We start from the raw sequence: 55,664 nt of genomic DNA on the forward strand, positions 1-55,664 counted from the left end.
CCACCCGGGCTGGGCCATTCCTCACGGAACGAGGCCATTCTAATCCGGCGCGCTAATACAAGGGTGGGCAAAGCGTAGCGTGCCCACCATCGCGTGCGAGAGCGCCGATGAATGGTGGGCACGGCGCGCGAAGAGCGCGCCTTTGCCCACCCTACGAACTCCACATCATAGGAATTCCCCGATGGCCTCCATCCACAACGACATCTCCATCAATGCCCCGGCACGCGACGTCTGGGATGCGGTGCGCGATTTCGGCGCGCTGCATGAACGGCTGGCACCCGGCTTCGTCACCGCCTGCACGATCGACGGCGATGCGCGTATCGTCACGTTCGCCAACGGTTCGGTGGCGCGCGAAGTGCTGGTCGATTGCGACGACGCGCGGCAGCGCCTCGTCTATGCCATCAACAACGAGCGGCTGCAGCATTACAGCGCCTCGGTGCAGGTGATCGCCGACGGCGACCGGAGAAGCCGCCTGGTGTGGATCATCGACATGCTGCCGAACGAGCTTGCAGCCTACGTCCAGGGCCAGACCAAGGACGCCGTCGTTGCGATACATAAAGCGTTTCCGCCCGCTGCAGCTTAGCGGCGGTCCACGCGGCTCTGTGAGTTTTCTCACAGAGCTCCGCCCTCGCCAGCCTTAACCATCGCGGCGTGCGTCCGGTTGGCTCCGCTCTCCCGGCGGCGCGACGCACGCGAGGAGCATGCCATGCGAGGTGCGGACAAGGTGATTTGCCAGGCGGCCGCCGTGCTGCTGCTGTTTTCAGTCGCGAGCTCGCCGGCGAAGGCGCAGTTCCTCGGCGGCGGAGGTGCCGGCGGCGAGGACATGATGACCCAGATGGCCCCGATGCTGGAGATGATGAAGGCGAAGATGGGCAAGCGCCGCTTCGCCATGATGATGCAGACCATGGGCCCGATGATGAGCCGCATGATGGAGAACGGCGGCGGCGGCCTCGGTGGCCTGTCCGGCGGCCATCTCGGCGGCGGCTTTGGCGCACCCAATTACGGCGGCTACACCCCGATGGGGGGCGGCACCATGCCGGCCGGTTATGGCGGCGTTGGTGGCGGCGACATCATGGGCATGCTCGGTGGTGCCGGAGGCGGCGACATGATGGCGATGATCCCGCAATTGATGCGGCTCGCCAATGTCGGCGGCGGTAGCGGCCATCGCCGCCACAGGCATCGCTAATCGGCGGCGCGAGAGAGAGCCGGCCTGATCGCAGCCTTGTTCGCGCGCGGTCCCCAGCGCGTCAGTACCACGCTGGAGAATGAGAGCAGGCCGAGCACGACCATCGAGCTTGCGGCCAGCCAGAAGAAGCTCTGCGCGGTCGCCCCGTGTGTCGACAGCCACCAGCCGGCCGCCGAGATGTAGATCAGCCGCGCCGTCTGCGCCAGCACCGGCCCGATCACCTTGGCCGCGCCTTGCGAGGAGAAATACATCGTCGTGGCAATGCCGAAAAAGGCGTAGAACGGTCCGACCGTCGAGAGATATTGATGGCTCGCCGCGCGCACGGCCGCGCTGTCGGTGAAGATGTTGATCCAGAGATCGGGGAACATCGCAACGACGCAGGCCGGCGCGCCGACGGCCACGAATGCGGATGCACCGGCGATCCAGGCGACGCGCCGTGCGCGCGCGATGTTGCCTGCGCCGATCGCCATCCCCACCATCGGCACACAGGCGATGCCGAACGAAAATGCGATCGAGGTCAGCAGGAATTCGAGCCGCGCACCGATGCCGTAGCCGGCGAGGATCGCGGTGCCGAACTTCGCCAGCATGTGGGTGAAGATCGAGATCGTCAGCACCGATTGCAGCGGCGAGAAGCAGGCGATCGCGCCGACCTTCAGGATGTCGAAAAACATCGCCCACTGAATGCGCAGGCCGCGCAGCTTCGGTGTAACCCGCGCGCGACCGGAGAACAGGTACCAGCCCATGATGCAGATGTTCATGGAATAGGCGATCAGCGCGCCGGCCGCGACGCCGCGCATGCCGAACTGCGGCACCGGCCCGAGCCCGAGGCCCAGCGTGCCGCCGAGCACGATCTGCCAGGCCGCCGAGTTGAGGATCAGGAACGACGGCAGCTTCATGTTGCCGGTGCCACGCAGCACGCCGGCCATGGTGTTGAGCAGCCAGGGCAGCACGGCGCCGCCGAAAAATACCTGCGTGTAGGCGACAGCGTGGGTCAGCACGTCGCCGCGGCCGCCGAGCATTTCCAGCACCCGCGGCCCGAAGATCAGCATGCCCAGCATGAAGACGAGGCCGAAGCTGATACCGATCAGGATCGCATGCGCGGCGAGCGTGGCGGCGCGTTCGCGGTTCCCGGCGCCGAGCGCGCGGGCAATGGCGGAAGCCACCGCACCACCCATGGCGCCGCCCGACATCGTCATGGTCAGAATGATTGTCGGAAACACCAGCGCCATCGCCGCCAGCGCCTCGACGCCGAGCCGGCCGATATAGGAGGTCTCCGCGATCACCGTACAGGTGCCGGCCGAGAGCGCGATCACGTTAGGCCAGGCGAGAGAGAGCAACGTGCGCAGGATCGGCCCGTCTACAAGCGCGCTTCGTAGCGGCCGCGGGGGCGGCGGCAGCGGACGCTCTTGCTCATCGACCGGGATTTCGGCGATGTCGGACATGTCCTCTCCGGGGCAGGGGGCGCCATTTGCGGCGCGGCAATGCGTAGGTGTGCCGATTATTTTCTTCGCGCAGAAGGCGCGGCGAGAGGCTTGTTAGCACGGCTCGCAGCGATTCCACCTGCGCCAGCTGCAGGCGTGCCCTGCGGCAGCGCATTTCGATGGATGAAGGCTATTCGATCGTCCAGACCAGCGGCGCGCGGCCGCCAGCAGCAGCGCGCATGCGCACGCCGATGTGCCGCCCGCATCCCGCAGCCAGGCCTTCGAACAATCCCTCCAGCACCCTGGCGCAGGCGCCGTGATAGTCGGCGACGTCGTCCATCAGTTTCCAGCTCTGCTGGCGGATTTCGAACGCGCCTTCGGATTGCGAGGTCTCGGCCGTGTCATCCTGCGCCGCGAACAGCGCGTTCAGGAACGACGCGAATTCGCTTGCCCCGCCGCGGCTCATCGCCAGTGCCGCCGCGACCTCGTCGAAATATTGCATGCCGATCAGCTTGCCGGTGAGGTGCAGCAGATAGCCGGCGTCTTCCGGGCCGAACAGTTGCACCATCACGGGCGCCGCCGTGCGCACATATTCCATCGCATAGTTGCGATAGGCTTTTTCAAGGCGCGGTTTCGGCCAGCTCGCAACCGGCAAAGCCGGCGCAGTCTTCGCATCGAACAGCGGCGCTTCCAGATGCCGCGCGAACACCAGGCGCTGATCGAGCTCGAGCGGATGATCGTACTGGTGGTAGTAGCCTTCCAGCCCGTCCTGGCCGTCGACGCTCTGCTTGGTGCAGACGAAGCCGAGCCTGAGATCGCCGAGCGCGACGCCATTATTGGCGTGCCATCCCCGCAGCATGGCGCGGGAAACCTCGCCCGGCACGCCGCAGATCGCCGTGCCTTTCCAGATCCAGCGCGGCGGCGGATAGCGGATCCAGGCCTTGGCATCGCTCTCATACATGTATTCGACATGCACGCCGCCGATCCAGTTCGAGAGATAGTGATATTGCGCGGCCGCCACCGCCGGCGGCAGATGATCGATCCCGAGCTTCCTAAGCCCCGGCAGGAAGCGCTCCTGCTGCTGGCGGCGGAACACGCGGAAGACGAACTCCGCTGCATCCGCAGTGCCGCGCCGCGTGACGACGGTGAGAATGAGGCCGGTGAAATAGGCGTGGTAGAGGTCGGCGACCGCACGCCAGCGCTTCCATTGAGCTTCCTGCGCGGCGTCAGCTGCGGCGGTCATTCGTTTCGCTCCCGATCGTGTTGCGATCGAGTGTGTCACCGCACCTTCCGGCAGGCAACATGACGCCCGTGCAGAGCGCCCTGCGTGGCCACCCGCCAATTCCGCATCACGAAGTTTGCGGTGGCGTCTTGGCCGCGCGCTCTCGCTCGACCCGTTCGGTGACATCGCGCGCCATCGCGACCGATCCCAGGACGTTGCCGCCGGAATCCCGCACCAGCGCGAAGGTCATCTCGATGTAGAGCTTGCGACCGCTCTTGTGCAGCGCGCGGGTCAGTGTCGGCCTGCCCGCAAGCTTCATGCTGCCGCTCGCGAGTGCGGCCTCGAAACCTTTCCAGTGCGCGGCGCGCAAATGCTCGGGAATGATCAGGTCGAGATTCTGGCCGAGCGCTTCCGTCGCGGAGAAGCCGAACAGGGCCGTCGCTGCGCGGTTCCATCGCATGATCGTGCCGGAGCGGTCCGAATAGATCAGCGCATCCGCGACGTCTTCGGCGATCTTTGCGTCGAGTTCGGATGGGTTGCTCATGTCGTCACCTCGCATGTAGCCCGGATGGAGCGGAGCGTAATCCGGGATCGTGCCACGAGTGAGACTGCCCCGGATTACGCTTGCGCTCCATCCGGGCTACAGGATCGGGCTACACCCGAAAATGCTTCGATAGTTTGAGGCCCTGGGCCTGGTAGTTGGAGCCGATGCGTTGGCCGTACATCGCGTCGGGACGGGCCAGCATCTTCTCGTAGACGAGGCGGCCGACGATCTGGCCGTGCTCGAGGATGAACGGCACTTCGCGCGAACGCACTTCGAGCACGGCGCGCGATCCTAGCCCGCCCGCGCCGGCATAGCCGAAGCCGGGATCGAAGAATCCGGCATAGTGCACGCGGAATTCGCCGACCAGCGGATCGAACGGCACCATCTCCGCGGCGTAGTCGGGCGGCACCTGCACGGCTTCCTTCGAGGCCAGGATGTAGAACTCGCCGGGATCCAGGATCAGACTGCCGTCCGGGCGGGCCGAGATCGGCTCCCAGAAGTCCTCGACGGAATAGCCGGCGCGACGATCGACGTCGACCACACCGGTGTGGCGCTTGGCGCGGTAGCCGACGAAGCCGTTCGCTTTCTCGCCGGAGAGATCGACGGAGACGGCGACGCCGCCGGAGAGATCGGCATCGTCGATATCGACGAGGCGCTCGGCGGCATGAAGCGCATCGAGCTCGTCGGCATTGAGGATGGCGTCACCGGTGCGGAAGCGCACCTGCGACAGACGCGAGCCCTCGCTGACCAGCACCGGAAACGTCTTCGGGCTGATCTCGGCATAGAGCGGGCCGTGATAGCCGGCGCCGATCATGTCGAAGCGGCGGGTGCCGTCGGCGATGACGCGGGTGAAGACGTCGAGCCGGCCGGTGGAGCTCTTCGGGTTCGCCGCCGCGACGATCTCCGGCGGCAGCGCGAGGCTCTCCAGCAGCGGCACGATGTAGACGCAGTTGGTCTCCAGCACCGCGCCGTCGGCGAGGCTGAATTCGTGCAGCTTCAATTCGTCGATGCGCTCGGCGACGGTGGCGCCGGGACCGGGCAGGAAGCTGGCGCGGACGCGATAGGCGATGTCGCCGAGACGCAGATCGAGGCTCGCCGGCTGGATCTGGCTCTCGACGAAGTCATAGGCGGGCAGGATGAGACCCGCCGCCGCCATCGCCGCGATCATGCGGTCGGGCAGGATACCATTGGCGTCGGGCGCGACCGTGAACGTCAACCGGGGGTCCTCATCAGGGGTCAGATGCATCCGGACATGCCGGAAATACAAGTCTTTTACGGCTATCCGATGGACGCCTTGACGGAAAGGGCATTGCGGAATATGAGCATCACTTATCCCGTGGTGATTTGAGCCGGCCGGCTTGCAGCCACGTTAAATAAGTCGCTAAACAGGCCGGGGACCTCTGTGATCCCGGCCCGTGGATATATCCAGGCCGGTTTTTTTGTGACCGTTTTCGACGAGACGGTCATGTCGGAGGTACCTATGTCGAAGTCGACCACCAACTACCGTCCCGAAACCCGCCTGGTCCATTCCGGCACCCTGCGCTCGCAATATGGCGAGACGTCGGAGGCGCTGTTCTTGACGCAAGGCTACGTCTACGACACCGCGGAGCAATGCGAGGCGCGGTTCAAGGGCGAGGATCCGGGCTTCATCTATTCGCGCTACTCCAATCCCACCATCGCGATGTTCGAGCGCCGCATGATCGAGCTCGAAGGCGCCGAAGCCGCCCGCTCGGCGGCGACCGGCATGGCCGCGGTGACGACGGCGATCCTGGCGCCTCTCAAGGCCGGCGACCACGTCGTGGCCTCCCGCGCCCTGTTCGGCTCGTGCCTCTACGTCATCCAGGACCTGCTGCCGCGCTACGGCATCGAGACCACGCTGGTCGACGGTCTCGATCTCGACCAATGGCAGCGCGCCGTCAGGCCGAACACCAAGACGTTCTTCCTGGAGAGCCCGACCAACCCGACCCTCGACGTGCTCGACATTCCCGGGATTGCCGAGATCGCGCACAAGGGCGGCGCGCGGCTCGTCGTCGACAACGTGTTCGCAACGCCGATCTGGCAGAGCCCGCTCGCGCTCGGGGCCGACGTCGTGGTCTATTCCGCGACCAAGCACATCGACGGCCAGGGGCGCTGCCTCGGCGGCATCATCCTGTCGTCGGAAGCCTTCATCGCCGAGCACATCCACAATTTCATGCGCCAGACCGGCCCGTCGATCTCGCCGTTCAACGCCTGGGTCCTGCTCAAGGGCCTGGAGACGCTGGGCGTACGCGTGCGCGCGCAGACCGACACCGCCGCGCGCATCGCCGACGTGCTCGCGAGCCATCCGAAGATCTCGCGGCTGGTTTTCCCGGGCCGCGCCGATCATCCGCAGGCAGCGCTGGTGAAGAAGCAGATGCGTGGCGGCTCGACGCTGGTCGGCTTCGAGGTCAAGGGCGGAAAGGCTGCAGCGTTCCGCGTGCTCAACGAATTGAAGCTGGCGAAGATCTCGAACAATCTCGGCGACGCCAAGAGCCTCGTCACGCATCCGGCGACCACGACGCATCAGCGTCTGAAGCCGGAGGACCGCGCCGCGCTCGGCATCAGCGAAGGTTTTATCCGCTTCTCCGCGGGGCTCGAGCATGCCGATGATCTGATCGAGGATCTGACGGCGGCGCTGGAGAAGGCGTAGCCACGTATTCGCAATCGTAGGGTGGGCAAAGCGAAGCGTGCCCACCGTTCTCGATTACAACGACGAGGTGGTGGGCACGGCGCTTTGCGCCTTTGCCCACCCTACGGCAGCGTGCCTACATCGGCCGATAGGTCCGCACATCCCCCGGCACGTTCACGCCCAGCTTGATCTGCCCCACCGAGCGGATGATGTCGTCGCCGAGCAGCTGGGCGAAGCAGGCATAGCCCCAATCGTTCATGTGCAGGCCGTCTGCGATGACGAAGCTCTCGACCGGAATCGATTGGTTCTCGTGCCAGTCGCGCATCACCTCGAAGCGCGGGAAGATGCCGACGTGACGAAGCTCGGCGACCTTGCCGAGCAGCTTCACCATCTTGCCGGCGCTTTCGCCGCGCTGGTTGACGGCCGGCGAATATTGCGGATCGACCAGCACGATGTCAGCGCCGCCGGCGGCCTGGATGCGGCTGATGCCGTCCTCGACCATTTTGGCGGTGTCGCCGGGATCGAGATTGCGCAGCACCGCGTTGGTGCCGACCTGCCAGATCACGAGATCCGGATGCACGTCGATCACCTGGGTCTGGAGACGCTTCATCATCTCGGGCGCATCCTCGCCGCCGACGCCGGCATTGACGACGGTGATGTCGGCGGTCGGATAATGGCGGCGCAGCTGGGCGGCAAGACGATTCGGATAATTGAACTCCGGCGAGCTCGCGCCGAATCCTGCGGTCGACGACGAGCCGAACGCGACGATGAGGACGGGCTGGCCGGCGACGAGCTTGCCCGCGACATGCGGCAGCGAGCCCATCGCCTTGGAGCCGCCCTTCGGCGGCAGGCAGGGCACGCGGTTGAAGACGTCGCCGGCGGATTTGGCGACCTGTTTCACCTTGTCGATGGCGCGCGCGGTGATGCCGCGCTGCTCGGGAGAGGTTGCGGCGACATTGGTCTGTGAGGGCGAGGCGGGCGCGGGATCAGCCGACTGCGCGGGTGCAGGCGTCGCCTGTGCGGCTTGCGTCTGCGCATGGGACTGCGGGGCCGGCGCCAGCAACAACAGCACTGCTGCTGCAGGCGCGGCCAACCATGCCGTCAGGCAAAAAGGGCGGAGAGAACTCATTAACGCTAGACCTCAATTTTGCTGCTGGGCCGGCTCCAGATGGGCTGCGTCGATCACGAACTGTGCCAACGCCCGGCCAAGGCAATCATGAACCTGCTTCGCCAGTTCGGGCCCGCGGGACGGGCTGAACAGGTCGAACTGACCCTGATCATTCCACTGCCGCATGATCGTGAAGCGATCGAACAGCGGAATATCATGCTCCTGCGCCACGACGCGCATATTATCGAGAAATGGCTGGGCCGAGATCATCGTTTCGGTACGCGGGCTGTACTGCAAATTCATCAAGACGACGTCGGCCCCTGCCTTTTGCAACGCAATAACCCCCTCGGTGACTGCGCTGCGAAATTCGTCGGGATCGATGGATCGGATGGCATCCACGGTCCCGGTCTGCCAGACGACCAAAGTAGGCGTTTTTGCTTCCATCAGCTTAACGAAGGTCGAGGCGGCCTCCTCCGCCGTTCGCTTGCTCTGTATTTCTACGGAGACGTGCACCGCTTCCGACGGCGGCAGCTTTTCCTTCAGAACCGCTTCCATGCGCGCCGGATAGGAGCTGCCCTCCGAGGACGGAATCGTGGTCGAGCGGCTGCCGATGACCAGGATTTCGAGCGGCTTGCCGGCCTTGATGGCCTCGGCGACCTTGGGAAGCTGGCTTTCGCTGGTAAGCAGATAGGACGGCAATTCGCACGCCGCGGGCGCGGTGGCAGCGCCAGGCGCAGCATCGCCCGCCCGCGCCACAGGCGCGGCGAGGCTACCGCATAGCAGGACCAGGCTCAGGAGAACCTTCGCCTTCATCAGCCCCCTCCCGCCAGATCGGCGTTGCCGACGGCGTTTTTGGTTTTCGCACCGCTCTTGTCAGCCACGCGCTTGTACCACGAAATCACCCAGGCCACGCCCCACATGATCAGGACCCCGGAGAGACTAATCAGCGCATGCATGGCTGCCCCGCCGGAGACTTCGGCGAGAATGAAATGCCCGGCGAAGGCCAGGAAGACACCGAGGCAGAAGATCTCGAGAGAATGCTGGCCGCATAGAATCAATGGTCGCAGCCAGCGCGATTTCAAGCCCGGCCAATCCCGGGGTAGGAAGCGCACGGTGAGCGCGGCCAGCGCCAGGAAATGCGTGAAGCGCAGCACGTCGAGATCGGTCTTGTCGATCGGATACATCCACTGCTCGACCCGCTTCGGCATGAATTGGGAGAGCTGCGGCACGTACCAGGTCAGCGTCACGTAGAACGCCGCGGCGAGATAGGCGATCGAGATCCACATCGTCACCGGCGAAGCCAGGATACGCGACATCCGTCGCGCACCTCCGAGCGCGCACCATGCACCGAAGACGAACAGCAATTGCCAGGCGAAGGGATTGAAGGCCCAGAAGCCGTTAGGATAGGCCGACAGGTAAAGATCGTATTCCCAGGTGACCGCGTAGAGCGCGACCGAGAGGCCGAGCGTGACGTCGGGACGCCATTTCATCGACCACAGGATCAGCGGCAGTGCCAGCATCAGCACGATGTAGAGCGGCAGCACGTCCATGTTGACGGGACGGAAGCGCAGCAGCAGCGCCTGCACGATGGTGACGTCGGGCTGCTTGAGGAAATCCATGATCCCCATCTCTTCGGTGTAGAGCGGGTTCTCGAACCTGGTCGCGACGTAGGAGATTTCGGCGAGGAAGATCGTGAACAGGAAGACGTGGGCGACGTAGATCTGCCAGACCCGGCGCAGGATGCGCGCGGTGGCGATGACGACGCCGCTCTCCAGCATCGCCCTTCCGTAGACGAAGGCGGCGGTGTAGCCGGAGATGAAGATGAAGATCTCGGTGGCGTCGCTGAAGCCGTAATTGCGGATCGTGAACCAGGTCAGCAGACTCGGCGGCAGATGGTCGATGAAGATCAGCCACAGCGCCAGCCCGCGGAACAGGTCGAGCCGGAGCTCGCGCTCGCCGATGGCGGGCAGCGTGATGGCCGGCGCCCTCGCGCGCGGCTTCGCCCCCGCGGGCTTGGCGGTTCCCGCGATCGTCGATCCCGTCACTTGGTCGGCAATGGTCATCGGGGCTTAAAAACCCTTGCGCAAATCGCGACGTCGAGAAGTGTACCGGTCCGGTCGTCGTCTCGCAAAGCGGCCGGATCACGTCCGGGTGTCATTCCCCTCGAATTCTGGCGGGACGATGTCGCCAAAGCCGCCTCCGGCGTTTGGTTCCAGCGCCGGATTTCGGTATGATAGCAACCATGTACCGCGCCGTGACCCGCCAGATCGAAGTGACCGTCGAGCCGAACTTTGTTCCGGAGCAGTCGTCGGCCGACCGCTCCCGCTACTTCTGGTCCTACACCATCGTCATCGTCAATTCGGGCGAGGAGACCGTGCAGCTCAAGACGCGGCACTGGATCATCACCGATGCCTCCGGCCGCCAGCAGGAGGTCAAGGGCGAGGGCGTGGTTGGCGAGCAGCCGATCCTGGCCCCCGGCGAGCGCTTCGAATACACCTCCGGCGTCCCGCTTTCGACCGCCTCCGGCTTCATGACCGGCCGCTACCAGATGGTCACCGAAAGCGGCGAGCGCTTCGAGATCGACGTTCCCGCGTTTTCGCTTGATAGTCCCGACAACAAGCGGGTGTTGAATTAGGGCCTCGCTCGTGTCCCGGACGCGCCGCAACGCGAAGCGTTGCTGCGCAGAGCCGGGACCCAGGGGCGGCCCGGCACGCGGCGAGATGGGCCCCGGCTCTGCAGCGCACCGCACCGGACGATGCTTCGCATCACCGGGAGCGCTGCGCTGCGTCCGGGGCACGAGAGCAGAGTGTGGCGCACGCATTCTCCACGTCGTTGGGATGCTCCAATGCAGATCCCAGCGGCAGTGCCGTAGGGTGGGCAAAGGCGCTTAAGCGCCGTGCCCACGATCTCCATCGATAAGCAACAAAGACGTGGGCACGAACGAGATTGAGCTTGTGGCAGGCAGCTCGGCTTGCAGACACGCCTTCGCGGCCTCGCGGCTCAATTCGCCCGAGCTTTGCTTCATCGCTCACCCTCATTAGCCAAGAGGGCGCAGGGAAGACCGGGTGCCGGCTCGCACCCGCGGTCCGCTGCGCGAAATGCACGCGCAAGAAGAACCGCACAGCAGCATACAGGTGGTGCCGAACACTCGGCCTTCCCTGCGCAGTGGCTGGACGGCTTATGCCGTGATCTCCCGGGAGCCGACCATTCCTTCTGGCCTCCCTCGCCCCGCGAATTGGATGATGCAGTCTGCCCGGTTGGGCTCGCTCGCACCTTCGCAAGACTTGACCGTGGCAACGACGGCCAGGACCACACGGTTTTGCCGTACGCACGGCCCGCCATTTCGCCGCAGTTTTTCCTGGCCCCGTCGACGAAGCCGGAAACTTACAGACGAGACGAAGCCTAGCAGCGCCGTCGTCTGCACGAAGCCTCGGACTCACAGGGACTACCCGCCCTGCCCGCACCTCTCGTGCCGACGCTGCCGCGTCCACCGCAAGCCCGGCTCGCGATGCGTGACGACACATGATCGCCCCTCTTGGTGAGCCGGGATGCGCAATTCATACGCCGAAACCGAATTTCGGCAAAGTGGAATATTTTCGGCGACGAGGATTGACAGAGGGCGACACAGGCGCGGTGCCGTAGGGTGGGCAAAGGCGCGCTCTTGCGCGACGTGCCCACGAATTCTCCCAGTCACACGCAGATCGTGGGCACGCTTCGCTTTGCCCACCCTACGAAGCTACGAGAGCTCGCCAAGCGCCTGCGAATTACGCGTCCTCCACGCCGGCCTCGTCCGGCGTGAAATCGTACACCGACGAGCAGAACTCGCAGGTGACGACGACCTTGTCGTCCTTCACCATCGCGGCGCGATCGTCGGGCGAAAAGCTCTTCAGCATCGAGGCGACCGCATGGCGCGAGCAGGAGCATTGCGCCTTGAGCACCATCGGATTGAACACGCGCACGCCGCGCTCGTGGAACAGGCGGAACAGCAGCCGCTCGCCGGAGAGCTCGGGATCGATCAGCTCGACGTCCTCGACGGTCTCGATCAGCGAACGCGCCTCGACCCAGGCATCGTCTTCGGCAACGCTGTGCACCTCGACGCCATCGGGGGCATCGCCGGGATGCAGATCGGCCTGCCGCGCGCGCTCGGGCGCCTTCGGCAGAAATTGCATCAGCATGCCGCCGGCGCGCCAGCGATGCTTGCCGCCGTCGTTCGAACGCCACTCCTCGCCGACCGCGAGGCGCACGCGCGTCGGGATCTGCTCGGAGCGCAGGAAATATTCGTGAGCGGCGTCTTCCAGGCTGCCGCCGTCGAGCGCGACCAGGCCCTGGTAGCGGCTCATGTCGGGGCCCTGGTCGATGGTCATGGCGAGATGACCGCGGCCGAGCAGCGTGCCGGAATCCCTGGTATCGCCGAGACGCGCGGCATCGAAGCGCGCATAGGCCCGCAGGCGATCCGGCGCCATGTAGTCGACGACCAGGAACGACACCGGGCCGTCGGTCTGGGCCTGCAGGATGAAGCGGCCCTCGAATTTCAGCGCGGTGCCGAGCAGCGTCGTCAGCACGATGGCCTCGCCGAGCAGCTTGCCGACCGGCGCCGGATAATCGTGCTTGGTCAGGATCTCGTCGAGCGCCGGGCCAAGCCGCACCAGGCGCCCGCGCACGTCGAGCGCGTCGACCTCGTAGGGCAACACGGCGTCATCGATCGGAACCGCTGATGGCGCGCGAACCGGGCCTTCGGGGCCGGCTTTCATCTCAGGGGATTGGGAAACCATGGGGCGTTATCTGGGGTCGGAGGGCGGAAATGGAAGGGGGTGCGGGCGGTGTGTTCCGGATACAAGTCGAACTGAACGAAGCAACCTCAAACTCGGTGTCGTCCCGGGGCGCGCGAAGCGCGAGCCCGGGATCCATAACCACAGGATGACGTGATGGCGCGAGCTGACAACTCCGAGTCCTCGCCAAACTCAGTCCTGTGGCTATGGGTCCCGGATCGGCGCTCCGTTCTGGACAACGCTACGCGTTGCCAGAAGCTGCGCTTGTCCGGGACGACACCGTATGTGAGGTGATCGCCGGGCCTCCAGCGAAGCTACTTCACCGCGTCAAAACACCAGGCCAGAATGCCCTTCTGCGCATGCAGGCGGTTTTCGGCCTCGTCGAACACGACCGATTGCGGACCGTCGATCACTTCATCCGTGACCTCCTCGCCGCGATGGGCGGGCAGGCAGTGCATGAACAGCGCGTCGGGCTTGGCCAGCGACATCAGCTTGCCGTTGACCTGATAGGGCTTGAGCACGTTGTGGCGGTGCTCGCCTTCCTTGTCGCCCATCGACACCCAGGTGTCGGTGACGACGCAGTCGGCGCCGCGCACGGCGGCTTCCGGATCGGTGCCGAGCATGATCGGCGCGCCGGTCGCCTTGATGAAGTCGCGCATCGCCTTTTTCGGCGCGAGCTCCGGCGGCGTTGCGACATTGAGCTGGAACTTGAAGCGCTCGGCGGCGTGAGCCCAGGACGCCAGCACGTTGTTGTCGTCGCCGGTCCAGGCCACCGTCTTGCCCTCGATCGGGCCGCGATGCTCCTCATAGGTCATGAGGTCGGCCATCACCTGGCAGGGATGCGAGCGCCGCGTCAGGCCGTTGATGACCGGCACGGTGGCGTTGGCCGCGAGCTCCAGCAGCGCATCGTGGTTGAGGATGCGGATCATGATGGCGTCGACATAGCGCGACAGCACGCGCGCGGTGTCGGCGATGGTCTCGCCGCGGCCGAGCTGCATCTCGGCACCGGTGAGCATGATGGGCTCGCCGCCGAGCTGACGCATCGCGACGTCGAACGACACGCGTGTCCGGGTCGACGGGCGCTCGAAGATCATCGCCAGCGTCTTGCCTTCGAGCGGCCTGACCGGCTGCTGCGCCTTCTGCTTCGCCTTCATCGCGGACGAAGCTGCAAGCATGCGCTTGAGCTCCGACAGCGGCAGCTCGTTGATATCGAGGAAGTGCTTTGGAGTTTTATTGGGGGACTTGCTCATCAGCTTGCCGCCCGCTTGGTCTGGCTGGACGAGATTGCGGCGCAGGCGCGCTCGAGCCGCCCGACGCTGTCCTCGATCTCGGCTTCGGTCACGATCAGCGGCGGCAGGAAACGCACGACATTGTCGCCGGCCCCGACAGTGAGCAGCTTTTCGTGACGCAGGGCCGCGACCAGATCGCCGGAGGGCACCACGGCCTTGATGCCGATCAGGAGGCCTTCGCCGCGCACTTCGCTGACGACATCGGGATGACGGTCGATCACGGAGGCAAGCTTCTGCTTCAGCAGCAGCGACATTCTCTGCACGTGGTCGAAGAAGCCGGGCTTGAGCATGACGTCGAGCACCGCGTTGGCCGCGGAGATCGCCAGCGGATTGCCGCCGAAGGTCGAGCCGTGCGAGCCGGGCCCCATGCCGGCGGCCGCATCCGCGGTCGCCAGCACCGCGCCGATCGGGAAGCCGCCGCCAAGCGCCTTCGCCAGCGACATCACGTCCGGCGTGACGCCGGTGCGCCGATACGCGAACAGATCACCACTGCGGCCCATGCCGGTCTGCACCTCGTCGAAGGCGAGCAGCAGGCCCTTCTCGTCGCAGAGCTGGCGCAACGCCTTGAGGAAGGTCGGCGTTGCCGAACGCACGCCGCCCTCGCCCTGGATCGGCTCGATCAGGATGCCCGCGGTGTGCGGGCCGATCGCCTTCTTGACGGCCTCGATATCGCCATGCGGCACCTGGTCGAAGCCATCCATGGGCGGGCCAAAGCCTTCGAGATATTTTGCAGATCCGGTCGCGGCGAGCGTCGCCAGCGTACGGCCGTGAAAGGCGCCTTCGAAGGTGATGATGCGATAACGTTCCGGATGTCCCTTGGAGAAGTGATGATGGCGGACCAGCTTGATCACACCCTCCAGCGCTTCGGCGCCCGAATTGCAGAAGAACACGAAGTCGGCAAAGCTCTCGTTGCAGAGCCGGTTGGCGAGCTTCTCGCCATCCGGGCTCTGGAACAGGTTCGACATGTGCCAGAGCTTCGTCGCCTGCTCCTGCAGCGCCTTGATCAGATGCGGGTGGCAATGGCCGAGCGCATTCACAGCCACGCCCGAGGTGAAATCGAGATAGCGATCGCCATTGGTCGCGATCAGCCAGCAGCCTTCGCCGCGCTCGAAGCCGAGGTCGGCTCTGGCGAAAACGGGGAGCAAATGCGGCGCTGCGCTGTTAGTCATGATGTCACTTGAATGTTGCGGACGGTGTGACGCGTGCATTGCGCAACGCACCATCGACCGGCCCGGAAAACGAAACGTGCCGCCTTTTAAGGGCGGCACGCGCGACTATCTTATGCCTGGCAAGACGGGTGTCAATGCCGCCCGGAAAGCCTCGGGAAACGCTGAATCCGTAGTCTTGCGGTGCCGATTTTGCGGGTTTTCACCACGGAACATGTGGAAGCGAGTCGGCGGACTCTTGCGCGGGAGTCACGCCATATTGTAGCGTTTGGATTGTCAGATACGACATCTCGTGCAGCGGTTCTGATCCCAAGAGTCCTCTTGTACCGGCGTAAACGTTCGGGCGTCAGTCACGCGCCCGGCGAGCCTTAAGGGATTCTGACGGCACGGGTTTTTGAAGGCTTAGGCAATCGCTGCGAGGCCCCAGGATGGCGGCGCGTAGCGAGGGAAAGGGTGCAATGACGGTTTTGACCTGGTCCGACGATCGCGTCGAGCAGCTGAAAAAGCTCTGGGAGGCCGGACTTTCGGCCAGCCAGATCGCAGCTGAACTCGGCAATGTGACCCGCAATGCCGTGATCGGCAAAGTGCACAGGCTCGGTCTGTCCGGCCGTGCCAAGAGCCCTTCATCGGCAGCGCCCCGGCCGCGCAAGGCGCGTCCCGCGCAGCACATGATGCGGGTGACCCGCCCCATTGCGCGCGGCAACACCGCGCTGGCGCAGGCCTTCGAGGTCGAGGTGGAGGCCGAACCGGTCACCTACGACAACGTGGTGCCGATGAGCCAGCGGCTGTCGCTGCTCGAGCTGAACGAGGCCACCTGCCATTGGCCGGTCGGCGATCCCTCCAGCCCCGATTTCTTCTTCTGCGGCGGCAGGGCGCTGTCCGGCCTGCCCTACTGCGCCCAGCACTCGCGCGTCGCGTATCAGCCGGCGGCGGATCGCCGGCGTGCCCCGGCAAAGCCGGGTCCGCGGTGAGTGGATTTAGCTGATCGCAAAGACGGCAGCCGTCACACGACGGCGCCTCAACCAACTCGGTGTCATCCCCGCGAACGCGGGGATCCATAACCATAGGGCGCTGTTGTTGCGCGAGATGGTCACTCCGAGTCTTCGCCAAACCACTGCCTGTGGTTATGGGTCCATGCTTTCGCAGGGACGACACCGGAGAATGTGGCGGCAGCCCACCAAACCCCAACGCCTGCAAACCTTACGTCTGCTCCGCCTTCGCGAAGCGATCGTCGAGCGCGTAGCCGGCGCCGCGGACGGTGCGGATCGGGTCCTGCTCGCGGCCGAGATTGAGCAGCTTGCGCAGGCGGCCGATATGGACGTCGACGGTGCGCTCGTCGATGTAGATGTCGCGGCCCCAGACGCTGTCGAGCAGCTGCTCGCGCGAGAACACGCGGCCCGGATGCTCCAGGAAGAACTCCAGCAGGCGATATTCGGTCGGACCGAGATCGATCGGCCGGCCCGAGCGCGCCACGCGACGCTTGTCGCGGTCGAGCTCGATGTCGCCATAGGCCAGCACTGTCGCGAGTCGCTCAGGACTGGCGCGGCGAAGCAGGCCCTTCACGCGCGCCAAGAGCTCCGGCACCGAGAACGGCTTGACGATGTAGTCGTCGGCGCCGGTCGCAAGTCCCCGCACCCGCTCGCTCTCCTCGCCGCGCGCGGTGAGCATGATGATCGGCAGCTGCTTGGTGTCGGGCCGGGTCCGCAGGCGCCGGCACAGCTCGATGCCCGACAGGCCCGGCAGCATCCAGTCGAGCACGATCAGGTCCGGGATGTGCTCCTTGAGGCGGGTGTCGGCGTCGTCGCCGCGCATGACCGTCTCGACGTCATAGCCGTCGCCTTCGAGGTTGTAGCGAAGCAGCTCGGTGAGAGCTTCCTCGTCCTCAACCACCATAATGCGTGCGCCCATCGGGTCGTCGCTCCTTGAGTCTTCAGGTATTCGGGACCGTCGTGGCGAAGGTGGTCATGTCGCCCTTCGGCCGCTTGTCGGTGATCGCCTGGCCTTCGATCATGTAGAACACGGTCTCGGCGATGTTGGTGGCGTGGTCGCCGATCCGCTCGATGTTCTTGGCGCAGAACATCAGATGGATGCAGAACGAGATGTTGCGCGGATCCTCCATCATGTAGGTGAGGAGCTCGCGGAACAGCGAGGTGCAGATCGCGTCGACTTCCTCGTCGCCCTTCCACACCGCCATCGCCGCCGGCAGATCATGTGCGGCATAGGCGTCCAGCACCGACTTGACCTGCTGCTGCACGAGGTCGGTCATGTGCTCCAGGCCGCGGAACAGTTTCAGCGGATGGAAGTCGGTCTCCAGCGCGGCGACGCGCTTGCCCATGTTCTTGGCGAGGTCGCCGATGCGCTCGAGGTCGGTCGCAACGCGCATGGCGCCGACGATCTCGCGCAAATCCACCGCCATCGGCTGGCGGCGGGCGATGGTGAGCACGGCGCGTTCCTCGATGCGCTTCTGCAGCGCGTCGAGCTCGGCGTCGATGGCGACGACGCGCTGGCCGAGCGCGACGTCGCGGCGGATCAGCGCGCCGACGGAATCGACGATCATGCGCTCGGCGATGCCGCCCATCTCGGCGACCAGGCGGGTGAGCTCCTGGAGGTCGGTGTCGAAAGCTTTTGCGGTATGTTCAGTACCCATGTCGCGTCTCCTCAGCCGAACCGGCCGGTAATGTAATCCTGCGTGCGCCGGTCGCTCGGCGACGTGAAGATCTTGCTGGTGTCGTCGAACTCGATCAGCTCGCCGAGATACATGAAGGCGGTCTTGTCGGAGACGCGCGCCGCCTGCTGCATGTTGTGCGTGACGATCGCGATCGTGTAGTTCTCGGACAGCTCCTGGATCAGCTCCTCGACCTTGGCGGTCGAGATCGGATCGAGCGCCGAGCAGGGCTCGTCGAACAGAATCACCTCGGGCCGCACCGCGACGGTGCGGGCGATGCACAGGCGCTGCTGCTGGCCGCCGGAGAGCGACAGGCCGGAGGCGTTGAGCTTGTCCTTGACCTCGTTCCACAGCGCGCCGCCGCGCAGCGCCTTCTCGACGCGGTCGTCCATCTCGGACTTCGAGATCTTCTCGTAGAGGCGGATGCCGAAGGCGATGTTCTCGTAGATCGTCATCGGGAACGGCGTCGGCTTCTGGAACACCATGCCGACCCGGGCGCGCAGCAGATTGAGGTCGAGCCTGGGGTCGAGGATGTTGGTCTGGTCCAGCATGAGCTGGCCGGTGGCGCGCTGGCCCGGATAGAGGTCGTACATCCGGTTGAAGATGCGCAGCAGGGTCGACTTGCCGCAGCCCGACGGGCCGATGAACGCTGTGACGCGGTTGGCACCCAGCGTCAGGTTGATGTTCTTCAGCGCGTGGTGCTCGCCGTAATAGAAGTTGAGATTGCGCACCGTCACCTTGGCCGGGGCTTCCGGCAGCGGCTGCGAGGCCAGATGAGCGTTGGAACTCATGGAAACGGACAGGTCGGTCATTTTGCAGTCCTCTCGGCGCCGAGGATGCGCGCGCCAATGTTCAGGGCAAGCACGGTGAGCGTGATCAGCAGCGCGCCGCTCCAGGCGAGCTGCTTCCAATAGGCGTAGGGGCTCTGGACGAAGTTGTTGATGGTGACCGGCAAATTGGCCATCGTCTTGTTCAGGCCGAGGCTGAAGAACTGGTTCGACAGCGCGGTGAAGAGCAGCGGCGCGGTCTCGCCGGCGACGCGGGCGGTGGCGAGCAGCACGCCGGTGATGAGGCCCGACCGGGCCGCACGATAGGCGATACGCTTGATCACCAGCGAGCGCGGCAGGCCGAGCGCCGAGGCCGCCTCGCGCAGGGGATTCGGCACCAGCAGCAGCATGTCCTCGGTGGTGCGCAGCACGACCGGGATCACGATGACGGCGAGCGCGAGCGCGCCCGCGATCGCGGAGAAGCCACGCATCGGCACCACCACCGCGCCATAGATGAACAGGCCGATGATGATCGAGGGCGCCGAGAGCAGGATGTCGTTGATGAAGCGGATCACCGAGGTCAGCCGGTCGTTGCGGCCGTATTCGGCAAGGTAGGTGCCGGCGAACAGGCCGAGCGGCGCGCCGATGCCGACGCCGATCAACGTCATGATGATCGAACCGACGATCGCGTTGCGCAGGCCGCCTTCGGTCGAACCCGGCGGCGGCGTATCCGCGACGAAGATCTCAAGATCGAGGCCGGCCAGGCCGTTGAAGAGCAGCGTGATCAGGATCAGCGCGAGCCAGGTGACGCCGAAGGCGGCCGCGGCGAAGCAGAGCCCGCGGATGACGATGTCCTTGCGGCGACGACGCGAATAGATCGGATTGAGCGCCATGACGTTACTTCCCCGCCTTCTTGTCCAGCCGCATCAGCATCAGCCGCGCTGCGGCCAGCACGAAGAACGTCAGCACGAACAGCAAGAGGCCGAGCAGGATCAGGCCGGACTGGTGCAGGCCGTCGCTCTCGGCGAATTCGGATGCGATCGCCGCCGAGATCGTGGTGCCCGGCGCGAAGATCGATGAGGAGATGCGGAACGAATTGCCGATGATGAAGGTCACCGCCATGGTCTCGCCGAGGGCGCGGCCCAGCGCCAGCATGACGCCGCCGATGATGCCGACGCGGGTGTAGGGGATCACCACGCTGCGGACGACTTCCCAGGTGGTGCAGCCGACGCCGTAGGCGGCCTCCTTCAGCACCGGCGGCACCGTCTTGAACACGTCGACCGAGATCGAGGTGATGAAGGGCAGCACCATGATGGCGAGGATCAGCGCGGCGTTGAACGTGCTGAGATAGGACGGCGGACCGGCGAAGATCGCGCCCAGCACGGGCACGCCGTCGAATATCCTGATCATGAAGGGCTGGAAGGTGTTGGCCAGGAACGGGCCCAGCACGAAGAAGCCCCACATGCCGTAGATGATCGAGGGAATGCCGGCGAGCAGCTCGATCGCCATGCCGATCGGGCGGCGCAGCCATTGCGGGCAGAGCTCGGTGAGGAAGATCGCAATGCCCAGACCGACGGGAATGGCGATCAGCATTGCGATGAAGGAGGTGACGAGCGTGCCGTACATCGGCCCGAGCGCGCCGAGCACGGGCGGATCGGCCGACGGCGCCCAGCGCTGCGTCCACAGGAAGGAGAAGCCGTATTCCTTCATCGCCGGGAACGCGCCGACGATCAGCGAGACGATGATGCCACCGAGAATGAGGAGCACCGAGATCGCGGACAGCCGCGTGATCCAGTAGAAGGTGACGTCGCCGAGCTTGAACGCGCTCAAGGCCTTGGCGCGGTCGTACGGTCCGGCGTCGTCGATTACATCGCTCTGAACGGCCATTTCTGCCACGCCGATCCCCTGTGCCCGATAATATACGCTTGTTGTCAGTCTTTTTGTCGGTGTCGCGCTCCGGACGCGGCGCGCGCCGGTCCGGAGCGGAAGTCTTGCGGGTTCCGGCCCTCGCGGAGCGGCACGCTGGACGATGCTTCGCATCGCCAGGGCCGCACCGCGTCCGGGACGCGAGAGCCTTACTTAGCTCTTGATCTCGGCAGCCCAGGTCTTCTCGATCAGGGTCACGACGCCTTCGGGCATCGGGATGTAGTCGAGCTCTTCAGCCGCCTTGCCGCCGCTCTTGAAGGCCCAGCGGAAGAACTTGATGGCTTCCTGCGAGGCCGCCTTGTCGGTGGCATCCTTGTGCATGAGGATGAAGGTCGCCGCCGTGATCGGCCAGGACTTCTCGCCGGGCTGGTCGGTCAGGATGACGTAGTAGCCGGGCGCCTTGGCCCAGTCGGCGTTGGAAGCGGCCGCCTGGAAGGCTTCGACGGTCGGCTGCACCGGCTTGCCGGCCTTGTTGACGAGACCGGTGTAGGTCAGCTTGTTCTGCTTGGCATAGGCGTACTCGACGTAGCCGATCGAGTTCTTGGTCTGGCTGATGTTGCCCGACACGCCTTCGTTGCCCTTGGCGCCGACGCCGACCGGCCACTCGACCGCGGTGCCCTCACCGACCTTGCTCTTCCAGTCCGCGCTGGCCTTGGCGAGATAGTTGGTGAAGTTGAAGGTGGTGCCCGAACCGTCCGAGCGGCGGACCACGGTGATGGCTTCCGAGGGCAGCTTCACGTTCGGATTGAGCTTCTTGATCGCGGCGTCGTCCCACTTGGTGATCTTGCCGAGATAGATGCTGGCGAGCGTCTCGCCGTCGAACACCATCTCGCCGGGCTTCACGCCCTCGAGGTTGACGACGGGGACGATGGCGCCCATCACCATCGGCCACTGGACGAGGCCGTCCTTCTCGAGCTGCTCGGCCTTGAGCGGCGCGTCGCTGGCGCCGAAGGTCACGGTCTTGGCCTGGATCTGCTTGATGCCGCCGCCGGAACCGATCGACTGGTAGTTCAGACCGTTGCCGGTCTCTTTCTTGTAGGCGTCAGCCCATTTGGAATAGATCGGGAACGGGAACGTCGCGCCGGCGCCGGTGATGTCGGCAGCAAAGGCCGCTGTCGCCGATGCGGCGACCAAGCCGGCAGCGACGATCGTCTTGAGGAAATTCATGCTGGTCTCCATACAGGGGAGCGAAGCGCCATCAGCGCCCGATCGCGCTCCCCGCGCCGCCCCTTTAGGAGCGGTCGGCTGTGCTTTTACGAAGGTTTCGTGACAGTCGGATGACGCCCTCAAGCGACTGAAATCGCTTGAGTTCTAGATCTAAACTAAAGTCTTGGCCTGGGGAAAACAGGCGGTGAAAGTGGCGCCCTGCCGGGGCACACTTTCGATCAAAAGCCGGCCGCGATGGCGGTTAAGAATATGTTTCACCAGCGATAATCCGAGCCCGGTGCCGCCCTGCGAGCGGCTGTCGCCGACGTCGACCCGGTAGAACCGCTCGGTCAGCCGCGGCAGGTGCTCGGGCGCGATGCCGGGGCCGAAATCGCGGACCATGATCCGGATTTCCTGAGTTCCATCAGTGGCCGCGGCTGAGGTCAGCGACACGATGACGCGTCCGCCGGAGGCACCGTATTTGAGCGCGTTCTCGATCAAATTCTCGAACAGGCGGAGCAACTCCTCGCGGTCGCCCGCGATCATCACCGGACTATCCGGCAGATGGATCTCGACCTCGACCTGGCGCTCGCGCGCCAGCGGCTCGAGCCCGTCGGCGACCTGGCGGATGATCGGCAGCAAATCGACCAGGGTGTCGGGCCGGACATGGGCCGACAGCTCGACCCGCGACAGCGACAACAGATCGTCGATCAGGCGCGCCATGCGGGTGGCCTGGTTGTGCATGATGCCGAGGAAGCGCTCGCGCGCCTTGGGATCGTCCTTGGCCTGGCCCTGCAGCGTGTCGATGAAGCCCGACAGCGCGGCCAGCGGCGTGCGCAGCTCGTGGCTGGCATTGGCGACGAAGTCGGCGCGCATCTCCTCGACCCGGCGCAGCGGCGTCTGGTCGTGGAAGGTCATCAGCATGCATTTGTCGGCGCCGCCGAAGCTGGTCGGCACCGGCACCGGCGTGATCATGAGCTCCATCCAGCGATCGACCGGGACGTGGTCGAGATAGGTCGCGCGCCGCGGCTCGGTGGTCGCGATCGATTCGCGCAGCGCCGTGATGATCTCCGGCGAGCGCAGCGCGAACTGGGCGAGCTCGTTCCGGCGCAGCGCCGGCGCGAGCTGGGCGGCGGCGGCGTTGAGGTGGATGACGCGGCCGGCGCGGTCGAGCAGCACCGCCGGATCCGGCATGCCGGCGACGACGGCGGCCACCGCCGCGCTCTCGACCGGGTTGATGCGCCTGACGTCGTCGCGCGACGCGGCGGGATCGTGCAGCCGCCACGGGATCAGCGCGGCCGCCGCGATACAGAGGAACACGATGGCGGCGTGCAGCGCCGACAATTCGCCGAGCGAGACGACGACGGACAGCGCCAGCGCCGCGGCGATCAGGATCACGGTCGAATGCCGCAGCCGGTCGGACCAGGGCTGCGCGGAGGGAGAAGATGGGGCGTCGATCGCCATCGGGGCGGACTTCTCCTGGGGCTTGTCTGAAGGCCTGTCCAAATAAGGCTTGGCGCCGTCAGGCACCGCTGTCGCTGCGCTCTCTCACATAAGCGGCTTCACGCGCCGGGCCGGGGTCGAGCTTGAGCGCCGCCTGCTGCAAGCGCTTCGATCGTGCGCCGATGATAACTTCGCGAAACGTCAGCAAGATTACAGATATGACGAAGGGCGACAGATAATAGAGGACGCGGAACAGCAGCATGCCGCCCAGAAGTTCCTCGCGATCCATCTGCCAGAGACCGACCAGCATGGCGGCGTCGAACACCCCGAGCCCGCCGGGCGAGTGGCTGGCGAAGCCGAGCAGGGTGGCCGAGACGAAGATCACCGCGACCACCACGAAGCCGAGATTGGGCTCGTCCGGGACCAGCACATACATCGCGAGCGCGCAGAAACCGAGATCGACGATGCCGATCGCGATCTGCAGCAGCGTCAGCGGGCCGCCCGGCAGCACCACGGTCCAGGGCCCGCGGCCGACCACGCGCGGCTGGGTCCAGACCCAGACCACATAGCCGACCAGCCCGACGATGATCATCAGTGCCAGCGCCCGGTTCAGCCAGGGCGGCAGCTGGTCGATCGAGGCGGCTGCCTCCGGATGATAGGAGATGCCGAGGCCGAGCACGGCGGCATTGCCGAGCCAGAAGGTCAGGCCGGCGAGGAAGCAGATCTTCGCGACGTCGATCGCGTTCAGCCCGTAGGCCGAATAGATGCGATAGCGCACCGCACCGCCGGTGAAGACGGATGCCCCGACATTGTGGCCGATCGAATAGCTGGTGAAGGCCGCGAGCGCGTTGATGCGATAGGGCACATGGGCATGGCCGATCGCGCGCACGGCGAACAGGTCGTAGAAGGTCAGGGTGAAATAGCCCGCGGTGACGAACAGCGCCGCCATCGCGATCTGGGTCGGCTCGGTGCTCTTGATCGCTTCGAGGACTTCGTTGAAATCGATGCCTCGCAGCATGTGGTAGAGCACATAGCAAGCGATGCCGATGACCGCGACGCTGATCACAACGCCAAGCTTATGCAGGACTTGCTTCTGGCGCAGAAACGACATCGCCCTGCGTATGGCTTCCAGCATCTAGACCTCGAACAACGCTTCAGCGGCCAGGGTGGCCGGCGAACAGGCGGACGACGCACAGGCACTCAACGAACCCTCGCCGCCGGCTCCGGTATCGCGCATGCCCCCCTGCCCTCCACTAGCGCGTTTTGGGGCGGAGTGGAATTCGCCAATTCGAACAAAAACACGTGCATTCAATATTTTAGGCAGGGTTGCGGGCTCCTGATGCACGGTTTGGCGCCTTCGGCGGCAGGACTTGAGGCGAATCTCCATGGCGATCCTGCGCAGGCGCCATGAAGTTTTGATGATTTCGGCCGCACAATGTTCCTGCACGCCTTAAGCCGACGTCAATCTATGGACCGCGTCAATCTATGGACCGCGCCGGCCCGTTGAAAGAGGGGGCAATCCCGGCGTCGTTCACGGGGTGTCCGATGCGCCGGAAGGTCGCGGGCCCCGGACGCGGCCTCAAGGCGCGGTCAAATAGCCGCGACCATAGGCTCCGGCCTGGTCTTCGAAGATCGCCATGGCCGTGGTCATCCGCCTGAAGCCCAGGCGTTCGTAAAATCCTTCCTTGCCCGGGACGGCGTAGAGGATGACCTTGCGATGGCCGCGGCAACGCACAAGCAAACGCTCGATAATGTCGCGGCCGAGACCTCGCCCCTGGCGGTCCGGGTGCACCGCGATGTCACAGAGATAGGCGCAGTCGCGGCCGTCGGCCAGGACGCGTCCCGCCCCCACGATGCGACCATCCTCATTGGCGAAGGCGCGAAACATGCTGTTGCCGAACACCAGCGCGAGATCGGCCGGCGCCTTGTTGCCGAGCGGCGCGATGCGATAGAGTTCGGATAGCTCATCCCAGTCGATCCCGGCGAGATCGTCGGCCCAGACAATCGACATCGCGAAGACCCTCCCCGGCTCAGTCCCGCGCGGCGGTGACGGCAGCGACGATTTCGTCGCCGTCAGGAAAATGTCCTTTGCTGCGGCTGGCGACGATCCGGTCACCGAGCTTGACCTGGAAGACGCCACCCTTGCCGAGGACGAGATCGGATTCCAGCCCTAGCTGCCGGCGCAGCGCCACGGCCGCCTCTTTGGCACGCTTCTCGTAGCCGCACGGCCGGCAATAGATGATGGTTACGTCGGACATCTCGTCCTCCTTCAGGCCGCAAGCTGGGGACGCACCGCTTCAATGCCGGCGATCCAGCCGGCAACGGAACGACCGATCGCGTCGGGGTGGTCTTCCTGGAGATAGTGCAGGCCGGGCCCGAGGGGGACAAGCGCGCAGTGCTTCAGCGAGGCAGCGAACGTCTCGGCAAATTCGGGGGCGACGATGGCGCCCGGCTCGCCTGCGAACAGCAGCTTCGGATATGCGGACGCCTTGAGCGACGCATGAGCCGATCGAAGCGCTTCATAGACGTCGGCGGGCTCGCCGGCGATCGGCAATTCCCGAGGCAAGGCAAGCACGGGACGGCGGCTGTCCGGGGTCGGAAAGGGCGCGCGATAAGGCGCCATCTCGTCGTCGCTCAAGGTGCGCATGATACCGCCCGGCAGCACGCGTTCGACGAAGGCGTTCGCCTCCAGGATCATGGCCTCTCCGTCGCCTTGCGTCCTGAACTTGCGGAAAGTCTGGCGCGCAGTTTCGGCCTGATGGAAATCCTGCCAGGTCGGCATCGGCCGGATGAACTCCATGAAGGCGAGGCCGCGCACGAAGGCCGGCCGGCGCGCCGCGAGATGAAATGCGAGCGCCGTGCCCCAATCCTGCGCAACGAGATAGGCTGAGCTGATGCCGAGTTCCTCGATCAACGCGTCGAGATAGCGGACGTGGTCGAAGAAGAGGTAGGCGATGTCGGGCTTGCCGGACCTGCCGAAACCGATGAGATCGGGCGCGATGCAGCGCGCCACAGGCGCCACCAGCGGCAGGATGTTTCGCCAGATATGCGACGACGTTGGATTACCGTGAAGGAAGAGCGCGACCGGCGCATCCTGCGCACCTGTGTCGCGATACGCCATCGTGCTTCCCAGCACGGAGGCGCTGCGGATCTGGATCTCGGCTTGCTGGCTCATGTCGGCTCCTTGAAGACGGTCTTGAATGCGATGGACTTGAAACGCTCGAGCGGCTTGGACGTGCGGTCGACCTTCATGCGCAGGATCGCGCCCTGCCAGGACGCGAGCAGGAAATCGGCAAGCTCCTCGGGCTCGAATTCGGGATCGATCTCGCCGCTTCTCTGCGCCTCGCTGATGCAGGCAGCGAAGGGCATGCGCCATTCGGCAAAGATTTCGGCAAGGCGGGTGCGCAGCATCTCGCTGCTGCCGGCCGCTTCCAGGCTGAGATCGCCGATCAGGCAGCCGCGTCCGTAGCCGTCGGCTTCGAGCCGTCCGGTGATGATGTCGAGATAGCGTTTGAGCCGCGCCCGCGGGGTCAGCGAGGCGTCTTCAAGAGCCTCCGCGACCAATCCCTTCGTGATCTCGAAATAGCGATCGAGCACCTCCGAGGCGAACGCTTCCTTGGAGCGAAAATGATTGGTGAAGGACCCCTGCGGGGCGCCTGCCGCAGTGGTGACATCGCGCACGCTGGTGCCGTGATAGCCGGTCCGGAACATGACCTTGAGACCGGCGTCGAGGATGGCGTCTTTGAGTGAGGGTTTGGGCATGGAGGAATAATACGTACGTACGTATTATTGTCAAGCGCAGCGTTTGACGTCTCTCTCGACGACGTGTCCGAACAGAAAGGGGCCTGGCGGCGGAGCTTCAGCCGGTCCGCATGCTGCGCGAGACCACGCGGTCGCGCAGCCAGGCGCCGATGGTGCAGCCGACCAGGTAGCAGGCGAACATGATCAGGCCGAGGTCGAGCCAGTAGCCGAAGCGGCCGGGGACGACGCGTGCGAACGAGGCCGCGACCAGGGCGGCAGCAAGCGCGGCGAGCCAGCGCGCCGTCACCTTCGAGGTGCCGTTGCCGCGCTGGACCACCGAGATCCAGCCCATGCAAAAGCCCAGCAGCAGCGAGCCGATCAGCCAGCCCAGATGGAACGAGACGAGATAGGGCATCGTCACCTCACCAGGAATTCGATACGGCGGTTCTGCGCCTTGCCTTCGTCGGTGTCGTTGCCGGCGAGCGGCTGCGTGCTGCCATGGCCGACCGCGGTGAAGCGGCTGGCGGGCAGGCCGGCCTTGACCAGATAGTCGATCACCGCCTGTGCGCGCTTCTCGGAGAGAGCCCGGTTGAAGCCGTCCTCGCCGTCGGCATCGGTATGCCCGGCCACCTCGACATTGGTGGTCGGGCAGCGCAGCGCCGTCTCGATCAGATGATCGAGGATGGCGGCGGAATCCGGATCGATGTCGGCCCGCTTGGCTGCGAAGCGGATCTTGCCCTTGGCCAGGAGCTCGGAGAACAATTGCTGGCACACGGTGCCGTCGACCGGGCCTGCCGCCGGTTTCACGGTGATCTCCGGCTTGTACTGCCAGTTTTTCGGGAAGTCCTTGCCGAGGCCTGCGCGGATGTCGTTGGCCGCGCCCTCGTAGAGCGCATCGCCCGACAGCTTCACCTCGCGGTCGGAGACGACGAGCGTGCCGGTCGACAGTCGCGACAGTGCGCCGAGGGCTGCGATCACCGCGGTGTTGAAGGAGCCGGGCGCACCGATGCTGGCCTTGAGATTGTCGACGACCTTTTCGGTGAAGAATTTTCGCGCGGCGCTGGTGGCGATCGCCGCGTGGATGGTGTTGTCGGGAACATAGCCGGTCAGCGTCACGGTCGCGGCGACCGGATCCTTGTAGGCCTGGAAGATATAGGGCGGCGCCTTGACGTCGTTGGCGGCAATCGAAAAGCCCTCGGGCAGGTTCTTCAGCGCGGCCACGATCGCCTCGCGGCCACCGAGATCGCGCGCCATGCCCGACAGATTGACCTTGGTGTCCGTGATCGTGATCTTGCCGTCCTTCAGCTTGCCGATCTGGTCCAGCAACAGCGTCGCTGCGGCCTCGAACCGCGGCGGCGCACCGCGCGCCAGCCCCATCTGGTCGGCCACTTCGACGCCGCCGACCTCCTTGCGGGCCGCCTCGGTCAGCCGGCCCTTCATCGACGGCAAGGGCGCGGAGCCTGACAGCGTCACCCGCACCACGTCGCGCTCGGCGTTCCAGACGAAGGGCTTGGCCTCGGGAACAAGGCGGGTCCGGTCGTCGACCAGGCGGACGCCGGGGACGGTCTCGACCGCCATCACGGCATCCCGCCGCCCCTCCTCGGAGAAGGCGTCCGCGGCCAGGCTGACATCGCGGCCATCGACCGCGATCCGGGTCTTGTCCAGAACGGTATCTTTCAGCGCAGCCGAGCTGCGCGCCGACAGGTCGGCTTCGACCGGTAAGGTATTATTCCAGGCCGCAAATCCCCACATGACGGCCAAGGGGATCAGCCCCGGCCACCATTTGCTGGCCCACGTAAAAAGCTTCTTCATTCGACGACCCGAACTCTGGAACCGGAGACAAAACAAACCCTTGGCAGGCTGTCAAACCGGAAATGGTGCCCTTGCGAAGGCCCCACCCGGACAATCGGAATAACTTTTTCTTCAAGGGTTCTTCCGTAAGTTGAAAGCGGAATGCCAGAGTCCGCCAGCGGGTCATGAAACAACTGCGTAACAACGTCATCCGCGCCGGGCTGGGAGCACTCTATTTCAGCGGGGCGCACCACCTGCTGCGCCCGCTTTTGTCGGGCGTCGGCGCCATTTTCATGCTGCACCACGTGCGACCGGCCCGCGAGGCCGCGTTCCAGCCGAACCGGCATCTCGAAGTCACCCCCGAATTCCTGCGCGCGACGCTGTGCCATCTGCGCTCGCGCGACATCGACATCGTCAGCGTGGACGAGCTGCATGAGCGGCTGGTGCAGGGCCGGTTCGACCGCCGCTTCGCCGCCTTCACCCTCGATGACGGCTATCGCGATAATCTGGACTATGCGCTGCCCGTGCTGCGCGAATTTGACGCGCCTCTGGCGGTCTATGTCGCGAGCGATTTTGCCGAGGGCACTGGACGGCTGTGGTGGGCGGCGCTGGAGGCCGTGATCGCCAAGACCGAGCAAGTCGACGTCAGAGTAGGCCATTCCGCGCTGCGGCTCGATGCGACGACCCCCGCGGCCAAGCAGGCAACGTTCGACCGCCTGCACGACTGGCTGCGCGCGCTACCGGGCGAGCACGATCTGGCGCGAGAGATCGAGGCGCTCTGCACGACATACGACGTCGACATGGAAGCGCTGTGCCGCAGCCTCTGCCTGTCCTGGGCCGAGGTGAAGAGCTTTGCCGCCGATCCGCTGGTCACGATCGGCGCGCATAGCGTCAGCCATTGCAACCTCGCCAAGCTGGCCGAAGACGTCGCCGCGCAGGAGATCGCCACCAGCCGCGCACGGATCGAGCAGGCGCTGCAGCGGCCCGTGCTGCATCTCGCCTATCCCTATGGCGACCGCGAGGCCGCGGGGATGCGCGAATTCCGCCTTGCTGCAACGGCGGGCTTCAAGACCGCGGTAACGACGCGGCCCGGCATGCTGTTCGCCGACAATGCCGCCCACATGACGGCGCTGCCGCGCGTCTCGCTCAACGGCAACTACCAGGACGCGCGAATCCTGCCGGTGCTGACCTCGGGCGCCGCGACCGCGATGTGGAACGGTTTCCGCCGGATCGCGGCGGCGTAGCCGCTGCAATCTCCGCTGTCGTCCCGGACAAGCGCGCCCAAAGCGCGCGCCGATCCGGGACCCATACCGCGTGATCCATCGATTGCGGTTGGTAGACGTACCGAACAACCAATCTTCGCCAAACATCTCCCTGTGGTTATGGATCCCGGATCTGCGCTTACGCTTGTCCGGGACGACACCGAGTAGGTTGGACCGCCGTCGCGCCACACTCCCATCTCCTCCACGCGCGGCCTTCCTTGACTCCCCTTCCCTCCCCGCCCAAAACATTGCCAACCCAGGGAGGCACCATGTTCAACGATCTGTTCTCGCTCAAAGGCCGCGTCGCGCTGGTGACCGGCGGCTCGCGCGGCATCGGCAAGATGATCGCGGCGGGATATCTCAGCGCCGGCGCTGCGAAGGTCTACATCACCGCGCGCAAGGCGGGGCCGTGCGAGGCCACCGCCAAGGAGCTCACCGCGCAATATGACGGCGAGTGCATCGCGCTACCGATCGACATCTCGACTGTCGAAGGCTGCGACAGGCTCGCCGGCGAAATCATCAAGCTGGAGCCGAAGCTCGACATCCTCGTCAACAATGCGGGTGCTGCCTGGGGCGCGGAGTTCGACGAATTCCCCGAAAGCGGCTGGGACAAGGTGATGGACCTCAACGTCAAGTCGCTGTTCTTCCTGACCAAGGCGCTGGCCAAGCCACTGCGCGCGGCTGCAAGTCCGGAACGTCCGGCCAAGGTGATCAACATCGCCTCTGTCGACGGCATCTTCGTCAATCCGAGCGAGACCTATTCCTACGCCGCCAGCAAGGCCGCCGTGATCCACCTGACCCGGCGCATGGCGACGAAATTGATCAAGGACAACATCAACGTCACCGCGATCGCGCCGGGCGCGTTCAAATCCGACATGAACCGGGCCGCGCGCGACCATTCGGAAGAAGTCGCAAAGCGCATTCCGGCGCGTCGGATCGGGACCGACGAGGACATGGCGGGGCTGGCGATCTATCTCGCCTCGCGTGCGGGTGACTACGTGGTCGGCAACACCATCGCCGTCGATGGCGGCGTGGTGTATGCGAATGCCGGGCTGGAGATCGCGGGGTAGCAGAACCGGGGGGACCAAGCGAGCGAGTGCGCTAGCTGATAGATGCGACGCCCTCACCCCATATTTAGTGTCGTCCCGGACAAGCGAGCAAAGCGAGAGCAGATCCGGGATCCATAACCACAGGGAGGAGTTTGGCGCAGACTCGTGGTTGCCTGCTCGCGCTAGGACCTCGCCCTGTGGTTATGGGTCCCGGATCTGCACAAACGCCCGGCAACGCTATGCGTTGCCGGGCGTGTGCTTGTCCGGGATGACAGTTGAGGATGAGGCCGCGCCTACGACTCGATCTTCACGTATTCGAAATCGCCGGGCTTGTTGTCGATGCCGACCTTCGGCGGCGAAATCCACGAGGCGAACTTGCCGCTCTCGGTGACGGGCTGCATCAGGGAGGTGATGAAGTCGCCGTCGGCGGTCGAGGGCAGCCACTCGTCCTTGCGCTTGGCCCAGGTGGCGTCGTCGATCAACAGACCGTCGGGCGTCGCTCGCACGTCCTTGAACTCGCCGATGTGGCGGTGGAAGGCGACGTTGGGCAGGGTCAGCTTGAAGTCGTAGCCCGCGGTCGAGATCACCTTGTTCCAGCGCAGCATGCCCTTGACGCAGTCCTGGCTGTAATCGTCGCGCAGGCGCATGTTGAGCGCGGTCAGCGCCGGCTCGTCGACCAGCTTGATCTCGCCGTTGATGAACTTCAGCACCGGATAGGTGGCGTTCTTGAGCTGGTGATCGTCCTCGATCTGGGTCTCGTGATAGCGGCCCTTGATGCCGGCATTGAAGGCGTTGGCCGCGTTGGTCGAGACCTCCGAGCCGAACAGATCAAGCGACAGCGTGTAGTGCAGGTTCAGCTTCTTCTGGATGGTCGGCAGGTCGATCACGCCAAGCGCGCGGACCTTTGCTATGTCGGTCGGGTCGGTGATGCCGGCTTCGCGCATCGCATCGCAGGTGCGCTGCACGACGCGGGTGATGCCGGTCTCGCCGACGAACATGTGGTGCGCTTCTTCCGTGAGCATGAAGCGGCAGGTGCGCGACAGCGGATCGAAGCCGGACTGCGCGAGGCTGTGCAGCTGCATCTTGCCGTCGCGGTCGGTGAAATAGGTGAACATGAAGAAGGACAGCCAGTCCGGCGTCGCCTCGTTGAAGGCGCCCAGCATGCGCGGGGCATCAGCATCGCCGGAGCGGCGGCGCAGCAAATCATCTGCTTCCTCACGGCCGTCGCGGCCGAAATATTTCTGCAGCAGATAGACCATCGCCCAGAGGTGGCGGCCTTCCTCGACATTGACCTGGAACAGGTTGCGCATGTCGTAGAGCGAGGGCGCGGTCTTGCCGAGATGACGCTGCTGCTCGACCGAGGCCGGCTCGGTGTCGCCCTGGATCACGATCAGACGGCGCAGCATGGCGCGATGCTCGCCCGGGACTTCCTGCCAGGCCGGCTCGCCATAATGCTCGCCGAACGGCACGACGCGGTTCTCTTCCTGCGGGGCAAGCAGAATGCCCCAGCGATAGTCGGGCATGCGGACGTAGTCGAACTTGGCCCAGCCGCGCGGATCGACCGAATAGGCGGTGCGCAAATACACCAGCGACTCCTGGAAACCTTCCGGCCCCATGTCGCTCCACCAGTCCATGTAGCCGGGATGCCAGCCCTCGAGCGCTTTGAGCACTTGGCGATCTTCGGCGAGATTGACGTTGTTCGGAATCTTGGTCGAGTAGTCGACGTTCATGATGTTCATGGCCGTGCTCCTTGTTTCTTGTCCCGGACGCTGCGCAACGCGAAGCGGTGCGCTGCTGAGCCGGGACCCATTGTCTCGTCCGTCTGGGTCCCGGTTCTGCGCAGCGTCACTTCGTGCCGCAGCGCGCCCGGGACACGAAAGTCGTTACACCCGCGTCATATCGAATTTCGGCTTCTGCCCGCTGCCGTAGCGGCGCAGCGCGCCTTCCTCGCCGACGGCGTTCGGGCGCTGGAAGATCCAGTTCTGCCACGCGGTCAGGCGCGAGAAGATTTTCGATTCCATCGTCTCCGGGCCGACGAAGCGCAGGCTGGCTTCCATGCCGGTGAGGCTGTCCGGCGAGAAGCTGGCGCGCTCCTCCAGGAACACGCGGACCTCGTCGTCCCAGTCGATGTCGTCGAGCGCGAAGGTGACGAGGCCGAGCTCCTCGGCCTGCTCGGCATCGAGCGCGGTGCCCATCGTGGCTTCGGCGCGCTCCACATCCGACGGATCGGCCTGGAAGCGCGACTCCAGCCGCGTCAGGCCGTGGCTCATCGGATACGGGCCGAAATTCATGGCGGAGAGCTCGATCGACGGCGGCGGACGGTTGTCGCCCTGGCGCGTGCCGATCAGCATGTAGGAGCGATCGGCGGCGAAGACGAGTTCGGCCAAGGTGCCGGCAAAGCAGGAGCCGGGCTCGACCAGCGTCACCAGCGTGCGCGAGGTGACGTCGATGCGCTTGAGCACGCGCTTCCAATAGTGGCGGATTTCGTTGACCAGCCAGTGCGCCTTGTTGGCTTCGAGGAAGGCGTCGTGCGCGAGCACATGAGCGCGGTCGCCATGGCTCTTGAACACCAGCATGGCGATCTCGAGCTCGTTGATGCGCAAGTGCAGGATGGCGTCGTCGAGCTCACGCGCGACCTGGAGCGGCCAGAACGACGCGCCTAGCGCCATCATGCCGTCGATATCGGCGGGTGCTGCGGCCTCCGGCGCCTTGATGGAGATGGTGGCGATGCGGGCCGTGCGGTCGATATCGACGGTGACGAAGCCGTAGCGGATGCTGGTCGCGTCGATCGCGCGCTTGAGCTGTGTCAGCGCGATGCCCTTGCCGCTGCCCTTGCGCTTCGAGGCCGCAACGAACTCCCTGGCACGCTCGGCGATCTTGCCTTCGAGCTTCGAGTTCGGCGCGATCTCGTCGACGAGGCGCCATTGCACGGCGCGCTTGCCCTTCACGCCCTCCTCGATGGTGCAGAAAAAGTCAGCATGGTCGCGGCGCACCTTGCGCTTGTCGACCACGCGGGTGAGGCCACCGGTGCCCGGCAGCACCGCGAGCAGCGGCACTTCGGGCAGCGCCACCGAGGAAGCGCCATCGTCGGCGAGGATGATGTGGTCGGTCGCAAGCGCCAGCTCATAACCGCCGCCGGCGGCCGAGCCGTTCACCACGGTGATGAAGCGCTGGCCGGAATTCTCGGACGAATCCTCCATGCCGTTGCGGGTCTCGTTGGTGAACTTGCAGAAGTTCACCTTGTGGGCATGGGTGGAGGCCGCGAGCATGCGGATGTTGGCGCCGGCGCAGAACACCCGGTTCTTGGCCGAGCGCATCACCACGACCTTCACCTCGGGGTGCTCGAAGCGCAGCCGCTGGACCGCATCCGCCAGCTCGATGTCCACGCCGAGATCGTAGGAGTTGAGCTTGAGCAGATAGCCCTCGAACAGGCCGCCATTCTCGTCAACGTCCATGGTCAGCGTCGCGACGTCACCCTCGACCGCGAGCTTCCAGTGCCGGTAGCGGGACGGTTCGGTCTGGAAATCGATGAATGTCGCGCCGCCTGCGAGGCGCCGATCTTCCCCGGCCATGGGCCACCCTTGAGCTCGTTTTGGTTTACCGTTAGATGCACAATAGTGCATCTTTTTGGGTGCGTCTAGCCCTCAACCGCCAGCGCATGCACTTTGTTTCATGCAGCCGGCCAGGACCGCACAATCGCGCCAAGCGCGATCCAGTCGGCCTTCGCGAGCTGCGGGCGGCCGATCTTGGCCTGGAGCAGCGCCACCAGGGCCGCGACCGGAAAGCTCTCGACGAAGCCGTCGCCGCCGCTGGCGACCTTGCGCGCGCTCAACCCGCGCAGCTCGGTCAGTGCGTCACCGAACAGGCGCGCGGCCGAATGCGCCTTCTGCATGCGCAAACGCAGATTGGCATTGGCGATGTGGATGCAGGCACGCAGCAGGATGCGCTCGCGGCCGCCTTGCGGCGCGGCGGCCCACACCGCCTCCAGCACCTCCTGCGATTCCCAGAAATAGCCGCGGTCGTTGAGCGCGAGCCCGTAGCGCAACGCCGGATGACGCGCCGGCACATAGCCGCGAAAGGCCGATGGCACCAGCGCCTTGGCCAAGCGAAGCGTTTCGTCATCGGCCTCGACGGCGCCGGTCTCGCCCGGCACATAGGCCCATTGCGGCCAGGGCAATTGGCCGGTCGCATGTGAAGGCACATTCATGGATGTGCCTCCGCATAATCATGCGGCGCGTACCCCGAGTCCCTGATCGTCGCGCAGGGCCGCTTTTGCAAATTGCTCAATCGCGTCAAGCGTCGCCCCCGGCGCTTCACGATGCGGGGAATGGCCCGCGTCTGAAATGACTTTAAAATCTATCGGACAGTAACACTCTTCCTGCGCAATTTCGACCTGACGCAATGTCCCATATTGGTCGCCAGCACCTTGCAGGACCATGATGGGTACGCGGATATAGGCCAGGTATTCCGAGATGTCCCAGTCGCGGAATTTCGGATCGAGCCAGGCGCCGTTCCAGCCGTAGAAGGCGTTGTCGACGTCCTTGTGCCAGCGCGCCAGCTTGGCCTTCAGGTCCGTGGTCTCGAAGCTGGTCTTGATCGCGGCAATCGATTCCACCGAGATGTCCTCGACGATGAAATGCGGCGCGATCAGCACGAGGCCGCTCAGGCGGTGGTCCTGATGCGCGCCGGCATAGATCGTTGCGATCGAGGCGCCGTCGGAATGGCCGAGCAGCAGGCCGCGCTTGAAGCCGATCGCATCGAGCAGCTTCGGCAGCACGTCCAGCGCCTCGCGCTGCATGTAGTCCAGCGGCCGCGGCAATTTCACCGGGCTCGACTGGCCGTAGCCGGCGCGCGAATAGGCGAAGATGCCGGCACCGGTGGCTTGCTGCAGCTTCTCGGGAAAATCGCCCCAGAGCCCGACCGAGCCGAGCCCTTCGTGCAGCATGACGATGGTCGGCGCGTCCGCGGCCTCAGGCGCGAGCCATTTGTATTCGAGGCTGGCGCCGTCGACGCTGAGGAAGCCGGTGGGGGTGAGGTTGGTCATTTCGCGCTCTTCTCTCTCCGTCGTCATGCCCGGGCTTGACCCGGGCATCCACGTCTTTCCTCGTACGCGGCGACGCGTGGATGGCCGGGACAAGCCCGGCCATGACGGCTGTGGCTAATTCGCCCCATCCCGCAACTTGAACCGCTGGATCTTGCCTGTCGCCGTCTTCGGCAAGGATTCCACCACGTCGATCCAGCGCGGATATTTCCACGGGCCGATCTTCTGCTTGACGTGCTCCTTCAGCATTTCCTGAAGATCGCTCGTCGTCGCGCCCGGCCGCAGCACGACGAAGGCTTTTGGCTTCAACAGCCCTTCCGGATCGGCCTCGGGCACGACGGCGGCCTCCAGCACGGCGGGATGCGTGATCAGCGCGCTCTCGACCTCGAACGGCGAGACCCAGATGCCGGAGACCTTGAACATGTCGTCGGCGCGGCCGCAGAAGGTGTAGCGGCCGTCCGCGTCGCGGACATATTTGTCGCCGGTGCGGGTCCACGGTCCCTCAAAAGTGCGGCGGCTCTTGTGGCGCTGATTCCAGTAGCCTTCGCCGGCGGAGGGTGCGTCGACCAGGAGCTCACCGACCTCGCCGTCGGCAACATCTTGCCCGGCCTCATTGACGAGCCGCACCGCATAGCCCGGCACCGGCTTGCCGGAGGAGCCGTATTTGATATCGCCGGGCGCGTTCGACAGGAAGATGTGCAAGAGCTCGGTCGAGCCGACGCCGTCGAGGATGTCGACGCCGAAGCGCGCCTTCCAGCTGGTGCCAACGGATTCCGGCAGCGCCTCGCCGGCCGAGGTGCAGATGCGCAAGGCGCCGCCGCCACGCTCGGCCTTCATGGTCTCGTCGTTGAGCATCGCCGCGAACAAGGTCGGCACGCCGTAGAAGATCGACGGCTTGTAGCGGTTCATCAGGTCGAACATCCGCGCCGGCGTCGGCCGTTCGCTGTTGAGGATCACGCTGGCGCCGACCGACATCGGGAAGGTCAGCGCGTTGCCGAGCCCATAGGCGAAGAACAGCTTGGCGGCGGAGAGACACACATCGCTCTCGCGGATGCCGAGCACCTGTTTGGCGTAGGTGTCGGCGGTCGCCTGCAAATTGGAATGGATATGGCGCACGCCCTTGGGCATGCCGGTCGAGCCGGACGAATAGAGCCAGAACGCCGGCTCATCCGGATGCGTCGCGGCGGTGGTGAACTGATCACTCTCGCCCGCGAGCTCCTCGGCGAGCTGCTTGTGGCCGTTCTGCTTGGCGCCGGACACAACGACATGCTCGAGATCGGGCATGCGGCCGACGACGTCCTTGATGACAGGGTAGAGCGCCTCAGAGACGAACAGCACGCGCGCACGGCAGTCGGCGAGGATGTAGGCGTACTGGTCAGCGGTCAGCAGCGTGTTGAGCGGCACCGGCACGATGCCGGCGCGGATCGCGCCCAGGAACACCACCGGGAAATCGACGGTGTCCAGCATGATCATCGCGACGCGCTCCTCGCGGCGGACGCCGAGCCGGCGCAGCATGTTGGCGGCGCGTCGGCTCTCGCGCTGAAGCTCGCCATAGGTGAGCCGCGAGACGGTGTCGTCGAAGGCCAGCTTGTTGCCCCGGCCCTCCTCGACGTTGCGGTCGAGCAGCCAGGTCACCGCGTTATAGGATCCCTCGCTCACGGACTTCTCCCCCGAATTTAGAATTATAATTCATAGAAAGACACCGCGGCGGCTTGCTGTCAATGCTAGCAGGCATTATGTTTCATTAAAATGCGCCGCAGGACACCCTTCAAAGAGACATCCCTTAAAGAAGGCTCATGACCGACAGTCCCGACGCAGAATCCCGATTTCTCGAACAGCTCGGCCAGCGCGTGCGCACCATGCGCGCGCTGCGCGGCATGTCGCGCAAGGTGCTCGCCAAGGTATCAGGAATCTCGGAGCGCTACATCGCGCAGCTCGAAAGCGGCAAGGGCAATGTCTCCATCGTGCTCTTGCGCCGTGTCTCCGACGCGATGGGCGCGCATCTCGAAGATCTGCTTCCCTCCGCCGATCCGAGACCGGACTGGCAGATGTTTCGCGACCTGCTGCGCAAGGCCACGCCTGCCCAGATCGCGCAGGCAAAAGATCTGCTCGCCGGCGGCAGCGCCTCGGCGCCGCGGCGCGCGCCGTTCTGCGGCATCGCGCTGATCGGCCTGCGCGGCGCCGGCAAGTCGACGCTCGGTCGGATGCTGGCGAAGAAGGTCGGCTGGAGTTTTGTCGAGCTCAACAAGGAGGTCGAGCAGCAGAACGGGCTCTCGGTCGCCGAGATCATCGCGCTGTACGGCCAGGAAGGCTTTCGCCGCATGGAGCAGGCGGCGCTTCAGCAGCTGCTCGCGCGCAACGAGCTGATGGTGCTGGCGACCGGCGGCGGCATCGTCTCCGAGCCTTTGACCTTCGACCAGATCCTGACCTCGTTCTACACGATCTGGCTGAAGGCCGAGCCCGAGGAGCACATGGCCCGCGTCCGTCGCCAGGGCGACCTACGCCCGATGGCCGACGACCGCTCCGCGATGGCGGAGCTGCGCAACATCCTGCTCAGCCGCGAGCCGCTGTATTCGCGCGCGACGGCGGTGGTGGACACGGCAGGTCTCAGCGTGGACGCGGCCGCCGCACGGCTGATCGATGCGGTGCGGCCCGTGCTGCAGAACGAAGCCCGCAGCTTCGGCCTGCGCAGCGTGGCGCTGTAGGTAATTGACCAGCCTCGGCCGTCGTCCCGGACGAGCGAAGCGAAGATCCGGGACCCATACCGCGCGATCTATCAGTTGCGATCGGTAGAAGTACCGAACAGCGAGCCTTCGCCAAACTCCTCCCTGTGGTTATGGGTCCCGGATCTGCGCGCGCTTGAGGCGCGCTTGTCCGGGACGACAGCGGGGATTTTGCACGACCTCCGGCAACACTATATCAAAGCGTCACAGCGAGTTTTTTGGACAGATCATGCACTCCACCGACGTCACCACCATGTTCGAGCGGATCGGCGGCAGTGCCACGATCGACGCCCTTGTCGACCGCTTCTACGACCGCATGGACACGCTGCCGGAGGCGCAGATCATCCGCGCGATGCATGCGGACGACCTCGGCCTGATCAGGAACGTGCTGAAGCGCTATCTCACCGAGTGGACCGGCGGCCCGCGGCTTTACTCCGTCGAGAAGGGCCATCCGCGGCTGCGCCAGCGGCACATCGGCTTTGCCATCGGCGATGCCGAGCGCAATGCATGGATGGTCTGCATGCGCGGCGCGCTGGAAGAGACGGTCGTCGACACGATCGCGCGGCAGGACCTCGACCGCGCATTGTCCGGTCTCGCCGACTGGATGCGCAACCGGCAATGATCCGGTCAGCGTGACGTTCCCGGCGTTTGACCGGCCCGCGAGACTTCGACGCGGCTAGATCGACCAGTAGTTCGGATGCTGGTAGGGCCGCGAGCGGTCGCCCCAGTCGAACTCATCGCCATCGACTTCGCAGGGACCGCTGCTCAATTGCTCCGGCGTCAGTTCGACCTGGAAGGCCTGACGGCCCGGATCATATTTCAACGCTCTCCACTGCACGGGATAATGGTGATGTGTCCCGAGCAACCTGCCGGTCTTGATCACGGCGTAAGCGACCGTTCCACTGACCTTGTCGAGCATCAATCGTTCGATCGTGCCGAGCTTCGTGCCGTCGCCACCATAGACGGCGACGTGCTCGACGCGATCACTGGGAACCATGGTGTGTTGCATGGCGTGCTCCCTCGTCTTGTGTGGCGCGCATTATAGCACAGACGGCGGAATGTAGGGTGGGTTAGCGTCAGCGTAACCCACCTCTTTAGGTCTCGGGGCGCGAGAAGTGGTGGGTTACGCCAAGCGACTGCGCTTCGCGCAGCCGCCAAGGCTAACCCACCCTACGCTTACAGCAGCTGCGAACGCACCGACTCCGCGCCCTCCTGCAACAGCGGCAGGAAACGGCCGATCAATTCCTGCGCCGGCAGCCGATCGACATGGGCGCCCATGTTGATGGCGGCGACGATCACGTCGTCGTAGCGGCGCACCGGAACCGAGATCGAGCGGAAATGCGGCTCGGCCTCGCGGTCGACCAGTGAATAGCCCTGCGCGCGGTCGGCGACGATGCGCGCGAGCAGCGCCTTGGGATCGGTCACCGTCTGCGGCGTCAGCGCCTCGCGCGTCATCGCCTTCAGGCGTGCGGCAAGGTCGGCATCGTCGAGCTGGCCGAGCATGGCGCGACCAACCGAGGTGCAGAACGCCGGCAGGCGATAGCCGATCTCCAATCCGCCCGAGAACACGCGCGCCGGGCTGCTTCGGGCAATGAACACGACGTCATCGCCGTCGAGCACCGCGAGCGAGGAGATTTCGTTCGCCGCGGTCGCAACGCGATCGAGCAGCGGCTGAATCATGGCGACGAGCTGGTTGGACCGCAAGTAAGATGCCGCCAGCGTCAGCACATGCGGCGTCAGCGAGAACAGCTTGCCATCGCCGCTGACAAAACCGCCGCGCTGGAGCGTGAACAGCATACGTCGGGCGGTGGCGCGCGGCAGGTCCGCGGCGCGGGCGAGATCGCTCAGCGTCATCGGGCCGGCCGTCGTGCCGAAGCATTGCAGCAGGCGCAGGCCGCGATCGAGCGCTTCGACGAAATCCGTCGCGCGCTCGTCGGTCTCGCTCCGCTTCAGTTTGGGCATGGTGACGGGACAATCCTGCAAAATAGTGCTTGCTGCTGCTCCAAGGCATGTCATAATTCGCCCATTCGTTCAATAGGCGAACAAACGCCACTCCACAGAGGGATGCTACTGCCATGATGAGCCAGGAGCAGAACGACCTGATCACCCGCACCGGTCCGAAGGATCCGTGCGGAAAGCTGATGCGGAGCTACTGGCAGCCGGCGGCGCTGGTGGATGAGCTCGAAGGCGATCGTCCGATCCGTCCCGTCAAGCTGCTCGGCGAGAACCTGGTGCTGTTCCGTGACGAGACCGGACGCTACGGCCTGATCGACCGGCACTGCGCGCATCGCGGCGCCGACCTCGCGTTCGGACGGCTCGAGCACGGCGGCCTGCGCTGCGCCTTCCACGGCTGGCTGTTCGACGCCACCGGCCAGTGCATCGAGACGCCGGCCGAGCCGAAGGACTCGAAGCTCTGCCAGAACATCCGCCAGCGCTCCTATCCCGTGGTCGAGAAGAGCGGCATCCTCTGGGCCTATCTCGGCGAGGGTGAGCCGCCGGCTTTTCCGGAGCTCGATTGCTTCGTCGCCCCTGATACTCACACCTTTGCGTTCAAGGGCCACATGGCCTGCAACTGGCTTCAGGCGCTCGAAGTCGGCATCGATCCCGCGCACGCCTCCTATCTGCATCGCTTCTTCGAGGACGAGGACACCTCCACCGCCTACGGCAAGCAATTCCGCGGCGCATCTGCAGGGTCTGATCTGCCGATGACGAAGATCTTGCGCGAGTACGACCGCCCGATCATCAATGTCGAGCACACCGAATACGGCCTGCGGCTGATCGCGCTGCGCGAGATCGACGAGGAGCGCACCCATGTGCGCGTCACCAACCAGCTCTTCCCGCACGGCTTCGTCATCCCCATGAGCACGGAGATGACGATCACGCAGTGGCATGTGCCGGTCGACGACGAGAACTGCTACTGGTACGCGATCTTCACCAGCTATTCGAACCCGGTCGACAAGCAGAAGATGCGCGACCAGCGGCTCGAGCTCTATGAGCTGCCGGACTACAAATCGCGCAAGAACCGCAGCAACGATTACGGCTTCGATCCGCACGAGCAGCAGACCGCGACCTATACCGGCATGGGCACCGACATCAACGTCCACGACCAGTGGGCGGTGGAATCGATGGGCGCGATCCAGGACCGCACCAAGGAGCATCTCGGCTCGAGCGACAAGGCGATCGTGCAATATCGCCGCCTGCTGCGACAGGAGATCGAGAAGGTCGGCGGCGGCGAGAAGCCGATGCTGTTCCTGGACGAGGCCAACGCGCGCAGCATCCAGGGACCGGCGACCATGGACGGCATCGGGCCGACCCAGGGGTGGGAGCTCTACTGGATGGAGATCGACGTCAAGCGCCGCCGCGGCGCACCCTGGGCCGCACCGGTGCCGAAGGAGATCGCGGACAACGTGCACCGGCTGACGGCGGCGGAGTGACGTTCGTGCACCGAACCCGTAGGGTGGGCAAGAGCGCAACGCGCCGTGCCCACCATGCTTCGGTGTGGTCGATAGACGCGGTGGGCACGCTCCGCTTTGCCCACCCTACGGCAGCTGAGGGAGTAGCAAAGTGACTTTCGTCGCGCGTCATGCGCTGTGGTCGGATGAGCAGAGGGACGCCGCGTCGCGCATGCGCCGTCTCGTCGAGGACAAGAACCTCGAGGTCATCCGGCTCGCCTTCCCCGACCAGCACGGCATCCTGCGCGGCAAGACCATCATCGCCTCCGAGGCGATCGCCTCGCTGGAGAGCGGCTGCTCCATCACAACGACCATGCTCGCCAAGGATACTTCGCACCGCACGGTATTCCCGGTGTTCACCGCGGGCGGCGGCTTCGGCATGAAGGAGATGGAGGGCGCGGCCGACGTGCTGATGGTCGCCGACCCCACGACGTTTCGCGTCTTGCCGTGGGCGCCGACCACGGGCTGGGTGCTGTGCGACCTCTACTTCAATGACGGCCGCCCGGTGCCGTTCGCGACGCGCTCGCTCTATCGCAAGGTGCTCGACCAGCTCGCCAGCCGCGGCCACGATTTCGTCGCCGGGCTCGAGGTCGAATTCCACATCTTCAGGCTCGACGATGCGCATATGCGGCCCGAGGACGCCGGCCAGCCGGGCACGCCCCCGTCGGTGAGCCTGCTCAGCCACGGCTATCAATATCTCACCGAGCAACGCTTCGATCAGATGGAGCCGGTGCTGGAGATCCTGCGCCGCGACATCGTCGCGCTCGGGCTGCCCCTGCGCTCGGTCGAGGTCGAGTTCGGGCCGAGCCAGTGCGAGTTCACCTTCGCGCCGAAGAAGGGCCTGGAGCCCGCCGACAACATGGTGCTGTTTCGGAGCGCCGTGAAGCAGATCACGCGCCGGCACGGCTATCACGCCACCTTCATGTGCCGCCCGAAACTGCCGAATGTGTTCGCGAGCGGCTGGCACCTGCACCAGTCGATCGTCTCGCGCGCCAGCGGCGAAAACATCTTCATGGCCAAGGACGGCAGTGAGCCGCTCAGCGCGTTTGGCCGGGCGTACCTTGGCGGCCTGCTCGACCACGCCCGCGCCTCGACCGTGTTCACCACGCCGACCATCAACGGCTACAAGCGCTACCGCTCCTATTCGCTGGCGCCCGACCGCGCGATCTGGGGCCGCGACAATCGCGGCGTGATGATCCGCGTGCTCGGCGGTGCCAATGATGCCGCAACGCGCCTGGAGAACCGCATCGGCGAGCCCGCCGCCAATCCCTATCTCTACATGGCCTCGCAGATTCTCTCGGGCCTCGACGGCGTCGACCGCAAGCTCGATCCCGGCCCCTCCGCCGACACGCCCTACGAGACCAAGGCGCCGCTGCTGCCGAAGTCGCTGCGCGATGCAGTCAGCGCACTGAAGGACGATCCGTTCTTCCGCGACAAGCTCGGGCCGGAGTTCGTCGACTATTACACCCACATCAAGAACGCCGAGATCGACCGCTTCCTGTCAGAAGTGACCGACTGGGAGCACCGTGAATATTTCGAGGTGTTTTGACGCCCTGCCCCGCGGATTCCTCAAGAGAGTAACGGCTCACGGCCGTGTGAAGCGGCTTCGTCGCGCCGGTTCCGACGACATCGCACCGCTGCCGGACGAAGCCATTTTCCATCCCCGCGAAAACCCACTGAAAGACTCCTGCGCTAGGATTCCTGCATGTGATCAACAGTGGAGTTCGATCATGTGGGACCAGTTATTCAGCCTGATCTACCGCCTGTCGTGCCGGGCAACCTTGATCAACATCGGTCGGCATCATCTGGCGCGCTGAACTCAATGGATGCGCGATAGGTAAGACGGATTGACCAGATTAGGAGCGTTTCCATGCGCAAGCTGATCCTGATCGCAACGGTGTCTCTGCTCACAAGCCAGGCCTATGCGGGTGGGTCGCGGAGCCTCAGTCTCGCAGCGAGCAATTCCAGCCAGCAGGCGATCGAGCAACCCGCCACGGCGGCAACGGTCTCGCCGCAAACCACCCAGGCGCCGTCGCAGCCGGCAAATGTCCAGACTGCGACCACCGCACCAACCTCAGCAACGGCACCGGCGGCCACGGTGGCACCAACCACGCAATCTACGCCGCCGGCAAGCACGGCCGGAACGACCAAGCCGAAGCGGCGTCAGCTGTCCACCGACGCCCAAATCGTCCGTGCGCTGCATCGCCACGGGATCTATTGGTAGGATCGGCAGCCGGCCCCGGTCTTCACCATCGCCATACTCACCAGCGGTAGCCGAGCGTTGCGATGACGGTCAGCGGGGCACCGCGGTAGCAATATCCGACCTGGCACGTGGTGTAGTGCAGATTGAAGAGGTTCTTGGCGTTGACCTGGAACTGAAGGCCCTTCAGCTCCTTCGCCGCCTGGCCGAAATCATATTTCAGCGCAGCATCGACCAGGGTCACCGAGCTGTTCTTGAACGTGTTCAGATCGTCGCCATAGCTCCAGGACATGTAACGCACGCCGCCACCGATGCTCAGTCCCGCAAACGGGCCGGCCAGCGGCAGGGCATAGTTGCCCCACAGCGTCGCGGTGTGCGGAGGATTGCCCGACGGAAACTTGCCGATCTGCGCGCTGTCGCCGGCCTGCTTGGTGACCATGTCGAGATAGGTGTAGGACGAGGTGATGTCGAAACCACCGCCGAGGCTCGCCAGCGCCTGCAATTCGAAGCCGCGGCTTTGAATCTCGCCGCGCTGGACCGTGACGCCGGTCCCGGTCGTGACCAGGCCCCCGCTCTGGGTCAGGTCGAACACCGCAGCAGTGATGAAGCTCCTCGTCCCCTGCGGCTGATATTTGACGCCGATCTCGGTCTGCTTGCCGGTGGTGGGCTTGAAGAAGGCGCCTGTGGGATCGACGCCGAGATTGGGAAAGAACGAGGTTGAATAGGCGACGTAAGGCGCAACTCCGGAATCGAACACATAGGTCAGCCCGGCGCGCCCGCTATAGGCCTGTTCGGACTGCTGCTGGCGGGTCAGCGCGAACTGATCCTCGCCCGTGGTGCGAACCCAGTCGCTGCGGCCGCTCAGCGTCAGGATCCAGTGGTCGAGCTTGGCCTGGTCCTGGATGTACACGCCGGACTGGGTCTGCCGCTGCTGCGTCGAGGACGAGATCGCGGGATCGGGAATGGATTCCGGCGCGTAGACCGGCGCGGCCAGATTGAGAGGGGAAACCCCGAAGCCGAATCCCTGCTTGTCGTTGAATTTCGATGCCGTGTAGTCGGTGCCGACCAGGAGCGTGTGCTGCACCGGGCCGGTCGAGAGTTTTGCCTCGACCTGATTGTCCATGATGGCCGATTGCAGCGTATCGTGGACGTAGCCGGTATAGCGTGAGACGACATTGCCGACGGGAGCGCCGAGAAAGCCGACATAGCGCGTGACCGCATCGACGTCGACATAGCGGAATTTCTGGCGAACGGTCACGGCGTTGTTGAACGCGTGCTCGAACAGATAGCCGACGCGGCCCTGCTCCTGGTCGAGCGAATTGTAGGACGGGCTGCCGGTAAAGATGTCCGTCGTCGTGCCGGCGCCCGTGGAATAGGTGAACATGGACCCCGGCGTCTTCGATTTCTGGTAGGCGCCGAGAATGGTGAGGGTCGTCGATTGGTCCGGCTTCCAGGTGACGGCGGGAGCGACGTAGATACGATTGTCCTTGCCGCCGGGCACGAACACGTCGGCGTCGCGCACGACGCCGGTCAACCGATAGGAAAATTGGCCGTTGGGATCGACCGGACCCGAGAGATCGAAATTGCCCTGAACGCGCTCCCGGTCGCCGAACACCGTCTGCACCTCGTGGAACGGCTGGCTGGTCGGCAGCTTGCTCTGCAGGTCGATCAATCCGCCGGGCGAGCCGAGACCGTAGAGGGCCGAGCTCGGCCCGCGCACCACGGTGATGCTGTCAACGCCATAAGGCTCGGTCTTGAACACGCCGAGACCGGCGCCGACGAGGCGCAGGCCGTCGAGATAGACGCCGTTATAGGTGATGTCGAAGCCGCGGATCGAGATGGCGTCGAAGCGCGGATCGTAGCCGGAGGCATCGATGCGGACGCCCGGCTCATAGCCGACCGCTTCCGTCAGCGTCTGCACCGCGCGGTCGTTGAGCTCCTTGCGGGTCACGACCGAGATCGACTGCGGCGTCTCGAGCAGCGGGGTGTTCGTCTTCGTGCCCGCCGAGCTGCTGCTTGCGACATAGCTGTTCTCGCTCGCCGCGTTGGCGCGACCGCTACCCGCCTCGCGCGTACCCGGGTTATTGGCTTGTCCGGACCCGGCATTGCGCGGGATCGCGACGCGGCCGCGCTGCGATTGTGAGGCGCGCTGGGCAGATTGGGCACGCGGACGCGCCTGGCTCGGTGCCTCCACCGTGACCGGAGGCAATGTGCCGGCCGTCGAAGGCGAATTGGTTCCGGAGACCTGTGCCGCCGAGGGCGTCGCGTGCAGGACCGCTCCCAAACCGGCCGCTCCCAGACCAGTTCTCACCATTCGTTCCCAGCCGAGCGTCTGCCCGTCGTTCCGCCTCATCGTATCCCCCGAGTTCCGTGTTCAACAACCCGGGTGTAACCAGATCAAAGCGATCGCCGCCTTTGCGCGCGCGCAAATCACCTTTGATCCCACGTGGAGGCTTTCGAGTTTACTGATAGCGGCTCGGCGAATGGCCGAAGCGCCTGCGGAAGGCCGTCGCGAAATTCGCCGGATGGGCATAGCCGACCCGATAGGCCGCTTCGGTGACGGACAAGCGCTGGTGAATCAAAAAGGCACGTGCGGCATCGAGCCGCTGAGCCCTGAGATAGTCGATCGCGCTCTGGCCATATGCCATCCGGAATTTCTGGTTGAAGGACCTGCGGCTCAGCCCCGCGTTCCGCGCCAGTTCGTCGATGCTCCAGGGATAGGCGAGATCGGCGTCCATCCGCTGCTTCACCGATTGCAGCCGCGTCCACTGCAGATCGGTGGTCGGATCGGTCGCAATCCGGCCGCGCTCGCCGAACAAGGCGTGGACCACGATCTCGGCGGCATGCGCTGACAGCAGCAATTGCGCCGCGTTGCCGGTGACCGGCGGCGAAAACATTTCTGCGGCGACCGCCTGTATGCGCGCAGACGCTCTCAGAGAGACGATCGCTGCGCCCGAGAAGTCGTTCGCAAACAGCGCCCGAAACTCATCGCCGAGTCCGAGTCCATCGATCGAGGTTTGGGGAAACGCCAGGCCGATCGCGGAACGCTCGCCGGAGTGAACCGCGCGTTCCGCTGCGCAGGTTTCGCGCACGGCAATTGCCGTCATCTGCCCTTCGCAGCCAGTGCTGCGCGTCAGAATGCCGCGTCCTGCGTCACCATCAACGGAGACCGAGATGAACAGGCCCGGGGCTGCGATGGCAGAGCCCCCGGCATCGGCTCGAAACTCGCCTCTGACAAACACGCAGCCCGGAAACTCCAGCCATCGCGCTGTCGAAGCGCCGGGCTGTGCGGAACCGATGTCGTCTTGAGGCCGTCCGACAATTTGATCGTAGAAGTCCCGCATCGAATCCGCTTACGCCGCGGCTTGTTTGACCGCTGGCGGCGGCGCGCTCAAGAGCTCTGCGCGCGGTTTGGAGGGATTCGAAACTGGATTTGCTCGAAGGGAATCTTGCGCATTACGCGCGGTCGGCAGCAACGCGCGTCAGATGCCGAGATATTTGTGCTGGAGATCCGGTTCCGCCATCAGCTGATCGGAGGTGCCGCTCCACACCGTCCTGCCGCGCTCGATGATGGTGTGGCGGTCGCAGATGCGGGCGAGGTGGTCGACATTCTTGTCGACGACCAGGATCGACTGTCCGCGGCTCTTGAGCAGCGACAGGCAGTGCCAGATTTCTTCGCGGATCAGCGGCGCGAGGCCCTCGGTCGCTTCGTCCAGGATCAGGAGCTTTGGATTGGTCATCAGCGCGCGGCCGATCGCGAGCATCTGCTGCTCGCCGCCCGAGAGCTGGTTGCCCATGTTGGACGCGCGTTCAGCAAGGCGCGGGAACAGCACGTAGATCGCGGCCAGCGTCCAAGGATTGGGGCTGCTGAAGCGGTCGGCGGCGGCCGCGACCAGATTCTCGCGCACGGTGAGGTTCGGGAAGATCTGGCGTCCCTCAGGAACCAGGCCGACGCCGAGCTTTGCGATCCTGTATGAGGGAAGCTGCCTGACCTCGGCGCCCGCGAAACGAATGCTGCCTGATCGCGCCGGCGTCAGGCCCATGATGGAGCGGATGGTCGTGGTCTTGCCCATGCCGTTGCGGCCCATCAGCGAGACCATCTCGCCGGGCTTGATCGACAGCGACAGGCCGAACAGCACCTGGGAGAGGCCATAGCAGGTCTCGATGCCGTCAACCTCGAGCAGCGTGTCAGCCATGATGCGTCACCACGTGCTGGTCCCCGAGATAGGCGCGCTTGACGTCCTCGTTGGCACGGATCGCGGCCGGATCGCCCGAGGCGATGACGCGGCCATAGACCAGCACCGTGATGCGGTCGGCGAGCGCGAACACCGCCGGCATGTCGTGCTCGACCAGAACGATCGAGACCTCCTTGCGCAGCTCCTGGAGCAGCTTCACCATGCGCTGGGATTCGGTGACACCCAAGCCGGCCATCGGCTCGTCGAGCAGCAGCAGCTTGGGCTTGCTCGCGAGCGCGACCGCGAGTTCGAGCTCGCGCCGCTCGCCATGGCTGAGCCTGTTCACCACGACGTCGGCGCGATGCAACAGCCCGACGCGATCGAGCGCCGCATGCGCGGCATCGCGCAAGGATCGCTCCTTGCGCGCATTGGCAAAGAAGCGGAACGAGGTGCCGGCATGGGCTTGCGCCGCCAGCGCGACATTGTCCGCGGCGGTGAAATCGAGCAGCAGCGAGGTGATCTGGAACGAACGCGCCAGACCCAGCGCGCAGCGGCGATAGGCCGGCAGGTACGTGATGTCGCGCCCCGCCAGCGAGACGCTGCCGGAATGCGGCTCGAGATGCCCGGTGAGCTGGCTGATCAGCGTGGTCTTGCCGGCGCCGTTCGGGCCGATGATGGCGTGCAGCTCGCCCGCGGCGACGTCGAGCGAGACGTTATCCGTCGCAACGATGCCGCCGAAGCGACGCACCAGCTTTTCGACGCGAAGCAGGGGTTCAGCCACGGCCGGCCCTCCCCAGCATGCCCATGATGCCGCCACGGCCGAACAGCACGATCAGCAGCAGCAGCGGGCCCATGATCAGAGCCCAATATTCGGTGATCTGCGACAGGAATTCCTCCAGCAGCAGGAACACCACCGCGCCCATGATCGGGCCGAACAGCGTGCCCATGCCGCCGAGAATCACCATCACCATCAGGTCGCCGGAGCGCGTCCAGTACATCACGGCCGGGCTGACGAAATCGGTGTTGTTGGCGAGCAGCGCGCCGGCGAGGCCGCACATGGTCCCTGAAATGACGAAGCAGACGAGCTTGTAGCGCTTTGCCGGGAAGCCGATCGCCTGCATGCGCTGCTCGTTGGAGCGCAGGCCCTGCACGACGAGGCCGAAGCGCGAATTGACGATGCGCCAGATCAGGAAGATGACGCCGAGGAGGCAGGCGAGGCAGAGATAATAGAACTGCGTGCGGTTCGACAGGTTGACCAGCCCGGAGAAGTCGCTGCGCTTGTAGACGGTGAGGCCGTCATCGCCGCCGTAGCGCGCCAGCCCCGAGGCGACGTAATAGGCCATCTGAGCGAAGGCGAGCGTGATCATGATGAAATAGACGCCGCGGGTGCGCAACGAGAGCGCGCCGATCACGAGCGCATAGAGCGCGGACGCCGCGAGCGCGACCGGAAACTGGATGAAGCCGCTGCCGACGCCTTCCTGCGCCAGCATGCCGACGGCATAGCCGCCGATGCCGAGGTAGGCGGCATGGCCAAAGCTCATCATGCCGCCAAAACCCATGATGAGGTTGAGGCTCGCGGCCGCCAGCGCCAGGATGATGATGCGGGTGAACAGCGTCAGGATGAAGATGTTGCCGGAGAGCTGCGAATAGAGCGGCAGCAGCAGGAGGCCCGCCAGCATCAGGGCCGTGACGGCCTTGCTCACAGTGAAAGACTTCATCGACGGTTGGCCGGAAACAGCCCCTCCGGCCGTACCACCAGCACGATCGCCATCAGCAGGTAGATCAGCATGGAGGACAGCGCGGGCGCGGCGGTGGAGGCAGCGGCGCCGCTCAGCACCTGTCGCAGCAGATTGGGCAGGAAGGCGCGGCCGAGCGTGTCGATCATGCCGACGAAGATCGCGGCCAGGAACGCGCCGCGGATCGAGCCGATGCCGCCGATCACGATGATGACGAAAGCGAGGATCAGGATGTTCTCGCCCATGCCGATCTGCACAGTGAGGATCGGCGCCTGCATCAGGCCGGCAAGGCCGGCGAGCGCGGCGCCCAGGCCGAACACCAGCGTGTAGAGCAGCTTGATGTTGATGCCGAGCGCGCCGATCATCTCACGGTTGGAGGCGCCGGCGCGGATCAGCATGCCGATGCGGGTGCGCATCACGCCGAGATAGAGCAGCAGCGCCACCAGCAGCGCCACCACGATGATGGCGAGCCGATAGGCGGGATAGTGAATACCCGGCAGGATCGGCACCGGCACGGTGAGCCAGGCCGGCAGCGGCAGCGCAAGGCCGGCCGGGCCCCAGATCAGCCGCACGGCTTCGTTGAAGAACAGGATCAGGCCGAAGGTCGCCAGCACGTGGTCGAGATGGTCGCGGCCATAGAGATGCCGTAGCGCGCTCATCTCCAGCACGATGCCGAGCACCAGCGTGGCCCCCAGCGCCATCAGCGCCCCGAGCAGGAAGCTGCCGGTCCACGCCGCGAAGGTCGCGGCGAAATAGGCGCCCATCATGTAGAGCGAGCCGTGCGCCAGGTTGACGAGATCCATGATCCCGAACACCAGCGTCAGGCCGGCGGCGAGCAGGAACAGCAGCAGGCCGAACTGCAATCCGTTCAAGAACTGTTCGACGACGAGCAGCATCAAGACTCTTTCAGGCGCACGCGGTGTCGCGCCGATGTTCGAACACGTTCGCCATCAGTGAAAGAGCTCCCCCTGCCTGTTCAAGGCGGAAAAATGGGTAATGGCAGTATCGTTCCGAGGCAAGAGCGATTCGACACCAAACATGCACTTTGTTGCATGCCGATGCATGCGGTCGAGACGCTCCTGCAAGAAAGCTGCCGTGCCGGCTGGGGCAACCTGCCGCACCCAAACGATGACCCTCTCGCCGGCGGGCCGGCGAGAGGGTGCGACTTCGTCAGAATGTAAGGAAGGATTGCGTCCTAGTGCGACGTCATCTGCCGGGGAAGATCGTCCGGTTCGGCGAGCACGCTGTTGGCCGTCGAGGCCTCCAGCGCCGCCATCCGGAACAGATAGGCGAGCGTCGTCAATCCGGTGTCTTCCGCCATCTGCGCCAGCTCGAGCGCCATGTCCGACATGTAGCCGAGATCATCGTCCCTGATCTGCGCCATGATCTGGCTGTCCCGCATCATGTTCGACATCTCAGGCGCTCTTTCGTTGCGCGGCAGCAGAGCCGCAGAGGTTGGCACGGGCGACGGCGTCCAGACGCGGGCCGTCCTGGCGCACGACCGAGGTCATGCCGATACGATCGTGCAGGGCATCGAGGGTCTCGCGACGAATGTCGATGGTCGCCGCCATGGTCCATGCATTCTCCACCAGAGCGGGCAGGCCCAGCGGGGTCACCATGAAGCCGGCCTCGTGAAAGCGCGGCAGCCACCAGGTCTCCATGATCGCGCTGACCTGCGCGATCCCCTGATTGAGGCAGAACTCCTGCACCGCCGCCATCAGTTGCAGGTTGAGCGCGCCGTCGCGGCGATCACGCACGACGAAGTAGCGCGACCATTCCCAGACCAGCGGATCCGCGGGGCAGCCGCGCACCGACGCCAGATGCGGGAACACCTCGCTCATCATCGAGGGCTTGGTCGTCGGGTAGAGCCGGTGGCCACCGATGACGCGCCGCCCCTCCAGCGCAAGCAGATAGACGGTATCCTCGTCGTCATAGGAATCGATCTCGCGGCAATCCGGCCTGCGCAGCGTCTCCCAGCGCCGCTCCTCGACGAAGATATCGTGGCGCAACCGGAAATGCTGCTCGATCACGTCTTCATAAAGGTGACGATTTACCGCAGAAATGGCGTGAATCATGAAAACCCCCAATCATCCTCAATGGGGGCAGACTCTGCCAAAAGAGCCGGATTCGATATTGGGAAATTTCCCAGTACGGCGCTTACGGATTGATGATCTTGTTCCGAATCGCCAGCGCCACCGCATGCGTGCGGTTGACGGCACCGAGCTTGCGCGCGGCAGTTGCAAGATGCTCTTCCGCGGTGCGCTGCGTGATGTGCAGGATCTCACCGATCTCCCAGGCCGACTTGCCCTGCGAGGCCCAGGAGATCACCTCGCGCTCGCGCGGGGTGAGGCGCGTCGAGGGATAAGGCGCCGGCTCGAGCAGACGGCGAATGTGGTCGAAGCCATACATCGCCATCAGATGCAGTGCCGGCTTGCTGCGCGGATTGAGGTCGAGATGAACGCCGCCAAGCGACACCGCGGCTTCATAGCCGGTGAGCCCGTGGATCGGCACGATGAAGCCCCGCGACATCCGAAAATCGGTGGCGCGGTTCATCACCTCGGCCGCGTTCGGCTCGAGTTCGGCGTCATAAGGTGCTTCCGACCATTCGAACGGATTGACCGATTGCCGGCACAGCCGCACCACCGGATCGAAGCGGTCGTAATTGTTCTGCGTGTAGAGGCTGAACCAGCCCGCCGGCCAGCGCTTGGCAAGCACCATCTGCGCAAACCGCTGGTCGGGATTGGGCAATCCCGTCACGATGATGGTTTCGAAGCCGAAGCGACCGAACGCCGTCTCGAGCGCATTCATGGCATCGGGCACCTTGCGATAGGTCCCCAAGCCTTCAATGAAGTCGAGCGCCTCCCGGCCATAATCCACGGCGGACATCAGTGCGTTTCCTGACTCTCGCCGTTCCGTATAGCACGTATTTGGGGACTGCCTCAATTCGCTGCGGCCGTAGTTTCCCGGTGCTCATCCGCCCTGAAGATTTAAACTACTTGTGGCAGAATTGACGTCACGATACACCTGAGCGACGGAAGCGGGAACACCACGATGGAAGACGAGGACATCGCCCTCAACAGCGTGCTCGGCCTGGAATTGAACCGCGTGTTTTTCGCCGTCCGCGAAACGGCAAACAAGCAGAAGATCATCGAGTTCGCGCGCGCGGTGCTGGAAGGCGAGCGCGAGGAGCTGGCCGAGAGCGTATTGCCGGAAGAGCCGGCGAGCTAGAACGCGGCTGCGCTAGACGACGCCGACGAGACAGGTCGCGCAACGATGCAGCCCCTTCCATTCGAATGGGCCGATTTTAGAAAACAGTCTGACAGCGAAGTTACTCTTATTGGAGAAGCTGGCGAGCCCGGCCGGGCTCTCGTGCCCCGGCCGCAGCGCAGCGTCTCCTTGACGATGCGCTGGAGAGGCGGGCCCACCTATCCGCAGCTTACCCTCTGACTTTCTGGGTCCCGGCTCTGCGCAGCAGCGTTTCACGCTGCAGCGCATCCGGGACACGAGAGCGACTTCCCTGCCCATCCACATCCACACACTTGCCGCTGGATGACATCGCGGCTCTCGTGAGATGATCGCCGCCGCGATCCTCTCTCGGGTGCCAAGAACATGATGACGCTGCGCCAGGTTGAAGTGATCCGTGCCGTGATGGTGACGGGCACCATCGGCGGTGCGGCGAAGCTGCTCAACGTCTCTGCGCCGGGGATCAGCCGCCTCGTCAAATACACCGAGCGCTCGCTCGGCATCCGCTTCTTCCAGCGCCAGAACGGGCGTTACTTCCCGACGCCGGAAGCCGAGAACATCTTCGAGCAGATCAACGGCGTCTACAAGAAGGTCGACGATCTCTCCGAGATCATCTCCAAGATCGGCCGCGGCGGCCTGTCGGAGCTGCGCATCGGCTCGGTGCCGAGCATCTCGCAGGTGATGGTGCCGCGCGCGATCGAGCGCGTCCGGCGCCGCTATCCCGATCTCGGCATCGACATCAACATCCTCAAGCTCGAGGAGGCCATCGACTATCTCATGCTCGGCCGCGGCGAGTGCGTGGCGATGAGCTACCGGCTGGAGCATTCCGGGCTCGACTTCATGCCGCTGGCCTCGGGCGAGCTGTACTGCATCGTGCCGCCGGGGCATGAGCTCGCCGGCCGCAAGCAGGTCTCGGCCGCCGAGATCACCCGCTATCCGCTGATCGGCATCGATCCCAACGATCCCTACGGCCGGATCATGGCCGAGATCTTTGCGCGCAACCGTCTCGCCTACAACATCACCATCCGCGCGCGCTTCGGCACCACGGTCTGCGCGCTGGTGAAGGCGGGCCTCGGCATCGCCATCATCGACCAGTTCACGGTGGCTCACGGCGGCTATCCCGGGATCGAGCTTCTGAAGATCACCGAGCCGACGCGGTTCGACACTTACATCGCGGTCAAGCGCGGCGCGCCGCTGTCGCTCCATGCCGAGTCTTTCATCGAATCGCTGCGCGCCGAGATGCGCGCGGTCGAGCCGTCCCGCGGCAACGGCAAGGCCGGCGGCGCGCGCGGACGGAAGAAATAACATCATGTTAGGTTTGCCGGATAAAAGGGTAATTGTGTTAGGCGAGGGAAAGGCTATCGTCGCACCTGGAACTGCCCTTGGACTTGCGGGATTTCCCCGCTAATGGCCGGGACCGAACGCTCCCTTTGAGACGATAGCGAACCATGTCCAAGCGCGGATACGCCGCCAGCAAGAAGCTCCTCACCGGCCTGATCGGCGCGCCGATCGCACATTCCGCGTCCCCCGCCATGCATGAGCGCGCTGCCGAGGCGCTTGGCCTGCGCGGCCACTACCAGCTCATCGAGGTCGCCGGCGCCGATGCGGCCGGGCTTCGCATGATGCTCGAGGGCGTGCGGCGGCTCGGCTTTGCCGGCGTCAACGTCACCTACCCCTACAAGGAGGCAGTGGTCCCGCTGCTCGACGAGCTGGCGCCGGGCGCAGCCAGCATGGGCGCGGTCAACACCGTCGTCGTCAGGGACGGCCGCCTGACCGGCCACAACACCGACACCACGGGCTTTGCCCGCGCGGTGGCGCCGCTGCTGGCGCCCACGGGGAATGCCGTTGCGGTGATCGGCGCCGGCGGCGTCGGCAAGGCGATCGCGTTTGCGCTGGCGAGCCTGAAAGTGTCCGACATCCGCATTTTCGACAGCGAGCCGGCGCGCGCCGCG

Annotated in this window: 55 protein-coding genes and 1 riboswitch (1 of these 56 running past the window's edge); of the genes, 15 read left to right on the forward strand and 40 right to left on the reverse strand. The window is 65.0% G+C overall.

Annotated elements, in window-relative coordinates; all coding sequences use genetic code 11:
• The first annotated feature begins 181 nt into the window (after positions 1-181).
• Both XH81_RS09010 and XH81_RS09015 read left to right on the forward strand, forming a co-directional pair.
• Positions 182-583 (forward strand): SRPBCC family protein, encoded by a 402-nt coding sequence (locus XH81_RS09010; protein WP_028140898.1) that lies wholly within the window; start codon positions 182-184, stop codon positions 581-583.
• 123 nt (positions 584-706) lie between these two features.
• Entirely contained in the window at positions 707-1,186 is a 480-nt protein-coding gene (locus XH81_RS09015) for a hypothetical protein (protein WP_028140899.1), read from the forward strand.
• Here the strand turns inward: XH81_RS09015 and XH81_RS09020 are convergent.
• From XH81_RS09020 to XH81_RS09035, 4 genes are all read right to left on the reverse strand, one after another.
• Positions 1,183-2,628, reverse strand: a complete 1,446-nt coding sequence (locus tag XH81_RS09020; protein WP_028140900.1) for an MATE family efflux transporter — start codon at positions 2,626-2,628, stop codon at positions 1,183-1,185. The two genes, XH81_RS09015 and XH81_RS09020, sit on opposite strands and share 4 nt — an antisense overlap.
• Before the next feature lie 169 nt (positions 2,629-2,797).
• Positions 2,798-3,850, reverse strand: a complete 1,053-nt coding sequence (locus tag XH81_RS09025; RefSeq protein WP_028140901.1) for a hypothetical protein — start codon at positions 3,848-3,850, stop codon at positions 2,798-2,800.
• A 106-nt stretch (positions 3,851-3,956) separates the two neighbouring features.
• Complete coding sequence (locus XH81_RS09030; RefSeq protein WP_028140902.1) at positions 3,957-4,373, reverse strand: PAS domain S-box protein; 417 nt, start codon at positions 4,371-4,373, stop codon at positions 3,957-3,959.
• 109 nt (positions 4,374-4,482) lie between these two features.
• Positions 4,483-5,619 (reverse strand): 2'-deoxycytidine 5'-triphosphate deaminase, encoded by a 1,137-nt coding sequence (locus tag XH81_RS09035; RefSeq protein WP_095425038.1) that lies wholly within the window; start codon positions 5,617-5,619, stop codon positions 4,483-4,485.
• An 80-nt stretch (positions 5,620-5,699) separates the two neighbouring features.
• Positions 5,700-5,779: riboswitch (SAM riboswitch) on the forward strand.
• Positions 5,780-5,853: 74 nt separating this feature from the next.
• Between XH81_RS09035 and XH81_RS09040 the strand changes: the two genes are divergently transcribed.
• Positions 5,854-7,041 carry an O-succinylhomoserine sulfhydrylase gene (locus XH81_RS09040; protein ID WP_028140904.1) on the forward strand — a complete coding sequence of 396 codons (1,188 nt, stop codon included), beginning with the start codon at positions 5,854-5,856 and terminating at the stop codon, positions 7,039-7,041.
• A 115-nt stretch (positions 7,042-7,156) separates the two neighbouring features.
• Here XH81_RS09040 and XH81_RS09045 read toward each other — a convergent pair whose 3' ends face one another.
• Genes XH81_RS09045 through XH81_RS09055 form a run of 3 tightly spaced genes read right to left on the reverse strand, consistent with a single transcriptional unit; the run spans position 7,157 to position 10,191 of the window.
• Complete coding sequence (locus XH81_RS09045) at positions 7,157-8,149, reverse strand: SGNH/GDSL hydrolase family protein (RefSeq protein WP_028140905.1); 993 nt, start codon at positions 8,147-8,149, stop codon at positions 7,157-7,159.
• A gap of 12 nt (positions 8,150-8,161) precedes the next feature.
• Positions 8,162-8,941 carry an SGNH/GDSL hydrolase family protein gene (locus tag XH81_RS09050; RefSeq protein ID WP_028140906.1) on the reverse strand — a complete coding sequence of 260 codons (780 nt, stop codon included), beginning with the start codon at positions 8,939-8,941 and terminating at the stop codon, positions 8,162-8,164.
• A complete protein-coding gene (locus XH81_RS09055) occupies positions 8,941-10,191 on the reverse strand; it encodes an OpgC domain-containing protein (protein ID WP_028140907.1) in 1,251 nt (416 codons plus the stop codon). Before XH81_RS09055 ends, XH81_RS09050 begins: the two co-directional genes overlap by 1 nt.
• Before the next feature lie 179 nt (positions 10,192-10,370).
• On the opposite strand from XH81_RS09055, the gene apaG reads away from it, so the two are divergent.
• Positions 10,371-10,763 carry a Co2+/Mg2+ efflux protein ApaG gene (gene apaG / locus XH81_RS09060; RefSeq protein WP_026202434.1) on the forward strand — a complete coding sequence of 131 codons (393 nt, stop codon included), beginning with the start codon at positions 10,371-10,373 and terminating at the stop codon, positions 10,761-10,763.
• Positions 10,764-11,892: 1,129 nt separating this feature from the next.
• On the opposite strand, the gene XH81_RS09065 is transcribed toward apaG, so the two are convergent.
• The 3 genes from XH81_RS09065 to XH81_RS09075 all read right to left on the reverse strand — a co-directional run bounded on the left by XH81_RS09065 (position 11,893) and on the right by XH81_RS09075 (position 15,355).
• A complete protein-coding gene (locus XH81_RS09065) occupies positions 11,893-12,900 on the reverse strand; it encodes an Hsp33 family molecular chaperone (protein ID WP_028139789.1) in 1,008 nt (335 codons plus the stop codon).
• A 311-nt stretch (positions 12,901-13,211) separates the two neighbouring features.
• A complete protein-coding gene (argF, locus tag XH81_RS09070; protein ID WP_028139788.1) occupies positions 13,212-14,147 on the reverse strand; it encodes an ornithine carbamoyltransferase in 936 nt (311 codons plus the stop codon).
• Positions 14,147-15,355, reverse strand: coding sequence for an aspartate aminotransferase family protein (locus tag XH81_RS09075; RefSeq protein ID WP_028139787.1), 1,209 nt, complete (start codon positions 15,353-15,355; stop codon positions 14,147-14,149). Before XH81_RS09075 ends, argF begins: the two co-directional genes overlap by 1 nt.
• 455 nt (positions 15,356-15,810) lie before the next feature.
• On the opposite strand from XH81_RS09075, the gene XH81_RS09080 reads away from it, so the two are divergent.
• Entirely contained in the window at positions 15,811-16,323 is a 513-nt protein-coding gene (locus XH81_RS09080; protein WP_028139786.1) for a GcrA family cell cycle regulator, read from the forward strand.
• 229 nt (positions 16,324-16,552) lie between these two features.
• On the opposite strand, the gene phoB is transcribed toward XH81_RS09080, so the two are convergent.
• The 14 genes from phoB to XH81_RS09150 all read right to left on the reverse strand — a co-directional run bounded on the left by phoB (position 16,553) and on the right by XH81_RS09150 (position 28,852).
• Entirely contained in the window at positions 16,553-17,260 is a 708-nt protein-coding gene (gene phoB, locus XH81_RS09085; protein ID WP_018316913.1) for a phosphate regulon transcriptional regulator PhoB, read from the reverse strand.
• A 22-nt stretch (positions 17,261-17,282) separates the two neighbouring features.
• Positions 17,283-17,999, reverse strand: coding sequence for a phosphate signaling complex protein PhoU (gene phoU / locus XH81_RS09090; RefSeq protein WP_028139785.1), 717 nt, complete (start codon positions 17,997-17,999; stop codon positions 17,283-17,285).
• 11 nt (positions 18,000-18,010) lie between these two features.
• Positions 18,011-18,829, reverse strand: coding sequence for a phosphate ABC transporter ATP-binding protein PstB (gene pstB, locus XH81_RS09095; protein ID WP_028139784.1), 819 nt, complete (start codon positions 18,827-18,829; stop codon positions 18,011-18,013).
• On the reverse strand, positions 18,826-19,677 hold the full coding sequence (gene pstA / locus XH81_RS09100; RefSeq protein ID WP_271596103.1) for a phosphate ABC transporter permease PstA: 852 nt from the start codon (positions 19,675-19,677) through the stop codon (positions 18,826-18,828). Before pstA ends, pstB begins: the two co-directional genes overlap by 4 nt.
• A 4-nt stretch (positions 19,678-19,681) precedes the next feature.
• Positions 19,682-20,671: a phosphate ABC transporter permease subunit PstC gene (gene pstC, locus XH81_RS09105; RefSeq protein WP_026201750.1), complete on the reverse strand. Its 990-nt coding sequence runs from the start codon at positions 20,669-20,671 to the stop codon at positions 19,682-19,684.
• 192 nt (positions 20,672-20,863) lie between these two features.
• Positions 20,864-21,877: a phosphate ABC transporter substrate-binding protein PstS gene (gene pstS, locus XH81_RS09110; protein ID WP_028139782.1), complete on the reverse strand. Its 1,014-nt coding sequence runs from the start codon at positions 21,875-21,877 to the stop codon at positions 20,864-20,866.
• Between the two features lie 150 nt (positions 21,878-22,027).
• Positions 22,028-23,320 (reverse strand): ATP-binding protein, encoded by a 1,293-nt coding sequence (locus tag XH81_RS09115; protein ID WP_028139781.1) that lies wholly within the window; start codon positions 23,318-23,320, stop codon positions 22,028-22,030.
• 58 nt (positions 23,321-23,378) lie between these two features.
• Positions 23,379-24,434, reverse strand: a complete 1,056-nt coding sequence (locus XH81_RS09120; protein ID WP_028139780.1) for a lysylphosphatidylglycerol synthase domain-containing protein — start codon at positions 24,432-24,434, stop codon at positions 23,379-23,381.
• Positions 24,435-24,878: 444 nt separating this feature from the next.
• Positions 24,879-25,310: a GNAT family N-acetyltransferase gene (locus tag XH81_RS09125; RefSeq protein ID WP_028139779.1), complete on the reverse strand. Its 432-nt coding sequence runs from the start codon at positions 25,308-25,310 to the stop codon at positions 24,879-24,881.
• A gap of 19 nt (positions 25,311-25,329) precedes the next feature.
• Positions 25,330-25,557: an Rdx family protein gene (locus XH81_RS09130; protein ID WP_028139778.1), complete on the reverse strand. Its 228-nt coding sequence runs from the start codon at positions 25,555-25,557 to the stop codon at positions 25,330-25,332.
• Between the two features lie 11 nt (positions 25,558-25,568).
• On the reverse strand, positions 25,569-26,474 hold the full coding sequence (locus tag XH81_RS09135; RefSeq protein ID WP_028139777.1) for a haloalkane dehalogenase: 906 nt from the start codon (positions 26,472-26,474) through the stop codon (positions 25,569-25,571).
• Positions 26,471-27,061, reverse strand: coding sequence for a TetR/AcrR family transcriptional regulator (locus XH81_RS09140; protein WP_038946903.1), 591 nt, complete (start codon positions 27,059-27,061; stop codon positions 26,471-26,473). Before XH81_RS09140 ends, XH81_RS09135 begins: the two co-directional genes overlap by 4 nt.
• Positions 27,062-27,158: 97 nt before the next feature.
• Positions 27,159-27,455 (reverse strand): hypothetical protein, encoded by a 297-nt coding sequence (locus tag XH81_RS09145; protein WP_028139775.1) that lies wholly within the window; start codon positions 27,453-27,455, stop codon positions 27,159-27,161.
• A gap of 2 nt (positions 27,456-27,457) precedes the next feature.
• On the reverse strand, positions 27,458-28,852 hold the full coding sequence (locus XH81_RS09150; protein ID WP_028139774.1) for an OmpA family protein: 1,395 nt from the start codon (positions 28,850-28,852) through the stop codon (positions 27,458-27,460).
• Between the two features lie 164 nt (positions 28,853-29,016).
• On the opposite strand from XH81_RS09150, the gene XH81_RS09155 reads away from it, so the two are divergent.
• Positions 29,017-30,075, forward strand: coding sequence for a polysaccharide deacetylase family protein (locus tag XH81_RS09155; RefSeq protein WP_271596104.1), 1,059 nt, complete (start codon positions 29,017-29,019; stop codon positions 30,073-30,075).
• Positions 30,076-30,362: 287 nt separating this feature from the next.
• Positions 30,363-31,163, forward strand: a complete 801-nt coding sequence (locus tag XH81_RS09160) for an SDR family oxidoreductase (RefSeq protein WP_038946902.1) — start codon at positions 30,363-30,365, stop codon at positions 31,161-31,163.
• A 272-nt stretch (positions 31,164-31,435) separates the two neighbouring features.
• Here XH81_RS09160 and boxB read toward each other — a convergent pair whose 3' ends face one another.
• From boxB to XH81_RS09185, 5 genes are all read right to left on the reverse strand, one after another.
• The gene (gene boxB / locus XH81_RS09165) at positions 31,436-32,872 is read right to left on the reverse strand and encodes a benzoyl-CoA 2,3-epoxidase subunit BoxB (protein ID WP_038946901.1); all 1,437 of its coding nucleotides are present in this window, start codon (positions 32,870-32,872) and stop codon (positions 31,436-31,438) included.
• Between the two features lie 153 nt (positions 32,873-33,025).
• Entirely contained in the window at positions 33,026-34,714 is a 1,689-nt protein-coding gene (boxC, locus tag XH81_RS09170) for a 2,3-epoxybenzoyl-CoA dihydrolase (protein ID WP_271596105.1), read from the reverse strand.
• 98 nt (positions 34,715-34,812) lie between these two features.
• A complete protein-coding gene (locus XH81_RS09175; protein ID WP_271596106.1) occupies positions 34,813-35,349 on the reverse strand; it encodes a DUF309 domain-containing protein in 537 nt (178 codons plus the stop codon).
• 18 nt (positions 35,350-35,367) lie between these two features.
• Positions 35,368-36,186 carry an alpha/beta fold hydrolase gene (locus XH81_RS09180; RefSeq protein WP_028139768.1) on the reverse strand — a complete coding sequence of 273 codons (819 nt, stop codon included), beginning with the start codon at positions 36,184-36,186 and terminating at the stop codon, positions 35,368-35,370.
• A gap of 114 nt (positions 36,187-36,300) precedes the next feature.
• Complete coding sequence (locus tag XH81_RS09185) at positions 36,301-37,842, reverse strand: benzoate-CoA ligase family protein (protein ID WP_095425031.1); 1,542 nt, start codon at positions 37,840-37,842, stop codon at positions 36,301-36,303.
• 137 nt (positions 37,843-37,979) lie between these two features.
• On the opposite strand from XH81_RS09185, the gene XH81_RS09190 reads away from it, so the two are divergent.
• Complete coding sequence (locus XH81_RS09190; RefSeq protein ID WP_271596107.1) at positions 37,980-38,888, forward strand: helix-turn-helix transcriptional regulator; 909 nt, start codon at positions 37,980-37,982, stop codon at positions 38,886-38,888.
• Positions 38,889-39,135: 247 nt separating this feature from the next.
• Complete coding sequence (locus XH81_RS09195) at positions 39,136-39,528, forward strand: group II truncated hemoglobin (RefSeq protein WP_212475240.1); 393 nt, start codon at positions 39,136-39,138, stop codon at positions 39,526-39,528.
• A 54-nt stretch (positions 39,529-39,582) separates the two neighbouring features.
• Here XH81_RS09195 and XH81_RS09200 read toward each other — a convergent pair whose 3' ends face one another.
• Both XH81_RS09200 and XH81_RS09205 read right to left on the reverse strand, forming a co-directional pair.
• Positions 39,583-39,915, reverse strand: coding sequence for a PRC-barrel domain-containing protein (locus XH81_RS09200; RefSeq protein WP_271596108.1), 333 nt, complete (start codon positions 39,913-39,915; stop codon positions 39,583-39,585).
• 167 nt (positions 39,916-40,082) lie between these two features.
• On the reverse strand, positions 40,083-40,868 hold the full coding sequence (locus XH81_RS09205) for an IclR family transcriptional regulator domain-containing protein (RefSeq protein WP_271596109.1): 786 nt from the start codon (positions 40,866-40,868) through the stop codon (positions 40,083-40,085).
• 113 nt (positions 40,869-40,981) lie between these two features.
• On the opposite strand from XH81_RS09205, the gene XH81_RS09210 reads away from it, so the two are divergent.
• The 3 genes from XH81_RS09210 to XH81_RS09220 all read left to right on the forward strand — a co-directional run bounded on the left by XH81_RS09210 (position 40,982) and on the right by XH81_RS09220 (position 44,582).
• Positions 40,982-42,340: an aromatic ring-hydroxylating dioxygenase subunit alpha gene (locus XH81_RS09210; RefSeq protein WP_271596110.1), complete on the forward strand. Its 1,359-nt coding sequence runs from the start codon at positions 40,982-40,984 to the stop codon at positions 42,338-42,340.
• A gap of 130 nt (positions 42,341-42,470) precedes the next feature.
• Positions 42,471-43,907: a glutamine synthetase family protein gene (locus XH81_RS09215; RefSeq protein ID WP_028139761.1), complete on the forward strand. Its 1,437-nt coding sequence runs from the start codon at positions 42,471-42,473 to the stop codon at positions 43,905-43,907.
• A 321-nt stretch (positions 43,908-44,228) separates the two neighbouring features.
• Entirely contained in the window at positions 44,229-44,582 is a 354-nt protein-coding gene (locus XH81_RS09220) for a hypothetical protein (RefSeq protein WP_028139760.1), read from the forward strand.
• 37 nt (positions 44,583-44,619) lie between these two features.
• Here the strand turns inward: XH81_RS09220 and XH81_RS09225 are convergent, their stop codons facing one another.
• From XH81_RS09225 to XH81_RS09265, 9 genes are all read right to left on the reverse strand, one after another.
• Positions 44,620-46,911 carry a TonB-dependent siderophore receptor gene (locus XH81_RS09225; RefSeq protein ID WP_028139759.1) on the reverse strand — a complete coding sequence of 764 codons (2,292 nt, stop codon included), beginning with the start codon at positions 46,909-46,911 and terminating at the stop codon, positions 44,620-44,622.
• Positions 46,912-47,020: 109 nt separating this feature from the next.
• Positions 47,021-47,665 carry an AraC family transcriptional regulator gene (locus XH81_RS09230; RefSeq protein ID WP_244626234.1) on the reverse strand — a complete coding sequence of 215 codons (645 nt, stop codon included), beginning with the start codon at positions 47,663-47,665 and terminating at the stop codon, positions 47,021-47,023.
• 375 nt (positions 47,666-48,040) lie between these two features.
• Positions 48,041-48,754 (reverse strand): ABC transporter ATP-binding protein, encoded by a 714-nt coding sequence (locus XH81_RS09235; RefSeq protein ID WP_028139757.1) that lies wholly within the window; start codon positions 48,752-48,754, stop codon positions 48,041-48,043.
• A complete protein-coding gene (locus XH81_RS09240) occupies positions 48,747-49,514 on the reverse strand; it encodes an ABC transporter ATP-binding protein (RefSeq protein WP_018316880.1) in 768 nt (255 codons plus the stop codon). The genes XH81_RS09235 and XH81_RS09240 overlap by 8 nt, the downstream gene beginning before the upstream one ends.
• Complete coding sequence (locus XH81_RS09245) at positions 49,507-50,451, reverse strand: branched-chain amino acid ABC transporter permease (RefSeq protein WP_028139756.1); 945 nt, start codon at positions 50,449-50,451, stop codon at positions 49,507-49,509. Before XH81_RS09245 ends, XH81_RS09240 begins: the two co-directional genes overlap by 8 nt.
• Complete coding sequence (locus XH81_RS09250) at positions 50,448-51,365, reverse strand: branched-chain amino acid ABC transporter permease (RefSeq protein WP_028139755.1); 918 nt, start codon at positions 51,363-51,365, stop codon at positions 50,448-50,450. The genes XH81_RS09245 and XH81_RS09250 overlap by 4 nt, the downstream gene beginning before the upstream one ends.
• Positions 51,366-51,664: 299 nt before the next feature.
• On the reverse strand, positions 51,665-51,883 hold the full coding sequence (locus XH81_RS09255) for a hypothetical protein (protein WP_028139754.1): 219 nt from the start codon (positions 51,881-51,883) through the stop codon (positions 51,665-51,667).
• A 1-nt stretch (position 51,884) separates the two neighbouring features.
• Positions 51,885-52,544 carry an acyl-homoserine-lactone synthase gene (locus tag XH81_RS09260; RefSeq protein WP_028139753.1) on the reverse strand — a complete coding sequence of 220 codons (660 nt, stop codon included), beginning with the start codon at positions 52,542-52,544 and terminating at the stop codon, positions 51,885-51,887.
• Positions 52,545-52,626: 82 nt separating this feature from the next.
• On the reverse strand, positions 52,627-53,355 hold the full coding sequence (locus XH81_RS09265; protein ID WP_028139752.1) for a helix-turn-helix transcriptional regulator: 729 nt from the start codon (positions 53,353-53,355) through the stop codon (positions 52,627-52,629).
• A gap of 165 nt (positions 53,356-53,520) precedes the next feature.
• Between XH81_RS09265 and XH81_RS09270 the strand changes: the two genes are divergently transcribed.
• From XH81_RS09270 to XH81_RS09280, 3 genes are all read left to right on the forward strand, one after another.
• Entirely contained in the window at positions 53,521-53,697 is a 177-nt protein-coding gene (locus XH81_RS09270) for a hypothetical protein (RefSeq protein WP_085968000.1), read from the forward strand.
• Between the two features lie 381 nt (positions 53,698-54,078).
• Positions 54,079-55,017, forward strand: coding sequence for a LysR family transcriptional regulator (locus XH81_RS09275; protein ID WP_028139751.1), 939 nt, complete (start codon positions 54,079-54,081; stop codon positions 55,015-55,017).
• Between the two features lie 143 nt (positions 55,018-55,160).
• Positions 55,161-55,664, forward strand: partial view of a shikimate dehydrogenase gene (locus tag XH81_RS09280; RefSeq protein WP_271596111.1) — the 5' portion only. 375 nt of this gene lie beyond the right edge of the window; 504 of the gene's 879 nt are visible here — the first part of the coding sequence; its start codon is at positions 55,161-55,163; its stop codon lies off the right edge, out of view.

This window comes from Bradyrhizobium sp. CCBAU 25360, assembly GCF_028128695.1.
GTDB classification, from domain to species: Bacteria; Pseudomonadota; Alphaproteobacteria; order Rhizobiales; family Xanthobacteraceae; genus Bradyrhizobium; species Bradyrhizobium ottawaense.

Excerpts from the sequence above, each read along its gene's own strand:
- XH81_RS09010 (WP_028140898.1), top strand. The coding sequence starts at position 182 with ATGGCCTCCATCCACAACGACATCTCCATCAATGCCCCGGCACGCGAC.
- XH81_RS09015 (WP_028140899.1), top strand. The coding sequence starts at position 707 with ATGCGAGGTGCGGACAAGGTGATTTGCCAGGCGGCCGCCGTGCTGCTG.
- XH81_RS09020 (WP_028140900.1), bottom strand. The coding sequence starts at position 2,628 with ATGTCCGACATCGCCGAAATCCCGGTCGATGAGCAAGAGCGTCCGCTG.
- XH81_RS09025 (WP_028140901.1), bottom strand. The coding sequence starts at position 3,850 with ATGACCGCCGCAGCTGACGCCGCGCAGGAAGCTCAATGGAAGCGCTGG.
- XH81_RS09030 (WP_028140902.1), bottom strand. The coding sequence starts at position 4,373 with ATGAGCAACCCATCCGAACTCGACGCAAAGATCGCCGAAGACGTCGCG.
- XH81_RS09035 (WP_095425038.1), bottom strand. The coding sequence starts at position 5,619 with ATGCATCTGACCCCTGATGAGGACCCCCGGTTGACGTTCACGGTCGCG.
- XH81_RS09040 (WP_028140904.1), top strand. The coding sequence starts at position 5,854 with ATGTCGAAGTCGACCACCAACTACCGTCCCGAAACCCGCCTGGTCCAT.
- XH81_RS09045 (WP_028140905.1), bottom strand. The coding sequence starts at position 8,149 with ATGAGTTCTCTCCGCCCTTTTTGCCTGACGGCATGGTTGGCCGCGCCT.
- XH81_RS09050 (WP_028140906.1), bottom strand. The coding sequence starts at position 8,941 with ATGAAGGCGAAGGTTCTCCTGAGCCTGGTCCTGCTATGCGGTAGCCTC.
- XH81_RS09055 (WP_028140907.1), bottom strand. The coding sequence starts at position 10,191 with ATGACCATTGCCGACCAAGTGACGGGATCGACGATCGCGGGAACCGCC.
- apaG (WP_026202434.1), top strand. The coding sequence starts at position 10,371 with ATGTACCGCGCCGTGACCCGCCAGATCGAAGTGACCGTCGAGCCGAAC.
- XH81_RS09065 (WP_028139789.1), bottom strand. The coding sequence starts at position 12,900 with ATGGTTTCCCAATCCCCTGAGATGAAAGCCGGCCCCGAAGGCCCGGTT.
- argF (WP_028139788.1), bottom strand. The coding sequence starts at position 14,147 with ATGAGCAAGTCCCCCAATAAAACTCCAAAGCACTTCCTCGATATCAAC.
- XH81_RS09075 (WP_028139787.1), bottom strand. The coding sequence starts at position 15,355 with ATGACTAACAGCGCAGCGCCGCATTTGCTCCCCGTTTTCGCCAGAGCC.
- XH81_RS09080 (WP_028139786.1), top strand. The coding sequence starts at position 15,811 with ATGACGGTTTTGACCTGGTCCGACGATCGCGTCGAGCAGCTGAAAAAG.
- phoB (WP_018316913.1), bottom strand. The coding sequence starts at position 17,260 with ATGGGCGCACGCATTATGGTGGTTGAGGACGAGGAAGCTCTCACCGAG.
- phoU (WP_028139785.1), bottom strand. The coding sequence starts at position 17,999 with ATGGGTACTGAACATACCGCAAAAGCTTTCGACACCGACCTCCAGGAG.
- pstB (WP_028139784.1), bottom strand. The coding sequence starts at position 18,829 with ATGACCGACCTGTCCGTTTCCATGAGTTCCAACGCTCATCTGGCCTCG.
- pstA (WP_271596103.1), bottom strand. The coding sequence starts at position 19,677 with ATGGCGCTCAATCCGATCTATTCGCGTCGTCGCCGCAAGGACATCGTC.
- pstC (WP_026201750.1), bottom strand. The coding sequence starts at position 20,671 with ATGGCCGTTCAGAGCGATGTAATCGACGACGCCGGACCGTACGACCGC.
- pstS (WP_028139782.1), bottom strand. The coding sequence starts at position 21,877 with ATGAATTTCCTCAAGACGATCGTCGCTGCCGGCTTGGTCGCCGCATCG.
- XH81_RS09115 (WP_028139781.1), bottom strand. The coding sequence starts at position 23,320 with ATGGCGATCGACGCCCCATCTTCTCCCTCCGCGCAGCCCTGGTCCGAC.
- XH81_RS09120 (WP_028139780.1), bottom strand. The coding sequence starts at position 24,434 with ATGCTGGAAGCCATACGCAGGGCGATGTCGTTTCTGCGCCAGAAGCAA.
- XH81_RS09125 (WP_028139779.1), bottom strand. The coding sequence starts at position 25,310 with ATGTCGATTGTCTGGGCCGACGATCTCGCCGGGATCGACTGGGATGAG.
- XH81_RS09130 (WP_028139778.1), bottom strand. The coding sequence starts at position 25,557 with ATGTCCGACGTAACCATCATCTATTGCCGGCCGTGCGGCTACGAGAAG.
- XH81_RS09135 (WP_028139777.1), bottom strand. The coding sequence starts at position 26,474 with ATGAGCCAGCAAGCCGAGATCCAGATCCGCAGCGCCTCCGTGCTGGGA.
- XH81_RS09140 (WP_038946903.1), bottom strand. The coding sequence starts at position 27,061 with ATGCCCAAACCCTCACTCAAAGACGCCATCCTCGACGCCGGTCTCAAG.
- XH81_RS09145 (WP_028139775.1), bottom strand. The coding sequence starts at position 27,455 with ATGCCCTATCTCGTCTCGTTCCATCTGGGCTGGCTGATCGGCTCGCTG.
- XH81_RS09150 (WP_028139774.1), bottom strand. The coding sequence starts at position 28,852 with ATGAAGAAGCTTTTTACGTGGGCCAGCAAATGGTGGCCGGGGCTGATC.
- XH81_RS09155 (WP_271596104.1), top strand. The coding sequence starts at position 29,017 with ATGAAACAACTGCGTAACAACGTCATCCGCGCCGGGCTGGGAGCACTC.
- XH81_RS09160 (WP_038946902.1), top strand. The coding sequence starts at position 30,363 with ATGTTCAACGATCTGTTCTCGCTCAAAGGCCGCGTCGCGCTGGTGACC.
- boxB (WP_038946901.1), bottom strand. The coding sequence starts at position 32,872 with ATGAACGTCGACTACTCGACCAAGATTCCGAACAACGTCAATCTCGCC.
- boxC (WP_271596105.1), bottom strand. The coding sequence starts at position 34,714 with ATGGCCGGGGAAGATCGGCGCCTCGCAGGCGGCGCGACATTCATCGAT.
- XH81_RS09175 (WP_271596106.1), bottom strand. The coding sequence starts at position 35,349 with ATGAATGTGCCTTCACATGCGACCGGCCAATTGCCCTGGCCGCAATGG.
- XH81_RS09180 (WP_028139768.1), bottom strand. The coding sequence starts at position 36,186 with ATGACCAACCTCACCCCCACCGGCTTCCTCAGCGTCGACGGCGCCAGC.
- XH81_RS09190 (WP_271596107.1), top strand. The coding sequence starts at position 37,980 with ATGACCGACAGTCCCGACGCAGAATCCCGATTTCTCGAACAGCTCGGC.
- XH81_RS09195 (WP_212475240.1), top strand. The coding sequence starts at position 39,136 with ATGCACTCCACCGACGTCACCACCATGTTCGAGCGGATCGGCGGCAGT.
- XH81_RS09200 (WP_271596108.1), bottom strand. The coding sequence starts at position 39,915 with ATGCAACACACCATGGTTCCCAGTGATCGCGTCGAGCACGTCGCCGTC.
- XH81_RS09205 (WP_271596109.1), bottom strand. The coding sequence starts at position 40,868 with ATGCCCAAACTGAAGCGGAGCGAGACCGACGAGCGCGCGACGGATTTC.
- XH81_RS09210 (WP_271596110.1), top strand. The coding sequence starts at position 40,982 with ATGATGAGCCAGGAGCAGAACGACCTGATCACCCGCACCGGTCCGAAG.
- XH81_RS09220 (WP_028139760.1), top strand. The coding sequence starts at position 44,229 with ATGCGCAAGCTGATCCTGATCGCAACGGTGTCTCTGCTCACAAGCCAG.
- XH81_RS09225 (WP_028139759.1), bottom strand. The coding sequence starts at position 46,911 with ATGAGGCGGAACGACGGGCAGACGCTCGGCTGGGAACGAATGGTGAGA.
- XH81_RS09230 (WP_244626234.1), bottom strand. The coding sequence starts at position 47,665 with ATGACGGCAATTGCCGTGCGCGAAACCTGCGCAGCGGAACGCGCGGTT.
- XH81_RS09235 (WP_028139757.1), bottom strand. The coding sequence starts at position 48,754 with ATGGCTGACACGCTGCTCGAGGTTGACGGCATCGAGACCTGCTATGGC.
- XH81_RS09245 (WP_028139756.1), bottom strand. The coding sequence starts at position 50,451 with ATGAAGTCTTTCACTGTGAGCAAGGCCGTCACGGCCCTGATGCTGGCG.
- XH81_RS09250 (WP_028139755.1), bottom strand. The coding sequence starts at position 51,365 with ATGCTGCTCGTCGTCGAACAGTTCTTGAACGGATTGCAGTTCGGCCTG.
- XH81_RS09255 (WP_028139754.1), bottom strand. The coding sequence starts at position 51,883 with ATGTCGAACATGATGCGGGACAGCCAGATCATGGCGCAGATCAGGGAC.
- XH81_RS09260 (WP_028139753.1), bottom strand. The coding sequence starts at position 52,544 with ATGATTCACGCCATTTCTGCGGTAAATCGTCACCTTTATGAAGACGTG.
- XH81_RS09265 (WP_028139752.1), bottom strand. The coding sequence starts at position 53,355 with ATGTCCGCCGTGGATTATGGCCGGGAGGCGCTCGACTTCATTGAAGGC.
- XH81_RS09270 (WP_085968000.1), top strand. The coding sequence starts at position 53,521 with ATGGAAGACGAGGACATCGCCCTCAACAGCGTGCTCGGCCTGGAATTG.
- XH81_RS09275 (WP_028139751.1), top strand. The coding sequence starts at position 54,079 with ATGATGACGCTGCGCCAGGTTGAAGTGATCCGTGCCGTGATGGTGACG.